Here is a 57,671-nt window from a genome sequence, read left to right on the forward strand (position 1 = left end):
CTCAATCGTGGCCTGGTTGGCCTCCGATGAGTCCGCCTACAGCACCGGTGCCGACTTCTCGGTAAACGGCGGCATGAACATGCAGTAAGCCCAACCAGGGTATGAATGCCCTGGTGTGTTCGACGAATTTTGTCTTTTCAATGAGGTCACGCATGAACGAAGTCGTAATCGTTGCCGCTACTCGTACCGCCATCGGCAGTTTCCAGGGTGCTTTGTCTGCAATTCCCGCGACCGAACTGGGTGCCGCAGTGATTCGCCGCTTGCTGGAGCAGACGGGTATCGATGCTGCTCAAATTGATGAAGTGATCCTCGGCCAGGTACTCACTGCCGGCGCTGGGCAAAACCCGGCCCGCCAGACAGCGATCAAGGCCGGCTTGCCACACACCACGCCAGCCCTGACCTTGAACAAGGTCTGCGGCTCGGGCCTCAAGGCGGTCCATCTCGCCGTCCAGGCAATCCGTTGCGGCGATGCGGAACTGGTGATCGCTGGCGGTCAGGAAAACATGAGTCTGGCTCCCTATGTTCTGCCCAAGGCACGCACGGGTCTGCGCATGGGCCATGCGCAACTGCAAGACAGCATGATCCAGGATGGCCTGTGGGACGCCTTCAACGACTACCACATGGGTATCACCGCTGAGAATCTGGCGCAAAAGTACGAGATCTCTCGTGAAGCGCAGGATGCCTTCGCCGCCGCCTCGCAACAGAAAGCCGCCGCTGCCATTGAGGGCGGGCGATTCCAGAGCGAAATCACCCCGATCCTGATTCCTCAGCGTAAGGGCGAACCACTGGTCTTCGACACCGATGAACAGCCGCGTATCGACAGTACTGCGCAAGCCTTGGCCAAACTCAAACCGGCATTCCAGAAAGACGGCAGCGTGACCGCCGGCAATGCTTCGACCCTCAACGATGGCGCCGCCGTACTGTTGCTGGCCAGCGCCACCAAAGCACAAGCGCTGGGCCTTCCGGTACTGGCACGGATCAAAGCCTATGCCAGCGCCGGTGTGGACCCGTCGATCATGGGCATCGGCCCGGTCCCGGCTACGCGTCTGACCCTGCAAAAGGCCGGCTGGAACGTCGAGGACCTGGACCTGATCGAAGCCAATGAAGCCTTCGCCGCCCAGGCGCTGGCCGTTGGCAAAGAGTTGGGTTGGGACACCAGCAAGGTCAACGTCAACGGCGGCGCGATCGCCCTTGGCCATCCGATCGGCGCGTCGGGGGCACGGATTCTGGTGTCGCTGGTGCACGAACTGATCCGTCGCGACGGCAAGAAGGGGCTGGCCACTTTGTGCATCGGTGGCGGACAAGGCGTCGGCCTGGCTATCGAGCGCTAACCAACGGCATCTGAGTAGCCAATGCGCGGACTTGGGACCTTGTTCCGCGCATCAGGTTGGCGTCAGACAATGCTGCCCGCATTCCTGCCGTCGCTACGCCGGAGTCCGGTAAAGCGCGGCTTTTTTCTGCCCGGCTCATCGGTATGGGCAAGGAACTTTAATGGACAACAACGCGCATACATTCAAGACCTATTGGTCAGGCCAGGTTCCGTTCATCGCGTCCTTGGCAGTGCAACAATTGCGCCTATGGGTCAGCACTAATCCCTGGTTTTCCGGACATGAGCACGGCGCCTGGTTCGAGCTGCCTCGCGAAACGCTGGACAGCCTTCAAGCGGACTACCAGGTTCAATGGGGCCAACTCGGCCAAAAACTGCTGACCGGCCAATCCTTCAGCTTCGATGATCGACGTTTCGCCAGCGGCAACTGGAGCGAGCCAGTGTTCGGCTCCCTCGCTGCGTTTTACCTGCTCAACTCCAGCTTTCTCCTGAAACTGCTCGACAAGCTGCTGATCGACGATAAGAAACCGCGCCAACGCCTGCGCTATCTGGTGGAGCAAGCCATTGCCGCCAGTGCGCCAAGCAATTTTCTGGTCAGTAACCCTGATGCGCTCCAGCGTGCGGTTGAGACTAAAGGTGCCAGCCTGCTCACAGGTCTGCAGCATCTGGCCAGCGACATGAACGAAGGCAAGATGCGCCAGTGTGATAGCGGTGCCTTCAAGGTTGGCGTCGATCTGGCCAACACCCCGGGGGAAATCGTCTTCGAGAATCACCTCTTCCAGCTCATTCAGTACTACCCGCAAAGCGAGACCCAGTACCGACATCCAGTATTCGTCGTACCGCCGTCGATCAACAAGTACTACATCCTTGATTTACGCCCGGACAACTCGATGGTCCGCCATCTGCTGGAAAAGGGACATCCCGTATTCCTGATGTCCTGGCGCAACTTTGACGAGGAACACGCGGGCACCACCTGGGATGACCTGATTGAGCACGGGGTAATCGACGCCCTGCAAGTGACCCGTGAGATCAGCGGCGAGCAGCGACTCAATTGCGTGGGTTTCTGCATCGGCGGCACCCTGCTGAGCACGGCGCTGGCAGTACTTGCGGCACGCGGCGACCGGGAGATCGCCAGCGTGAGCCTGCTCACTACGTTCCTTGACTACCTGGATACCGGTCCCATCGACATATTCGTCGACGAAGAACTGGTGGCCTATCGAGAGCGCACCATCGGCGGCATGAATGGCCCCATCGGCCTGTTTCGTGGCGAGGACATGGGCAATACCTTCTCCCTGCTGCGCCCCAACGACTTGTGGTGGAACTACAACGTCGACAAATACCTCAAGGGTCAGAAGCCGATTCCACTTGATTTGCTGTTCTGGAATAACGACAGCACCAACCTTCCGGGCCCGATGTACTGCTGGTACCTGCGCCACACCTATCTGCAGAACGATTTGAAATCAGGTGAGCTTGAGTGCTGTGGGGCCAAGCTGGATTTGCGTGCAATCGACGCTCCCGCTTACATCCTCGCCACCCATGACGATCACATCGTGCCCTGGAAAAGCGCCTACGCCAGTACCAACCTGCTCTCCGGGACCAAGCGCTTTGTACTGGGCGCTTCCGGGCATATCGCCGGTGTCATCAATCCACCCGCCAAGCAGAAGCGCCATTACTGGACCAACAATCGGGTCACTAAAAACCCGGAGACCTGGTTCAAGAATGCCGAGCAGCAACCCGGTAGCTGGTGGAATGATTGGTTCAACTGGCTGGCGGGACACTCCGGCGAGCGCCAACCCGCGGTTGCGCACACCGGGAATGACAAATTCCCGCCTCTGGAGCCGGCGCCAGGTAGTTATGTAAAGCAATGAAAGTTGGCGGCACATCATTTGTTTGGGTACAAGGAGAGACGACCCGTGAGCACCCCGTTCCGCATCAACGAAGCACTTTTGATTGCCAGCCACGCATTCAAACCTTTTCAATGTGTCGCCTGGGCCCCACAAGAGGGTAATGGCGAACTGAGCCTGACTGTCATCGACCGGGCCAACACTCGTATTTGTCGCAAGCTGGTTCCAAGCAGCGCCTATTCCGACCCGGCGCAGCTGGAACGTCTGCTGGAAGAGGTGCGCACCGAGTTGAGCCAGGAGGGTTACAAGCTGCAATCCTGGACAATGCCAGAGTAAGCATTCTCGCGGATCGCCAACGGTGATCCACCTAATACCGGAGCAGTAATCCTGCACCGCTGAAAGCTTCCCCTGCCCGGTGTACTTTCCCATGAAACACCCCATCGGTTATGTCTAACCTTTGGGGTGCAGTCCAAAGTCAGGTGGACACCATTGCCTTTGGTGTCGGGGTCAGGAAGGCGTGTTGGCCGGACGGTTACCAGGATTTTCCTGAAGGCGTCGGTACGCCCAACGCATTCATATTAATGACTGGAGGGTGCTGTAACCATGATTGAAGGATGCGGCATGACATCTGGCTTTTGGGATGAGTTTCAAATCGTCAGCATTAAAACAACGAACTGATAAACCCAATCGCGACGATCGAATAGAAGGCTGCGCAGATCATCCCGAACGATTTTCGCGTTCGAGTGAAAAACGGTTCAGCCGAATGGGCTGAAAACGCCAACGCGTAAGTACTGAAGATCAGGAACCCGAGTACGGCACAACCGGCCACCAGGACAAAACTGGCCCAGGCAGGTGCATTCGCGCTAAGCCCGACGGTGGTCACGGTGAACCAGGTCAAGGCAGCTTTGGGGTTGGTGAGGTGAATACCCAGTCCTTGCAAATAATACCCAATGTTCCTGGTCTGTTTGGCGCGAACTCGCGCAACCGTGGTGGCATTGTGTGCCAGTGCACCGCGAATCGACTTGTAGGCCAGAAAGAACAAATAGCAGGCGCCAAGGACTTTCAGCCAGACCAGAATCTGCGTGTAGGAAAGCAGCAACGCCGATACCCCCGCCGCAGTCATTGCCCCCCAGCACAGCGAACCGGAAATGACCCCCGCCGCCAACGACAGCCCAGGCGTACGCCCAAAGTTCAGGGAGGTATTGGCAATCGCCAGGTTACCCGGACCGGGGCTGGCGGTGCCGATGACGTAGACCGCCAGCGCGGCTCCGAAGCTCGAAAGATCAAACATATGACGGTCTCTTATCAGTCTCGCGCCAACGCGCGCAATGCACATCCTTCAAGCCGCTATCGGCCTGAAGCCCTCCCCAAAAAAAGCACTTATTTGAAGCAACGATGATCCGGCTCCTGGGCGCGAATTTTTTCCATCCAGGGTTTCAGCTCGGACTGCTTGTACAGCCGCTCGCCCCAGCGCTCCGGTGAAACCGGCAACGACCGCCCTTGCAGGATGTAATCGGTGAGCAGATGAATAAACTGCTGCAAGCAATACGCGCCCACATGCAAACGGAGCGAAGACGCCGTCTCGGCCGGAGCAACGTTAAAGCGCGCGACATGGATGATCTGCCCGCTGTCGACCGAAGGTGCCAGGTGATGGCAAGTCGAACCGTAGGTTTCATCGTTGTGGTAAATCGCATAGTGCTGGCTGCCCAGCCCACGGTATTTAGGGGGGGCTGGGTGCAGGTTGATCGCGCCCTTGCGTGCGTTCTTATAAATACTTTCCGGGAAGATAAAGTCGCCGCGATAGGAAATGATCCAATCGCCTTCCCAGTTATCCAGGTGATAGGGATAAGGATCGCCGGGGTCCCAGCAGAACACTTCAAGGTTGGAAAACACGGTTTTGGCGAACTCGACTCCGTGATCGCACCAGTCCATGGTGCACACCGAAAGGAGGACTTTGTCCTTGCATGACTCAATCATCTGCATCTTCTATTCCCCATCAACGAGTAGTAACGGTGAAACCGGCATGCGCTGAACGACTGTCGCGAACGTGCTCGCGCCTGCGCAAAAAGGGCGAACCGTCATTGACCGACGGCCCTTACAACTGCACTGAAACGTTCGACCATCTCGGCGACTTCGGCCTCGCTGGAAATAAATGGCGGCGCAAACAGCACATGATTGCCGTGAGTGCCATCGACGGTTCCACTGCCGGGATAGATCAGCAGACCGCGTTTCAAGGCTTCATGCTTGAGGGCGGCTGCATACGCCCCACCACCACGAAACGGCTCTTTACCCGTGCGGGTTTCGACGAATTCGAGGCCGACAAACAAACCACGGCCCCGCACATCGCCAACGGTATCAACGTCAGCCAGGCTTTCTTTGAGCCAACTGCGCAATTGCTCGCCACGGGTGCGAACCGTTGCCAACAGGTTTTCTTCAGCGATGACCTTCTGTACTTCCAAAGCAATCGCGCACGCCAGCGGATGGTTGACATGGGTTTGGCCGTTGCCCAGCACCCCGGAACCCTGGGCCATGACCGAATGCACCCGGTCGCTAATGAGCAACGCTGAAATGGGCATGTAACCGGCCGCAAGCCCTTTGCCCACGGCCACCATGTCCGGCACGATCCCGTCGTCGGCATAGGCGTACATCTGGCCGGTGCGGCCCATGCCCGCCATCACTTCATCGAGGATCAGCAGAACGTCGTGACGCTCGCAGACTTCCTTGATTTTGCGAAAGTAGCCGGGGACGGGAGGAACCGCCGCGTTGGTCGAGCCGACAACGGTTTCAGCGAAAAATGCGGCGACATTTTCGCTGCCCAGCGCGTTGATTTTGTCGTCCAGCTCCTGGGCCAGACGCGTGGCGTACTGCTCTTCGCTCTCGCCTACGCGCAGTTCGCGATAGGCATAACACGGCGAAACAAATTCAGCGGGCGGCAACAGCGGCCCGAACACCGACTGACGTTGGGCATTCCCGGAAATACTCAGGGTGCCCAAGGTGCTGCCGTGATAGCTCTGGCGCCGCGAAATGAACGTCGACTTGGTGGGCAAGCCACGCTCACATTGATATTGGTAGGCGATTTTCATCGCCAACTCCATGACCTCCGAACCGCCCGACAGAAACTGCGCCCGCGCCAAGCCACCGGAAGCGCCCACCAGTTGTTCAGCCAGCTCTTCGGCGGCTGCCGTGGTGAAACTGCCGGCATGGGCCCAGGCGAGCTTTTTCGCTTCGCGCTCGAAAGCCGCCGCGATACGCGGATGCGCATGCCCAAGGCTCGACACCGCTACGCCACCACAGGTATCAAGGTAACGCTTGCCTGAAACATCTTCGAGCCAGACACCGGCCCCCTTGACGGCGAGGATCGGTGAGATATTCAGGTTTTTGTAAATGACCTTTGACATGGGCGTGAGTCCTTGGGCTGTTGGGGCTATTTTCCCTTTGCAGGATGATCCCATGCCGTCGGGGCCTGGTGAAAATTCCGGCCAAAACGGGATGAATGAAAGACCGAGCGGGTCAGTCCAATGGGCAGCAGTACAACGATGAACATAAGAAACGCGAGGAACCTGAGCACGAAAAAATCTCCTTATTGTTAAAGGTGAACATCAATCCAGCGGGATTTCGCTGCGCCAGTCGACTTCTTCAACGAACGCTGGCTGACCAGGACGCTCAAGCACGAAACGGCCGAGCACCAGCACGTCCATTTCCGTACGCATGAAGCAGGCATAAGCTTCTTGCGGCTTGCACACGATGGGTTCGCCACGCACGTTGAACGACGTGTTAACCAACACCGAGCAACCGGTACGCGCTTTGAAACTGCGCAACAGATAAGTGAACGGTGCGTTATTTTCTTCGGTCACGGTTTGCACCCGAGCCGATAAGTCGACGTGAGTCACGGCCGGCAACTGCGAGCGAATATTGTTGATGCTGCCCAACCCACGCGCGGGACCGCCCTCTTTGAGCGAAGTCGCGGACTTGATCGAGTCGGTCACCGGCGCGACCATCAACATGTACGGACTGCTTTCACAGATATCGAAATAAGCCCCGGCGTCTTCGGCCAAGACCGCTGGCGCAAATGGCCGGAACGATTCGCGATACTTGATCTTCAGGTTCATGGTGCGCTGCATCTCGGGGTTGCGTGCATCACCGAGAATCGAACGTGCGCCCAAGGCCCGCGGACCAAATTCCATACGCCCCTGGAACCAGCCGACTACCGCACCGTCAGCCAGACGGCTGGCGACCTGGTCATACAGCTGGGCATCGTCGTAGCGGGTGTAGGGGTAGTTGTTTTCGCGCAGGAACGCTTCGATCTCTTCGTCGCCAAATCCTGGTCCCAGCAGGCTACCGCTCATGGCGTCAGTCTTTCTCCCGGTCAGGTGTGGACGCCCGGTACGCTTGACCGAATAGTCCATCGCCGCACCCAGCGCGCAACCGGCATCACCGGCCGCCGGCTGGATCCAGATCGAGTCGAAACGCCCGGAACGGCTGAGCACGCCGTTGGCCACGCAATTTAACGCCACGCCTCCGGCCAGGCACAGATTACGCTTACCGGTCTGCTTGACCGCAGCGGTCGCCAACCCCAGCACCACCTCTTCCGTGACTTTTTGGACCGAAGCCGCGAGGTCGCACTCACGCTGGGAAATCGGGCTTTCCGGTTTACGGATCGGTCCACCGAACAGCTCTTCGAAGGCCTCGCCCACCATGCGCTCGCCGCGCAGGTATTCGAAGTACTTCATGTTCAGGGTGAACGAGCCGTCAGGACGGATATTAATCAGCTCATCGCGAATCTTGTCGGCGTAGATCGGCTGACCGTAAGGCGCCAGGCCCATCAGTTTGTATTCGCCGGAATCGACCTTGAAGCCGCAGTAATAGGTCATCGCCGAATAGAACAGGCCCACCGAATGCGGGTACGAAATCGAGTTCTTCAGCTCAAGCCTGGAGCCCTCGCCCTGCCAGATGGTGGTCGAGTGCCATTCGCCGATACCGTCGATGCACAGTACCGCGGCGTTCTCGAACGGCGACGGGTAGAACGCCGCAGCGGCGTGGGAGCGATGGTGCTGGGACGCCTGGGTGCGCGGGGCTTTGCCTCGCTCCAGCTCTTCGAGTTTTTCATCGACGAACTTGAGTACGTTCCACTTCCAACGAATCCATTCCGGCATCGCGTTGATGAACGTTCGCGCGCCACCGATGCCGCCACTGGCAAAGGAGGAAATGACCCGTGAGAACTTCTCCTGGGGGTCTTCGTAATAGACCACGGCCTCCAGGTCATCCAGGGTAATACCCTCGGCATCCAGGCAATACTGAATCGCTTGGGCCGGAAATGCCGCGTCGTGCCGCACGCGGGTGAAACGTTCTTCCTGGGCAGCTGCAACCGGAACGCCATCTTTCACCAAGGCGGCAGCACTGTCGTGATAGAAGGCAGAGATCCCTAATACATAAATAGCCATTTAAACGTGCATCCTCTTAGCATCATGCCAATACATGGAATCCCTTTCGCCAGCCGCATCTACTGGCGTCTCGGTAACTCTTGCTTTTATAAATACCTTCAAGACCACCACTCGCCGAACGGCAAGCTTTTCAATACCGGTATCAATGACACCACCAGCACCAGGCTCATGGTGATATTGAACGCCTTCAAACGCTGCGGGTGTGTCAAGAAGCGCCGCAGGTATTGCCCAAAAAACACCCAGACCATCGAGCACGGCGAGCCGAACAAAAAGAACAGCAGCGCGATCAGCAAAATCTGAAAACCGTAGGCATCGACCGGCGAGGTATACGTCAGCACCGCACCCACCGCCATCACCCAAGCCTTGGGGTTGATCCACTGAAACAATGCCGCATGGGTGAAGCCCAAGGGCTTTCCAGACTTGTCGTTAAGGTCCACGGTCGGCGCGCTGGCGATCTGGTAGGCCAGGTACAACAGGTACAGCGCACCCACCACCTGCAACACATCGTGAAGCCTGGGGTACTGTTGAAAAATCGCCCCGGCCCCTACCCCGACGGCAATCAGCATCAGTGGAAAACCGATGTTGATCCCCGCCACGTGGCGCATCGTGCGCCCGATGCCAAAGTTCGCTCCCGACGACATCAACATGACGTTGTTAGGCCCCGGCGTGACGCAGGTGGCGATGACAAACAAAATGATCGAGTAGTAATCCAGGGTTTGCATCGTCACCCCCTTATCAACGGTAATCTTCCAGCGTCCCGCGCCGACGGATGTCGACCGACACACAATGGAAACCACCACTCAAACTGCGGGCATGGCGCATCTTCAATGGCGCCACGTCGACGCCATGTTTTTCCAACGCGCGGATCAACGGAACCTGCTGGTCGTTGATCACCGCCAGTGACGGGTTGACCATGATGAAGTTCATGCCCTGCCAGATCGACGCACGCGGGTAGGACCAGCAATAACCGGTATCGACCATTTCCGGCGACCAGATGATGTCCCAATTTTTGAAAATCTCCGGGATCTGGTCTTCGCGAATTCGCTCGGGGTTCAACACCACCAGCCCTGGACGCACCAGGGTGATGGTAGTGTCCAGGTGCGTGCCGTCATAAATCCCACTGACCGCGTGCACCCGATACTGATCGCCGAGCACACGCTTGAGCCATTCGTACCCCTGCTGATTGCCGCTGCGTGACACTAAGTAAAGAATGTCGCGCCCGATCCGCAGCACATTGGCGGCATCGAAAATAGGCTCGTCGTTGGCGATGATCGACCCCTCGGAGGGGTTGACCCGATAAGTGGAATCGGCCAATTGCGGCTTGGGGGCCGAGATCCAGTTAGCGCCGCTGGCGAAATAGTCCTGCACATGTTTGCGATAGGCGAAGGGTTCAAAATACCGGCTACGCAAGGCCATCGGCGCTTCGATGATGGTCTGGCCGATCGGCAGTAACACATCGCGCGGACAGTAATTGTATTCACCATCGGTTTGCCATTCGGGGGTCCCGAATACTGCTGCGTGATCGGAAGTCTCCGGCCGGCGCACGGTCACGCCGTGGGAGACCAGGAACGCGGCGAAGGCATCGAGGTCCTCAGTGGCTTCCTCGATCACTTGCTCTGGATACGGGCCGGAAGGAATTTCCTCTTGATAGGTGTGGTGCTCACTATAGTCGAGGGCGAATAAGCCCTTATCAGGCAGTGGCACCCGCGCGCCAGAGGCGACGCCGACAATCATTTCTTCGAGGGGATCCCACTCGTTGTGCACATTGACCAGAGACATGTGTAGCTCCTTGTTGTTTTTATTAACCGGTTATTAGTCGGCCACTTCCACCAATGTTTCGCGGGTGATCGGCAAATGGTGGAAGAGCTGTTGCGAAGAGGCCTGGCGTCCGGCCCGCGGCAATACGCCCCCAGCGGACCCGACTCCCAGCCGGCGCAACACCGAAGTCCACTTGCCCGGCATCGGTGCCAGGGATTCATAGCCCACCCGCACCCGCTGCCAGTGCTCGGCCAACGACTGCGCGCCGCCTGCGGCAATCTTGCGCATGTAGGCGTCAATCGCATCGGCGGCCCAGGCCGAGTGCCCGGTGGAGACGTTGTCGATGGTGTTGTGCAGGTCCACGAAGGCCGTGCTGAAACCGTAATGGCGCAGGAAACGCCGCGCCAAACGGTAACTACCGCCCACGCCAGATAATTCCATCGCCAGGTTCATGCCGAGCGTCTCCGGCATAAACGTCACCGGCAATTTGCCCAGGCACAGCCAATACACCGGCAAGCGGAACGAGTCCTCGTCCAGACGCGGGTCTTGGGCAAACTCACGACTGCCGGTCGGCGCCAGCTCGATACCCATCTGACGCAAACCGTCGCGATAAATCTTTGGATGATTCAACGCGTAAACGCCGTTGCCCAGTTCATCCCAATAGGTTTGAAACAGCGCATAGCCAATATGCGAGGACGCCAGGTCAAAGTCGGTGAAACCCTGCAACCAAGCGCCATCGATTAACGTCAGGGGCGCCAACTGTAGGGTCGACTCGACAATTTCTTCGCGGGTCGGCAGTTGTTCCGGGTCGCTTTCATCGAACTGCTCGCCGTTCTGGTCATGTTTGTCCAGCAACCAAGAGCGCAACACGTTCATGCCCCAGTACTCTGGTAGCGGACGCCCGGAAGTCTCCAGCGAACGGCTTGAGCGCTCCAGCCAACGCGTCACATAGGCGTGGGCAAAGGCTTGGGTGGTTGGCCCGAGCGCGCGCCCCTGCAAGACAAAATAGGCCTCGCGCAGGCTTTGCGGCCAGTGACCGAAAGACGCGTGGCGGGTCTCGGCCAGGGTGCGGATAGCGCTTGCATCGGTAGGGTTGATTATCGACTGTCGAGGTAAGGGTTCGCTGTGTGCTGCTTGGGGCAGCCAGTCGATCCATTTACGAATCACGCTCAGGTCGGCGTCGCTGAAGATCCGGAACATACGCCCGGTCGGCGCAACCAGGCTGGTGACCAAGATACTTTTTTGCGCATTGCCGGGCACGATCAAGCGGCTGCGCGACAGGACGTCCAACAGCGGCAGCGGATCGGTTTGCGCATCCTTGAGCCACTCGGAAAGGCTACGTCCTTCCACCAGGTAATTCTGGTGATAAACCGCACCAACCCGAGCCAGCCGCTGGATCAGTTGCGCCATCGCATGCTGCGGTGACGAGGCTACCAGTGCCGCGTTGTAGAGCTGGGCATTCCAGCGCCGCAGCGCCGAGAACAACCAGGTGGCGCCCCCGATCAGCTCGGTTTGCCGGGCTTCGCCTTGAGCGGCGACCTGATTGCTGATCCACTGCGCGATCGCCAGCGGCGAGGTCTCGTCCAGTCCCCCGAACGGCTCGTTCAAATCCAGCCGCCGGATGTCCAACGGCAGGCTGTCAATCTGCCCCAAGACGACCCAGCCAGGGCAAAGGCCAACCGTACGCAGCGCCCAATCAATGCCGCAAAGCACATCGCCAAACTCATCGCTGCGACGGCTGAGGGCCAACAACAGCGCGGGCAACTCAAAGGCCTCATCGCTTAAGTCCGGTAACATCGAAAGTTCGAAAGGCGCTACCGCATAGGACTTCAGCTCCAACTGACCAAGCAGCGCCTTGAAGTGATCGGCGCGTGAGGCCTGGGGGTGGCCCACGCCGACGTCATGAGCAAACAGCTGCATGATTTTCAGCTGTGCATTGTCTTCGAAGACCCCGGGCGCACTCATGCCCTGCAGCCAGCAACCTAGAATCGACGCCATCGGCGCCGAGTAAATAGCCAGCGCTTGGGCAAATGCCTTGGCATTCCCTTGTTGCGCAGCGACAGCGGCCACGGCGCGATAGGCCGTGCCCTGTTCGACCCGCCAGCGGTCGATCTGTTGCGCCAGTTCCGACAAGCCAAGACTGGCTTCACCGGTAGCCGGCGCGCACGCCTGCATCAGGCTTTTGAGACGCACGTCATCCAAGAAGCTTTCGGGACTGATCGCCGAGCGATACAGCTGGCGCCACACATCCCCTGCCCTTGCGTGAATTGAAACCGAGCCATCCATTGCCAACATCCTGTTCAGTGCAAGTGACGTTATTAAGCGAACGTCAGAACATCGGATAAATGGAGGAGTCCGGCTTTTTCTTCTTTTTACCGAAGAGGCGTTGGATAAGCTTTTTGATAGATTTCATCACAGTTTCCCTTTAGTGAGTGGCATCAAGAATGAGCTTTGAAACGAGGTCATTGCCTTTGTCAGTGAAGTGAATCCGGTCGACGAACTGCCAGTCATCCGGGCCCAGCGCCTCAGCCATCAACGGCGTGATATCGACAAAGCCCACACCCATTTTGTGCGCCCCTTCGCGCAACTGCGCGGCATAGGCTTCACGCACACGGGTCTGCAAAATATCGCCATACACCTCAGTGAAATTTCCGGCCTGATCCAGTTCGGCAAACAGTTGCTCCTCTTCACTGCAACCTTTTGCCCGAATCCAGCCGGCCAGCGGTTGCAAAATGAAGGTCAGCTTCGCGCCCATATCCTTGGCCAGGGCGCGCCAGATATCCAATTGTTGCAGCGTCAGGTTGGCCGCGTAATCGATCTGCTCTCCCATCGACGGCGGAGCCGGTGGCTCTGGCTCCTGGGTCTTGCCGAACAGGTTGGTCAGGCTCCACGAGCTGTGCGTTGGCTGCTCGGGCGCGAATGCATTGAAGAACTGATGGCAGTTGAAAAAAGCCCCGTGCTCGCCACGGTACTCCTTTGGCTGGCGCGCCAAGCCGAGGTTGTTGAACCCGGAAAACAGCACGATCTCATCCACCTTTGGCAGCAGGTGGCGGTTGAGCGTGAAGAGCATCAGTTCTTGGGTTGAGTTGAAACTGCGACCGCCGAAGTTCAGCCAGCGCTGACCGCGCGGATCGTTCGCCGACAGGCGCGAAGACAAGGTCCAGCTGTCGGAACTGGCACCGATACCGAATACCGTAGAACTGCCAGCCAACAGGCGAACACTGCTGTTTTTGTCGCAATCAGCCGCCGAATATTCGACGCCCAGAGATTCGGAGTAGCGGAAGCCCACACTGTCGGTGTTGACCACCGGCGAGCGGTGGTTGGCCGGATGGAAATACATCAAATACGGTAACCAGCGGACTTCGCCGCCGTCAGTGAATTTTTGCTCGTATTCAGCCATCTGCGGAGTGAGTGTCATCCTTGCCGTCATGCCGCCTTCATCCTCATCGGTAATCGCTGGTCATGTGCCGGAAGCGTTCTAAGCCGCTGCCAGACGCCTGAATTTGTAGGATTTTTCCAAAAACATGGGGTGCCGTCTTAGAATTTTGCGACGAGCGTCTTTACTGGACCTCGTATACCCCAGGAGAACTATCATCCCAAGGTGCCTGGGTGTATTGCAGATACAGCGCCGGCTATTTTTTTTAATACAGTTGGCTTTTTTTGGCGAAAAATATTTCAAAATAAGTCCAATCTGTAGCTTCTTAAGCTACAGATGACGCGCTACAGTCAGAGCCATGACTCTCTATCTGAACCTCGCCGAATTCATCAGCAGCCGCATCGAGCAGGGCCTTTATGGGCCAGGCGAGCGCCTGCCCTCTGTGCGTACGCTAAGCCAGGAACACGGCGTCAGCCTGACCACCGTACAACAGGCCTATCGCGTACTTGAATGTTCGGGGCTGGCGATACCGCGTCCCAAGTCCGGTTACTTCGTGCCGGCCGGCCGACGCATGCCGGAACTGCCGCAGATGGGCCGCCCGACCTTGCGGCCGGTGGACATTTCCCTGTGGGACATGGTGCAGGAGCTGATGCGCTTCGAACAAAGCGCCAGCGTCGTGCAGCTGGGTTGCGGCATGCCGGATGTCACCGCCCCTACCCTCAAGCCGCTGCTCACCGCCATGGCGCGCATCAACCGACGCAGCGACAGCCAAAGCCTGCAATACAACCACATCCAAGGGGTGCCGGTCCTGCGCGAACAAATCGCCCGGCTGGCCATCGATTCCGGCTGCCGCCTGACCCCGGCCGAGATCATCGTCACCAGCGGTTGCCAGGAAGCCCTGTCAACCGCCATCCGGGCGATTTGCGTGCCGGGCGACATCGTTGCCATCGCCTCGCCGAGCTACCACGGGATGATGCAAATCCTCAACGCCACCGGTTTGAAGGCCCTGGAGATTCCCACCGATCCAGTGACCGGCATCAACCTGGAAGCCCTGGAAATGGCCCTCGAACAGTGGCCGATCAAAGCCATCCAGGTGACCCCCAACTGCAATAATCCGCTGGGCTACATCATGCCCGACGACCGCAAGCGCACTCTGATCCGCCTGGCCCAACGCTTCGATGTACCGATCATTGAAGACGACATCTATGGCGACCTGTCCCATCGTTATCCACGGCCGCGCTCGCTGAAGTCCTTTGATGAAGACAACCGCGTGCTGCTGTGCAGTTCATTTTCCAAGACCCTGGCGCCCGGCCTGCGCGTCGGCTGGATTGCACCGGGGCGCTACCTGCAACAAGTGCTGTACATGAAATACATCGGCTCCGGCGCCACCGCGACCCAGCCACAACTAGCCGTCGCTGAATTCATCGCCAAGGGTAATTACCTGCTGCACCTGCGACGCATGCGCAAGCAATACAAACGCAACGGCGACCTGATGACCGAATGGGTCAGTCGTTACTTCCCGGCGGGCACCCGTATCAGCCAGCCGCAGGGCGGCTTTACCTTGTGGGTCGAACTGCCGGAAGATTTCGACGCCTATTCCCTCAACCGCCTGCTCGAAGCCCAAGACGTGCAAGTCGCCAACGGCAACATCTTTTCGGCAGCCGGCAAATACCGCAACTGCATTCGGCTCAACTTCGCCAACGCACCTAATCGAAAAATCGAAATGGCCGTGAGCAAGGTCGGCCAGACCATCAGCCAACTGATACAGCTGGATTCAGGTTTCGGGCCTCCGGCACCCAACGCTTAGCGTTAAACAGACCGCACGGCGTCGAAGACGGGACACAGCCCCGAAAAAAAGCCCTGTCTCTCAGTGAGAGACAGGGCTTTTTTAAATCGCAGACATGCTGTGCACCTGGATCGTGGGGACAATCAAAAAATCACGCGGTACGATGCTGCTCGAGCATTAAACGTACCGCGAGCCCCGCCAGCACAAACCCCATAAAGTAGCGCTGCACTGCCAGCCACAATGGGTTGTGGACGAACCACGCGGCAATCCCGGAGGCGAACAGCGCGATCAGCAGGTTGACCGAAAAGCTTACGCTGATCTGGGTCAGGCCGAGGACGATACTCTGGGTGAACACTGAACCGTGCTCGGGGTTGATGAACTGCGGAAACACCGACAGGTAGAACACTGCGATTTTCGGGTTCAGGGCGCTGGTGAGAAACCCCATCAGGATCAGTTTCTTCGACGAGTCCGGCGGCAGTTGCTGGGCCTCGAACGGCGAGCGGGCCCCAGGTTTGAGCGCTTGCCAGGCCAGCCACCCCAGGTACAGCGCACCGGCCCATTTCAGCACTTCATATGCCATCGGTACGGCGAGGAACACTGCCGTCAAACCTGCGGCGGCGGCAAATAGATGCACGAAGAAACCCGCCACCACCCCCAGCAAAGAGGTGACGCCGGCCCTGCGGCCCTGACAGATCGAGCGGGAAATCAGGTAGATCATGTTCGGCCCGGGGGTGAGTACCATGAGCAGCGCGGCGGCAACGAACACGACTAGGTCTTGAGTGGGAATCATGGGGCAGTCCTTTGTCCTCTGGAGATCAACTCGATGGCGATAGCTCGGATGGTGATGACTAGGCTACCGATGCGCAACCCAGAAGTCACGAGCGGTTAGCGCGGGTCGTTGGGCTCCGAGTTTTTGTTGGCGATGATGTAGGGGGGTGGCGATCATCGAAGAGATCGAACATCTGCTACATGGAGTCGACGTTTTTGGAGAGCCTGGTCCTTTGTACCCGTTCGTATCCAGATTGGGTTTGGATGATCTCGAAAGCTGGCTTGTCAGTACGCTCAATAGACTGAACGAGAGGGTGGGGGAACAGAAACCGCAGAATGCAAAAAGGCCCCATAAAATGGGGCCTTTAAGTTAAAATTTGGCGGTGAAGGAGAGATTCGAACTCTCGATACAATTTCTTGTATACACACTTTCCAGGCGTGCTCCTTAAGCCACTCGGACACTTCACCGTATCTCTTCAAACATGTTCTGTCTGTCGAGGCGCGCTAATGTAGTCGAAAGCTTTTCCGATGGCAAATATTTTTTTCAGAATTTTCATGCGGTTAAGCGATTTGCGCGTTCGGACGGGTTTCTAGGCAGGGCAAACCTGCCAATCTTCGGCCGGGTGAATGCGTCTATATAGTGGGCAATGCGCGGTACGTATGGCCGGCTACGCTGGGCGGGCGCGAATTGGCTGACTGGCCGGTCAGTCATGGCGCTTTACCTGGCCTACGACGGTGGGTAACGTCTGCCGCACTTCAATACAAGGAATAGCGTCATGAGTGAGTTGATTTCCTACCACCTCGAAGACGGTATCGCGACCCTGACCTTGAGTAATGGCAAGGTCAATGCCATCTCGCCGGACGTGATTGCCGCGTTTAATGCTGCGCTGGATCAGGCGGTGACGGATCGTGCGGTGGTGATCATCACCGGTCAGCCGGGCATTCTGTCGGGCGGTTATGACTTGAAGGTGATGACGGCAGGTCCTAAAGAAGCAGTGAGCCTGGTGACCGCCGGTTCGACCCTCGCCCGTCGTCTGTTGTCGCACCCTTTCCCGGTGATCGTCGCGTGCCCAGGGCATGCGGTGGCCAAGGGCGCTTTCATTCTGTTGTCGGCTGATTACCGGATTGGTGTCGACGGCCCGTTCAGTATTGGCCTGAACGAAGTGCAGATTGGCATGACCATGCACCACGCCGGCATCGAGCTGGCCCGTGATCGTCTGCGCAAGTCGGCGTTCCACCGTTCGGTAATCAACGCCGAGATGTTCGATCCGCAGGGCGCTGTGGATGCTGGCTTCCTCGACAAGGTCGTTTCTGCCGAAGAACTGCAAGGTGCCGCACAGGCTATGGCGCGTCAGTTGAAGAAGATCAACATGACCGCGCACAAGAACACCAAGCTCAAAGTACGCAAGGCCCTGCTGGAGACACTGGACAACGCGATCATCCAGGATCAGGAACACTTGGTTTAACCCGAAAGCGCTACAACGAAAAGCCCGACCGCAGAGTCGGGCTTTTTCTTGGCTGATCTGTTTAAAGTCCTTCAGCTGCTCTACTCCGCATCTGACGCTATCAGTCTGAAACATGCGCTTAAACATCGCCTATCCCCTACCTCTATAGCAGCAATTGCCGAATACAGTGCACATCCGTACACTGCGCCACCTTTTGTCCCGGCGGGCTTGTAGATGCTGTATCTGTTTCGCATGTTATTGATGGCCCTGCATTTTGCTGTAGCGGGTGTGCTCGGTGTAGTGCTTGGCCTGTGCCGGCCGTTCAATCCGGATAACAGCCGTTTGTGCGCGCGTCTTTATGCCTGGCCGGCGATGTGTATTTTGCGTTTGCGGGTGAAGGCCGACGTCGACGGGCTGAAGAACAAGACGCAAAGCTGCGTGGTGATCGCCAACCATCAGTCCAACTACGATTTGTTTGTGCTGGGTAATGTGGTGCCGCACCGCACCGTGTGCATTGGTAAAAAGAGCCTGAAATGGGTGCCGCTGTTCGGGCAGTTGTTCTGGCTGGCCGGCAATGTGCTGATCGACCGTGGCAATGCGCACAAGGCTCGGCAGTCGATGCTCACCACCACCAACACCTTGCAACACAAGGACACCTCGATCTGGGTGTTCCCGGAAGGCACGCGCAACCTGGGCGAAGAATTGCTGCCATTCAAGAAAGGCGCGTTCCAGATGGCGATCGCCGCCGGGGTGCCAATCGTGCCGGTGTGCGTCAGCAGCTACATCAACCATATGCGCCTGAACCGCTGGCGCAGTGGCAAGATCCTGATCCGCTCGTTGCCGGCGATTCCTACCGCCGGTCTGAGCCTGGACGACATGCCGATGCTGATCGCCCAGTGCCGCGAACAGATGCGCGAGTGCATCGAGTCGATGGATCGACAGCTGCAAGCTGCCTGAATGAAGCCCGCCCTGTGCGGGCTTCTTTTTGCCGACGAACTTCACTGATTTTGCTGACTCTCAAGCTTAAGAGCAGGATAAGCTGGACACTGCCTGTCATTACCATTTGCCAAGAAGAAGTGAATAAGAATTATGGGTAGAGTCGTTGCGGCTGCGGTCTACAGTGCCGGTAAGAGAGTCACCGATATCACCCTTGACGAGGGTGCCGCCTGGGCTGCAAAACCAGGCCACTTTGTATGGATCGGCCTTGAAGAGCCGAACGCCCAGGAGCTGGCCAACCTGCAACGTCAGTTCGGCTTGCACGAACTGGCGATTGAAGACGCTCTGGATAAACACAGCCGATCGAAGCTGGAAACCTTTGGCGATGCGCTGTTTATCATCACGTACTCACCGGTGCGCCATGAGGGCAAACTGGAGTTCATCGAAACCCACATCTTTGCCGGCAAGGGTTACATCATCACCTGCCGCAACGGTCACTCGGCGTCCTACGCCCATGTGCGCCAACGCTGTGAGGCGCGTCCGCTGTTGCTCGAGCACGGCGAAGATTTCGTGCTCTACGCCCTGCTCGATTTCGTCATCGCAAACTATCAGCCAGTGGGCGAAGCGATCCATAGCGAGATCGATGAGCTGGAGCGCAACGTGCTGTGCAGCACGCTCAACGAAAAGGACATTCAGAACCTTCATGGTTTGCGGCGCGACGTGTTGCGCCTGCGCCGTTATGCGGCGCCGATGGTGGAGATCAGCGAAGAGCTGCAGAAGCTGAACTTCCCGTTCATCGACAAGAACATGCGCCCGTATTTTCGCGATGTGCAGATCCATGTCACGCGACAAATGGAGGACCTGACGACGTTACGCGACATTGCCAGCCAGACCATCGAGATCGGTGTATTGCTGGAAGCGGCCCGACAAAGCGTGGTGCAGCGCAAGTTTGCGGCCTGGGCGGCGATTCTGGCGTTCCCGACGGCGGTGGCCGGGATCTACGGGATGAACTTTCAGAACATGCCGGAGCTGAGCTGGCACTACGGCTATTTTGTGGTGATGGGGTTTATGACCGTGGGATGTTTCGCGTTGTGGGTGAGCTTCAAGCGGTCGGGGTGGTTATAACAGCAGGATGCATGGCGAGCGCTTCGCGCTCGATCGCGGGCAAGCCACGCTTCCACAGGTACACCTGAACCCTTTGGGAGCGTGGCTTGCCCGCGATGCTTTCAGGATTTAAACCGATTTGGTCTCGGGTTTGTGGGCTACAAACCGCATCATCCATTCGGCAACGGTGGTGCCGTGGTGCTCATTTGTCAGGCTTTCAATGCCTTTTTGATAGACCTGTTCGCCAAGGTGTTGCTGGCGGATTTCCAGCAACGCCCGCGAGTAATCGTGAATGAACTCCGGGTGGCCCTGGAAGCACAGCACCTGGTCGTTGATGTGATACGCGGCGTACGGGCAAAAGTCGCTGGACGCGATCACCGTAGCGTTTTCCGGTAGCGCAGTGACCTGATCCTGGTGACTGATCAGCAGTGTCAGTTCTTCCCGCACCGGGCTCATCCACGGCGCTTTGGCGGCCAGTTTGTACTTGTGGGTGCCGACACCCCAACCCTGGGTCGCGCGCTCGCTTTTGCCACCCAGCAGCAGCGCCAGCAATTGATGGCCAAAGCACACGCCCAGCAGCTTGTCGCCGCGCTTATAGCGCTCCAACAGGTAAGTCTTGAGAGTTTGAATCCACGGGTCGGTGCCGAATGAATCAGCCTTGCTGCCGGTCACCAGATAGGCATCGAAACTCAGCTCATCACTTGGGTATTCGCCCTGCATGACGTTGTAGACGGTGAATTCGGCAGCGATGGGTTGCTGCGAAAACAGACGCTGGAACATCTGCCCGTACCCCTGATATTGATCGACCAGTTCTGGACGCAGGATGTCGGTTTCCAGAATGCAGATGCGTAACGACATAAAAAATACCTGACACGATAGAGGCGATAGTGCACACCCAGAGCCTGCCTTGAAACGCGGGGTCAGGCAAGCCCGGTGCGCACCGCCAATCCGTCAGAGCGACTCCCTCAGAACAACGCGCCCTTCGCGGCTTTTTCCAGCAACAAAGCCGGCGGTGTGAAGCGCTCGCCGTACTGTTCGGCCAGGTATTGGGCACGGGCGACAAAATCCTTCACACCGTATTGGTTGATGAACTGCAACGCCCCGCCCGTCCAGGCGGCGAAACCAATGCCGAAGATCGAACCGATGTTGGCATCGGCCGTCGACAGCAGCACGCCCTCCTCCACGCAGCGCACGGTTTCGATGGCTTGCACAAACAGCAAGCGATCGCGTACATCCTGTGGCGATATCTGCCCGTCAGCTTTCTCGAAACGCGTTTTCAGCTCTGGCCACAAATGTTTCTGTCCACCGGCCGGGTATTCGTAGAAACCGCCACCCGCGGCTTTGCCGGGGCGCAGGTATTCGTTGAGCAGCAGATCGATCACGGCAAATGCCGGGTGCGCTGGCAGCGGTTTACCTTCGGCTTGCAAGTCCTTTGCGGTTTGCTGACGGATATGGCTCATCAGGCTCAGGGAAACTTCGTCGGAGATCGCCAGCGGACCGATCGGCATTCCGGCCTTGCGCGCCTCGGTTTCGATCATCGGCGCCGAGATGCCTTCGCCGAGCATGGCGATACCTTCATTGGTAAAAGTGCCGAAGACTCTCGAGGTGAAGAAGCCACGGCTGTCGTTGACCACAATCGGGGTTTTCTTGATTTGCAGGACGAAATCGAAACCACGGGCCAGGGTTTCATCGCTGGTATTGGCGCCTTTGATGATTTCCACCAGCGGCATTTTGTCGACCGGGCTGAAAAAGTGCAGGCCGATGAATTTCGACTGATCGGGAACGGCAGTCGCCAGACCACTGATTGGCAAGGTCGAGGTGTTGGAAGCGATGACCGCATCGGCACCGACGACTTTTTGTGCGGCCGACGAGACCCTGGCTTTCAGTTCGCGGTCTTCGAACACGGCTTCGATGATCAGGTCACAGCCCGCCAGATCGACGTCCTGCTCGCTGGTCTTGATCCGCGCCAGGGAGGCGTCACGCTGCGCTGCGCTTAGCTGACCACGGGCGACTTTTTTGTCCAGCAGTGCTACCGAGTGAGCCTTGCCCTTCTCGGCTGCCGCCAGGTTGATGTCCTTGAGCACTACGTCAATACCGGCCACGGCACTGACGTAGGCAATCCCGGCACCCATCATGCCCGCGCCGAGCACGCCGAGTTTTTTCGTCACATGCGGTGCAAAACCCGCAGGACGCGAGCCGCCAGCGTTGATCTCGTTGAGCTGGAACCAGAAGGTGCCGATCATGTTCTTCGCCACCTGACCGGTAGTCAGCTCGGTGAAGTAGCGGGTTTCGATCAACTGAGCCGTGTCGAAATCGACCTGAGCGCCCTCAACCGCGGCGCAGAGGATCTTCTCCGGCGCCGGCAGGCAACCCTGAGTTTTGCTGCGCAGAATCGACGGTGCGATGGCCAGCATCTGCGCGACTTTCGGGTTCGACGGTGTGCCGCCGGGAATCTGGTAACCGCTCACATCCCAAGGCTGTTTGACCGCTGGGTTGGCAACAATCCACGCGCGTGCCTTGGCCAGCAGTTCATCACGATCCGCCGCCAGCTCATCAACCAAACCGGCTTGCAGGGCTTGTTGCGGCCGGACTTTCTTGCCTTCGAGCAGATACGGCAGCGCCTTCTCCAGACCCAGCATGCGCACCATGCGCACCACCCCGCCGCCGCCCGGCAGCAGCCCCAGCGTGACTTCCGGCAAACCGATCTGCACCGACGAATTATCCAGCGCAACGCGGTGATGGCAGGCCAGACAGATTTCCCAACCACCCCCCAGCGCCGCGCCGTTGATTGCCGCGACCACCGGTTTGCCGAGTGTTTCCAGCGTCCGAAGCTGAGCCTTGAGCAGCAACACCATGTCGTAGAAAGCTTTGGCTTGAGGCTTGCCGACGTTGATCAGCTCGTTGAGATCGCCGCCAGCAAAGAAGGTTTTTTTCGCGGAGGTGATGATCACTCCGGCAATCGATTCCTTGTCAGCCACCAGACGCGCAACGCAATCAGCCATGGCCTCGCGGTACACCGCGTTCATGGTGTTGGCGCTCTGGCCCGGCAGGTCGATGGTCAGGACGACAACCTGGTCCTGTCCTTTTTCGTAACGAATGGCATCGGTCATGGCAATTTTCCTTGAATTCGGAGGCTCAGAGGCGTTCGATGATGGTGGCGATGCCCATGCCGCCGCCGACACAGAGGGTCGCCAGGCCGTAGCGCAACTGCCGCACTTCGAGTTCATCGAGCAAGGTGCCGAGAATTGCGCAACCGGTGGCGCCCAGCGGGTGGCCCATGGCGATAGAGCCGCCGTTGATGTTGACCTTGGCCGGATCGATGGCCATATCCTTGATGAACTTGAGCACCACTGAGGCGAACGCTTCGTTGACCTCGAACAGATCGATGTCCTCGACCCGCAGCCCGGCCCTGGCCAAGGCCTTGCGAGTGGCCGGCGTCGGGCCGGTGAGCATGATGGTCGGATCGGTGCTGGTGACCGCCGTGGCGACGATCCGTGCCCGCGGCTGCAAGCCCAACGCCCGACCTTTTGCTTCGGAGCCGATCAACATCAGCGCCGCACCGTCGACGATCCCCGAGCTATTGCCCGGCGTGTGAACGTGATTGATTCGCTCCACGTGGCTGTAGACCCGCAACGCAGTAGCGTCGAAGCCCATTTGCCCGATCATCTCGAAGCTCGGCTTGAGCTTGCCCAAACCTTCCAGCGTCGACTCGGCGCGAATGAACTCATCATGATCCAGCAGGACGATGCCGTTCTGATCCTGCACCGGCACCAGGGACTTTTTGAACGAGCCGTTCGCCCGTGCCCGCGCAGCTTTCTGTTGAGAGTGCAGCGCGTACGTATCGACGTCTTGACGGCTGAAGCCCTCAATCGTGGCAATCAGGTCGGCGCCCACGCCTTGCGGGGTGAAATGGCAGTGCAGGTTGGTCTGTGGATCCAACGCCCAGGCCCCGCCGTCGCTGCCCATCGGCATCCTGGACATGGACTCGACGCCGCCGACCACCACCAGGTCCTCAAAGCCGGAACGCACTTTCATCGCCCCAAGATTCACTGCTTCCAGCCCGGACGCGCAGAAGCGGTTTATTTGCACACCTGCGACGCTAACGTCCCAGTCGGCCACCAGCGCTGCGGTTTTGGCGATATCGGCGCCCTGATCGCCAATCGGCGTGACACAGCCGATCACGATGTCATCGACTTCACGAGTATCGAGTTGCGTCCGCTGTTGCAGAGCGCCGAGCAAGCCTGCCAGCAGGTTCACCGGTTTGACGCTGTGCAAGGCGCCATCAGCCTTACCACGGCCACGGGGCGTGCGTAACGCATCGAAAATCAAAGCTTGGGTCATGACGTCCTCGTACCGCTGGGCAGGTGAATAATTGGCGAGTTCTCACCTTAGGCTCAGCAGCGGCGGATTCAATGACCGAAGCGCTCAACGGCCTTGACGGTCACGCTCAGACGAACGGTAGTGAGCTATCGGATTAACCGATTCAGGTCACCGAACTGTCTAGCAAAAGGCCGGCAAAGCAGCTGGCAGTATGCCTCATGCCTTTTTTGAAGCAGTTTGCTCTTACTTCATACGAAATGGATCTAAAGCACAGTCTGCGGGGCCCCTAAGGTAAACCGTACGGGGTTGTCGTCGGGTTTTGCCGAGGCGCCCGTGAGAAAAGCACTACAGCGCTTTGCCGTCATGGAGAAATGCAGGCAAGCATTCGACGCTCAGGAAATAACAAAAAAAGGCAAACAGCCATGTTCAAACATTCGAAAGTGCGTCAAGCCGGGCTCATTTTATTCGCCACTACGCTGTTACTGATTTTGCCGAACCTTACCAAAGTGATCGGATAATCAAGTGTGGTTGTTGACGACGCCTCACTAAAAAACTGACTCGCTCGCTTTCCGGGTCTGCGTGCGTGTGCCAACCTCTACGGCATACCTTCGACAGGATGGCGATCACTTGAAAGCTCTACTTTTGCTCGGGGCCTTGCTGCTCAGCACGCCCTCGTATGCCGCACAGCTGGTGCTTGACCTGGGCACCAGCAGCCGAACCTGGAAAACCGAGGAGTTGCTCAAGCATCCTCAGGTTCAGACGATTCAGATCACCGACGATGTTTCCTACAAAAGGAACATGAGTTATCGCGCGGTGCCGCTGGCGGCGTTGTTGACTGGTATCAAAGCTGACGACCACTTGCAAGCCGTGGCCCTGGACGGTTTCGCTGCCGAACTGACTGCTGCGCCGTTGCTCAATACGGCAGGCGCACAGGCGTGGCTGGCCATTGAAGACCCGGCCAACCCTTGGCCAGCGCTGGCGGAAGGAAAACCCGGCGCCGGACCGTTTTATCTGGTGTGGACCAACCCTCAGGCCGGCCATATCAGCCCCGAGCAATGGCCATTCCAGATCGCCAGTATCAAACGCCTGGCGGCGGTCGGCGTACGCTTCCCTGCCCTGCTTCCAGACCCGGCGCTCGCCGCCAATGACCCGGTGAATCTGGGCTATGCGTTGTTCCAGAAAAACTGCCTGGCGTGCCACCGCCTGAACGGTGCGGGCGATGCACAGTTTGGTCCGGACCTGAACATCCCCTTCAGCCCTACCGAGTACTTTGGCGCTGAATACCTCAAGCGCTATATCCGCGACCCGCAAAGCTTGCGCCAATGGCCACAGGCAAAAATGCCGGGGTTCTCGACACAAGTATTGTCGGATGAGGAGCTGACGTTGCTGGTGGGGTATTTGAAGCATATGGCGGGGCGTAAGCAGCAGCCCTGATGATTTGAGCGGTGCGGCGCCTGAGCTGGCCTCTTCGCGAGCAAGCCCGCTCCCACACTGGATCTCCTGTGTACCTGAAATCCTGTGGGAGCGAGCTTGCTCGCGATGCGGTATCCCCTGTCTTACTGCTGCTGAACGGAGATCACCGGGGTTGGCGCGACGAACACCTTGGCGTGCATCTGCTCCCCGCCACCGCCACGACGCATGCCGCGTACCGGGCAGGCATCGAGATAGTCGAGGCCTACCGCCAGTTTCAGGTGACGCTCGGGCTTGGCCAGTTCATTGGTGACATCGAAGCTGTACCACGCGTCGTCGAGCCAGGCTTCAGCCCAGGCGTGACTGGCCAGGTGCTCGCTGTTTTCGCTGTACAGATAACCCGACACATACCGCGCTGGAATCCCCAGGCTACGCGTGCAGGCGAGAAACGCATGGGCGTGATCCTGGCAGACCCCGGCGCGCCCGGCGAACGCTTGAGCTGCACTGGTGTCGACTTCGGTGGAACCCGGCGTGTAGGTCATGTGCTGGTTGAGGCCATGCATCAGGTCGATCAACGCTGTGCGATCACGGCGTTGGCGACACTCCTTCTCGGCGAATGCACGTAGCGCTTCATCCGCCTCGGTCAGTCGAGTGAAACGCAAGAACGGCAGCGCCGATTGGCTCTCATGCTCGGCCTCGCGCAACTCATCGATGTCCACCTGCCCCCTCGCGCCGATGACGATCGCCGCATGGGGCTCGTCCATCGTCAGCACATGCAGGATGTTGCCAAACGGATCGAGTTGCGCCCGCACCGGTCGTGGCAGGTCGAGCTGCCAGCTCAGCACGTGCTGACGCTCGCTGTCGTGAGGCGTCAGTCGCAAATACTGGATGCTCGCCCGCACCTGATCTTCGTAGTGATAGGTGGTCTCGTGGCTAATTGAAAGTCTCATGCAGCCTCCAGGTAGGAACTGTGTATGGCGTTGCCCAACTGGCGCACCAGCGGGATGAACTCGGTCAGCCAGGCGTGCAGGCCTTCGTCGAGGATTTCGTTGATGCCGGTGTAACGCAGCCGTGCGTCCATTTCTGCCGCCAAACGCTGGGCGGGACGGCCGTTGACCCCCGACAGGCTGGCGAGGATCTGGTCGATTTCTTCAGTGCAGGCACGCAGCGAACGCGGTACGTCGGCGCGTAGCAGCAACAGCTCGGCGACGTGCCTCGCGCCAGGCGCGTCGCGGTAGATCTCGGTGTACGCCTCGAACGACGACAAGGCCCGCAGCAACGCGCTCCACTGGTAATACGCGTGGGCCGTACCGTCGCTGACCGCTTCGGCCTGATCGCCGGCCATTTCGTAACGTGCATCGAGCAGGCGCAGCGTGTTGTCGGCCCTTTCGATGAAGGTCCCCAGGCGAATGAAGCGGAAGGCATCGTTGCGCATGATGGTGCCGTAGGACGCGCCCCTGAACAGGTGCGAACGTTCTTTGATCCACTCGCAGAAACGGCTCATGCCATAACGACTGAGGCCCTGTTCGGCGATACCGCGAATCTCCAGCCAGGTCGCGTTGATGTTCTCCCACATGTCGGCGGTGATTCGCCCACGTACTGCGTGAGCACTGGCCCGCGCGGCGCCGAGACAACTGTAGATACTGGCCGGGTTCGCCGCATCCAGGGCGAAGAAGTGCAGCAAACGCTCGGCGTGCAATTGACCGTGGCGCTCAAGGTAATCGTCCAGCGTGCCGGTGATCAGCAAGGGCATCGCTAATTCGTGCAGACCATCACCGCGCCCATCCTGTGGCATCAATGACAGCGAATAACTGATGTCGAGCATCCGTGCGAGGTTTTCCGCCCGCTCCAGGTAACGCGACATCCAGTACAAATCCGAGGCAGTTCTACTTAACATGGCAGGCTTCCTTCAATCCTCGACCACCCAGGTGTCCTTGGTTCCGCCACCCTGGGACGAGTTGACCACCAGGGATCCTTCGCGCAGGGCTACACGGGTAAGGCCACCGGGTACGACCCGGGTTTCGCGGCCAGACAGGACAAACGGACGCAAGTCGATGTGCCGCGGCGCGATGCCGTTTTCGACAAACGTCGGGCAGGTCGACAGGGACAACGTCGGTTGGGCGATATACGCGTGGGGCTTGGCCTTGATGCGTGCGCGGAACGCTTCGATTTCGGCAGCGGTGGCAGCGGGCCCGACCAGCATTCCGTAACCACCGGAACCCTGGGTTTCCTTGACCACCAGCTCAGGCAGGTTCGCCAGCACGTGAGAAAGTTCTGACGGGGTGCGACACTGCCAGGTCGGCACGTTCTTCAGGATCGGTTCTTCGTCCAGGTAGAAACGGATCATGTCGGTCACGAACGGATAAACCGACTTGTCGTCCGCGACACCGGTGCCGATGGCATTCGCCAGTACCACATTGCCGGAGCGATAGGACGACAGCAGTCCTGGAACGCCAAGCATCGAATCCGGGTTGAACGCCAACGGATCGAGGAAGGCGTCGTCGAGGCGACGGTAGATCACGTCGACGGCTTGCGGGCCGTCGGTGGTGCGCATGAACACCTTGTCGTCACGCACGAACAGGTCCGCGCCTTCCACCAGTTCCACACCCATCTCCCGCGCCAGAAACGCGTGCTCGAAAAACGCACTGTTGAAGCGGCCGGGAGTCAGTACCACGACACTTGGATTGTCCAGCGGGCTGGAGCTTTTCAGCGTGTCGAGCAACAGGTTCGGGTAATGATCGATGGGCGCGATGCGCTGGGCGGCGAACAACTCGGGGAAGAGCCGCATCATCATCTTGCGGTCTTCAAGCATGTAGCTGACGCCGCTGGGCGTGCGCAAATTGTCTTCGAGTACGTAATACGTGCCGTCGCCATCACGCACCAGATCGACGCCAGAGATATGCGAATAGATATCGCGATGCAGATCCAGCCCTTGCATGGCCAGCTGGTATTGCTCGTTGGCCAGCACCTGCTCGGCCGGAATGATGCCGGCCTTGATGATGCGCTGCTCGTGATACAGGTCGGCGAGGAACATGTTCAATGCCTTGACCCGCTGAATACAGCCGCGCTCGACGATCCTCCATTCACTGGCGGGGATGCTGCGGGGAATGGTGTCGAAGGGTATCAGACGCTCTGTCCCCTGCTCATCACCATAGAGCGTGAAGGTTATTCCGGCACGATGAAATAACAGATCGGCCTCGCGTCGCCGTTGTGCCAAAAGCTCGTCAGGCGTTTCAGCTAACCAACGGGCGAACTCCCGATAGTGCGGGCGGACCAGGCCGCCAGCGTCGTACATTTCATCAAAATAGGTGCGAATCATGCCGTACTCCTTGTCACCCGGACACCTGGACTTCGCAAGGCCCGTGCCAGCGGCATAAACGCTTTACTATCAATCGGTTGGATAATCACCGAAGACGCGCCGCACCAATCCTGTGCGGCAAATGCCCCAACCTGATCGTCCCCGCTTCTTTGCGAAGCGATGCTCATGGTCATTCGCGCATAGCCAGAGTTGATTTCACGGCCTGTGTGCAGCTGCGATCCTTTGATTTTCTGATATCCGAAAACCAAAACGGCCAACCCTGAGGTCAGCCGTTGCTGCGTGTTGTCGCTGTTCATAGTGTTATGCGAGTAGCCCTCGTACCTCCTGCTTGACGCCCCATCCTTCGATAATCCCACCTAAAGGCTCGACCACCGCCTCAAAGTCCTGTTCGAAGTCGCCGATGCCGCCGTAAGTGGCGTACATCACCTTGCTCAACTCCAGATGCCAGGCACCGTCATCCCGCACGCTGACCTGCGCATTCAAGGATTCACCGCGAAAATGCCCTGCCGCCCTGCGTGCCCGCTCCTCATCCGGGAAAATTGCGTAGAACTCGATGGGATGGAACCGTGAGAAATCAAAACCGCCCTCTTTCATGCGGCGCAGCACACTGCTGCTGATGTCTTCTTGATAGGCTGTGCTCATGAATCGTCCTCCTCAAACTGATGGATAGACTTTCCGTACTCCCTGCGCCCGCAACCGAATGGTGAGGGCGATACGGCAATCAGATTGCCGCCGGGAAACAAGCATGTAGCTGACAAGACCAGACCTTAGCGATTCATTCGCTGATCTCGATTGCAGAGTAGCCCCAAGTCAGAGCTGCTGCCAAGGCCTGTTTGCGAGTCGCATCAAGTGGTTATGCAATTGGAGTGATACTGAGGATTTCAATGCTGTTCTGATCTTTCAGGCTTTTGACCGTCGGGTCATCGGTCCGCCCCTCCAGATCATTGAGATCGAGCTCGGCCGAAACAGGCAGGAGTTTTGCCCGAATCAATTGCGCGGCCCGCTCCATCGTGGGTTCTTGTTCGCATTCGAACTGCTCCACGGTCTGCACACCATGATCATCAACAAAGGTGACTTCCCACTTTTGCATCGGTGCCTCCTTGGTAAAACCCACAGATGGGCTTACAACATCTCGACCCCGAATACCGGAAAATCGTTCCTCCTGAATCCATCGGTTTAATATGAAAAAGGCCGCCGGTTGGCAGCCTCTTTGCAAAAAAGCGCGGGATTACTTCTCGGCGCGCTCTTTTAGGGCTTTCAAGGTATTGAAGGGTGCGTCGACAACAAACTTGTTAGCCAACCACGACGGCACGCTGCCACCCGGGTCTGTGTGAACCTGATAGGTCACTTCGACCTGGTCCGTGCCTTTTGGAACAAACTTCCAGAAGCCTAGAACCTGGGCGACACGAACAAAGCCTTTTTCTTCAGGAATGTAGGTCGGCACACCTTCAAGCTTGCGCGTCAGGCTGCCATCGGCGCCTTCGACAGTGGTCACGTGCAACACCGAGTCACGCGCAGTCACCGGCCATGGGGTGCTGAACTGCGTGTAGGTCCAGCTTTGATCGCCTTCGTGCTTGAGCAACTTCTGCACCTTGCACTCGTGAATCCAGGCACACGCGCCAGGCACATCTTCCTGAAGAGCGCGCAACTTGGCCACGGAGGTCTTCATCACGGTCACACCGCGGTAGGCCTTGTACTGAGACCCGGCGACTTCACTCAGGGAAACCTTGATACCGTCCTCATCCTTGGCAGTTTTCCAGTCTTCAGCCTGGGCCGTCGTGGCCAGCAGAACCGTCAAACCACACAACACAGCGATACGATGCAGCGAACCCATAGTCTTATTCCTTATTGTTGAAGTTCCGTTCGTTGAACACACTACGCCGCGGTCATTTGCTCCCACCAACCGATCAACTTGATGGCTTCTTCCCGGCTGTCGCCGCACACCTCGACATCCGCCTGAAATGCGCCACATACCGCCGGCCGTTCGGGCTTGCCGAAAATACTGCACAGATTATCGACAGACAGTTGCACACAACGTTCTCCCGCCGCTTTGCCGTTTGGCATGCCGGGGATAGGTGTGCTGATGGAAGGGGCAATGCAACAGGCGCCACAGCCTTCACGGCAGTTCATGACGACACGCTCCTCGCGACGGGTAATGTGTTGAATAACGTGGACTAGAGTACCCGCTAAAACAGCCGTTTTAAATTGGCCGGATAGAGGTTTTTCGCTCAAACACGCGTGACTGACCAGTCTCCGACAAAGCGTCAGGTACGCGGGTCACAGATCAATGCGAGTTTTACTGTTTGAACTGAAATTCCAGCGCCGCACCTTCGACTTCCCGGTGCTCTTCTTTGCGCATTTGCAACTGCATTTCGTTGCTGAGCAGGCGACCGTTGAGCTGGAACGGGCTGTCATCCCTGGTTTTTTCACCAAACATGGGTGGCAGTAACGGAGCATGTTTGACTAGCGGAACGGTGCCAACAGGTTGCAACTGCTTGACCATGTCCGACGGCAGGCTCAAATCCAGCGTGGCCGGAGGCAAGTAGGTGGTTCTGACCACTTCACTCGCGGATTTTGATTTTGAAGCAATCGGTGGGCGTTTTTTCGCTGGCGTCGGCTTCTTTGTCACTTTGGGCTTTTTGACCGGAGTAGGGTTCTTCGCCGGTGCAACGGGCTTCACTTTTGCTTCAGACGTGCTGACGCCCCCTTTATCCAGAGCAGTCGCAGCCATCGCGCTGCCTGGCATGAAGACACTCAAGAGGCACGCCAACATCAAACCAGCAGGGAAAATCGCTTTCATGAACACTACAGCGCTAACGGCAGAGGGCCATATGCTCGCTTGTTGCAAGGCCCCTGACAAGCTCGCATAGCAATCCAGCCCCCGGTGCGCGTCAAAAACCGCCTGCCGTCTCCTGACAAAGCTGAGTGGCCAGCATCCCGAGTGTCATCAACGCGCGCTCGGCTTCACGATTCCACGGCGTGCCGCAGTTCAAGCGAATGCAGTGATTGAATTGCTCGGTGTTACTGAAAATCAGCCCCGGCGCGATGCTGATGCCCTGCTGCAACGCACGTACATGCAATTCCTGCGTATTGACCCGACCCGGCAGGCTGACCCATAGAATGAAGCCGCCTGTGGGCCGGGTTATCTGCGTTCCTTCAGGGAAGTACTGCTGCACCGCCAACTGGAAGGCGCTGAGGTTCTTGCGGTACTCCTGGCGAATGTAGCGCAAATGACGATCGTAGCCACCGTTCTCCAGATAGGCCGCAATCCCCATCTGCGTCACGCTGCACGCCGAATGGGTGCTGAAGGTCTGCAGCCGCTGGATTTCCTGCTGGTACTTGCCGGCAATCATCCAGCCGATGCGTACACCGGGTGACAGGGTCTTGGAGAAACTTGAGCAATAGATGACCCGATCCAGTCGGTCATAGGCTTTCAGCGCTTTGGTGCGGCCCTGCTCGAACATCAACTCGCCGTAAATATCGTCTTCGACAATCTGAATATCGAAGTCCGAAGCCAGACGCAGCAGCTGTTTTTGCCGCTCTTCCGGCATGGTGCCGCCCAGCGGGTTGCTCAGGCGCGTGGTCAGTACCAACGCCTTGATCGACCACTGGTTGGCAGCCAGCTGCAAGGCTTCCAGACTCATGCCCGTCGCCGGGTCACTGGGGATTTCGATGACTTTCAAACCCAACAAGTCGGCGAGCTGCAACAAGCCGTAGTAGGTCGGCGACTCAGCCGCGATCAGATCGCCGGGACGCGTCAGGACACGCAACGACATTTGCAGCGCATCGACGCAACCATGGGTGATGACCACTTCCGATGGGTCGACCACTACACCGGCATCACGCATGCGGATCGCCACCTGGCGACGCAACGGCTCAAAACCCGGGCTGAACATGTAACTGAACGCCCGCGGGCTGTGGAACCGCGTGACCTTGGCCAATTGCTGGTGCAGTGCCCGTACCGGCAGATAGTCGACACTGGGCACCGCCGCGCCTAGCGGGAACACCCCTTCGCGACGCGACTCGACCAACACTTGCTGAATGATACTGCTGCGCGTGACCAGGCCGGGACGTTCGACACGCGCGATATCCGGCGTCGGCGCGGTCAGTGCCGGGGTCTGGTGGACGTAGTAACCCGACTGCGGGCGTGCGCGAATCAGCCCCTGATCTTCGAGGTTGGCATATGCCTGAAGCACCGTCGCGTGGCTGACATTGAGCTGCGAACTCATCTTGCGCACTGAAGGCACGCGTTCGCCGGGCTGATAGACACCACGCCGGATATCCTCAGCCAATTGCTGAGCGATACGTTGATAGAGCAATAGATTGGTCATGACGCAGCACTCGATTTCACGGGCATTTTATTCTTGTGTGAAACATTACCGGAACAGTTTAGAAGTGTACTGGGACAGTTGCCACAATAGTCGACCGTACAGTGCAGTGACAGCAAAAACTGTACTGTTTTACGGGCTATTTCGCAGGTATAAAAAAACCCGGCACCGCTGAGGGGCCGGGTTTTCCAGTAACGCTGACCTTAGCGGGCAGCGCCGAGCTGGCCTTTTTCGTCGGAGAACACAATTTCGACCCGGCGGTTCTGCGCACGCCCCCGCTCGGAAGCGTTGGCCTCTACCGGGTATTCATCGCCGTAGCCTTCGACCTGAATGCGCTTATCTTCGATCCCCAGATCGATCAGCATGTCCGCCACCGACTGGGCGCGATCGCGCGACAGTTTGAGGTTGTCCTGCTTGCCACCAGTGCTGTCGGTATAGCCTTCGATACGCACTACACGCTTGGGGTTGAGCTGCAGGAACTGGACAATTTTCAATACGGTGCGGTTTGCCGAATTTTTCAGCTCGGCTTCACCGGTGTCGAACAGTACATCCCCCAGGGTCATGACCAGACCGCGATCGGTCTGGGTCGTGGCCAGGTTGATGATTTGCTCTTCCAGCCATTTACCTTGTTGTTGCACGCTGAGCAGTTTGTTCTCGCGCAACGCCAACTGCAGGCGCTGACGCTCCAGTTCAAGCTTCGCCCCACGTTCGTCATTCAGCGCTTGCTCGGTGTGCTGCCGGGCAATTTCGCTGTAACGCTGACTCAGGTAAGCGTAATGCTTAACATCCGGGCCGCTGCCCCAGTAGGTCGACAGGCGATCAGCCCGGGCAAGGGACTCACCTGCCCGAATCACGTCCTTGGGCGCGATGCGCAGCACATTCGAATCTTCCTTGACCTTCTGAAAGTCAGCGCTGGCTTGTTGCAAAGCCGCCGCACTGTGTTGACCTGCGCAGCCGGCAAGCCCCGCGCAACCGACTAGCAGCAAACCGCCCAGAATGGTGTTTTTCAGGCTCATTGGGCATCTCCCAGTTGCTTGCGCAGGCGAGTGATGCGGGTGTTGAGCACGTTCAGTTTTTCCTGACTTTTCACTGTCAGAACCTTGGCCTCGGCCAGACGCGCGTCCAGTTCTGCCTGTTCGGCCTGCATACGCGCATCCTTGAACGCTTGAGTGGTCATGTCGGCCTGAGCCTGAGCGAACTTGCCTTCAGCGAGTTTCAGCTCTGGCACGTCTTCAGTCGTTGCCCCGACAGCGGCGGCCTGTTCCAGGGCCCGCTCGGTCAAACGCAATTGTTCATTCGGCGCCGGATCGGCAGCACAACCCACCAGGGCCATAACGGCCATGGCAGCGAAAAGAGGTCGAAGAGTCACTAAAAATCCCTACTGTTTTGGGGTGCTGACGGGTTGCTGCAAGTGTGCTTTCCAGCGCTCCAGATTGCGCTGCAGCACGGCCTGCGTCAGGCCGGACGCGGGCAATTCTGTCATCTTTTTCGACAGCTGTCCGCGTAACCATGGATCGTTGCAGGCAGAGTTGCGGGAAATGGCGAGGAACAGCCCCGGTCGGTCGATCGGTTGCGGATACGCCTGCACATCGTTGGCCATGCCCAATGTCTGCGCCATGGCCATTCCGGTATAACGCCCGGCAAGCACATAGTCCGCGTCACCCAGCAGCAACTTCTGAAAAGCCTGTGTCAGGTTCGGCAGACTCATCAAGGTCAATTGCTCTTGTGCGTAGGCCTCGAAAGATTGTGTCAAACGAGCCTTTGCCGAGACTGCGCCAACATGCCCACGCAAATCCTGCGCCTCGTTGTAGACCAATGCCGAGCCCTTGCGGGTCCAGACCAGATAGTCGTTTTCCAGCAACGGCGGCTGGATGTAATCCAGTGATTCGAGTTGATTGTCCATCAGAGGCGCATCGGCCAGCATGTCGATACGCCCGCTACGCACTTCATCCAGCGCTTGAGATCGATTGCCGGCGTACAGCAACTCGACCTTGATCCCCAACTCCCCCGCCATCTGCTGCAACAAGTCGGCGCTGGTACCGATCAAGTGTGTCGGGTCTTGCGGGTCTTGCCACAGATACGGTGGTGCATCCGGGCTGCCGGTCACCACCAGCCGCTCGCATTTGCCCGCGGCGACTGACAGCAAGGGCAAAGCCGACAGGCTCAGCAGCGCGCACAAGCCGATCAAGCGACGCAAATCCATGGCGTATTTCCCCACACTCAAATCGCAGACAATAAAAAGCCCGGCCAAAAGGCCGGGCTCTTTATAAGTCAAGCCGCTGGATTAGACCAGCTTCTCAAACTCGGGGATGGCTTCGAACAAATCCGCCACCAGGCCGTAATCGGCCACCTGGAAGATCGGCGCTTCTTCGTCCTTGTTGATCGCAACGATCACTTTGGAGTCTTTCATGCCGGCCAGGTGCTGGATCGCGCCGGAGATACCGACGGCAATGTACAGCTGTGGTGCAACGATCTTGCCGGTCTGACCGACCTGCATGTCGTTCGGTACGAAACCAGCGTCGACCGCGGCGCGGGAAGCGCCAACAGCAGCGCCCAGCTTGTCGGCCAAGGCGTACAGGTGCTTGAAGTTGTCGCCGTTCTGCATGCCGCGACCGCCGGAAACGACGATCTTGGCAGCGGTCAGTTCCGGACGATCGGACTTGGCCAGTTCTTCGCCAACGAAGCTGGAAGTGCCAGCGTCGTGAGCCGCAGCAACCGCTTCAACGGCAGCCGAACCACCTTCAGCGGCCACCGGGTCGAAACCGGTAGCACGCACGGTGATGACTTTTACCGCAGCGTTCGATTGAACGGTCGCGATGGCGTTACCGGCATAGATCGGGCGCTTGAAGGTGTCAGCGCTTTCAACCGAGATGATCTCGGAGATCTGGTCAACGTCCAGCTGAGCGGCAACGCGCGGCAGGATGTTTTTACCGTTGGACGTCGCAGCCGCCAGGATGTGGCTGTAGCCCTTGCCCAACTCCGCGACCAGCGGAGCAACGTTTTCTGGCAGTTGGTGCGCGTAGGCAACGTTGTCGGCGACCAGCACTTTGGCCACGCCAGCGATTTTCGCGGCAGCTTCAGCTACAGCGCCAACGCCCTGACCGGCAACCAGAACGTGGATGTCACCACCGATTTTGGCGGCAGCAGCCACGGTATTCAGCGTGGCCGGGGCCACTACTTTGTTGTCGTGTTCGGCGATTACCAAGATAGTCATGATTCGGCTCCTTAACTCAAAGCACCTTCGCTTCGTTTTTCAGTTTCTCGACCAGTTCAGCCACCGACTTGACCTTGATGCCTGCGCTGCGTGCAGCCGGCGCTTCGACTTTCAGGGTTTTGTTGGTAGAGGCGGTGGAAACGCCCAAAGCGTCAGGAGTCAGCACTTCAAGCGGCTTCTTCTTGGCTTTCATGATGTTTGGCAGGGACGCGTAGCGCGGCTCGTTCAAACGCAGGTCGGTGGTGACGATGGCCGGCAGTTTCAGCGAAACCGTCTGTGCGCCGCCGTCGATTTCGCGGGTCACGGCAACTTTGTCGCCAGTGACTTCGACTTTCGAGGCGAAGGTGCCCTGACCGTAACCGCTCAGTGCAGCGAGCATCTGGCCAGTCTGGTTGTTGTCGCTGTCGATGGCTTGTTTGCCAAGGATCACCAACGAAGGCTGTTCCTTGTCGACAACAGCCTTGAGCAGCTTGGCAACGGCCAGGGAAGTCAGGTCTTCGGCGGATTCGACGAGGATGGCGCGGTCGGCACCCAGAGCCAGCGCGGTGCGCAGTTGCTCTTGAGCGGTGGACGGGCCGATGGAGACGACGACGATTTCAGTCGCAACACCTTTCTCTTTCAGGCGTACGGCTTCTTCCACTGCGATTTCGCAGAAAGGGTTCATCGACATCTTGACGTTAGCGAGATCGACGCCGGAGTTGTCCGCTTTGACGCGAACCTTGACGTTATAGTCGACCACTCGTTTGACAGCTACAAGAACCTTCATGGATTCCTCGTTACTCTCCGGTGAAAAGAAAGTCGCCTAGGCGAACCTGGCGGTTGATGCTCATCGGGTACAAGGGCACCTCTAAAAACGCCGGCATTTGTAATGGGTGACCCTGCTCACGAAGCGTAATGACCGTTCGTCAGTCGTGACTAACGAGTCATTCTTTGTCGCGACGTGTAAACTTCGCGCCAAACCTGCGCTGCGCGTCACCTTGTACCGCCTTCGCCCTGTTTTTAGAGGTGCTCTTGAAACCAACAGTCAGCCTACGGCGAGCGCAAAACCGCCCGTATCTTGACCGGAACACCTATTCCGGTCAATACGCCAAAATGGCCAGTCATAAGCCGCGCTTCTTTGATTTCTCTGGGCTGGAGCAAATTCAAACAAACGTTTGTATTGGACGCTAAGAGTGGTGTAGATATAATGCGCCACCCAGAGAGAAAGGTGGTTCATCGATTGTCCTCTCCCAGCGTTGTGCCGGGGTTCATGGATGCGACACCAAACCTCCAATTAGAAAAAAACTGTTGAGCCTTGAGTAGGAGATAACCTGTGGAACGCGAATACATGGAATTCGACGTGGTCATCGTCGGTGCCGGCCCCGCTGGTCTTTCCGCTGCCTGCCGATTGAAGCAGAAGGCCACCGAAGCCGGTAAGGAAATTAGCGTCTGCGTGGTCGAAAAAGGCTCCGAAGTCGGCGCTCACATCCTGTCAGGCGCGGTGTTCGAACCTCGGGCGCTGAATGAACTGTTCCCTGACTGGAAAGAACTCGGCGCGCCGCTCAACACTCCGGTCACTCGCGATGACATCTTCGTTCTGAAGAACGCCGATGGCGCGATCAAGATTCCAGACCTCTTTGTGCCCAAGACCATGCACAACGAGGGCAACTACATCATCTCCCTGGGCAACCTGTGCCGCTGGCTGGCGCAGCAGGCCGAGAACCTGGGCGTAGAGATCTACCCAGGCTTCGCCGCTCAAGAAGCACTGTTCGACGAAAACGGCGTGGTTCGCGGGATCATCACTGGCGACCTGGGCGTTGACCGCGAAGGCAATCCGAAAGAAGGCCTGTACACCCCAGGCATGGAACTGCGTGGCAAGTACACGCTGTTCGCCGAAGGCTGCCGTGGCCACATCGGCAAGCAACTGATCAAGCGCTTCAACCTCGATACCGATGCCGACGCCCAGCACTACGGCATTGGCCTGAAAGAAATCTGGGAAATCGACCCGGCCAAACATCAGCCTGGCCTGGTGGTGCACACCGCCGGTTGGCCGCTGGACATCATGGGCACCGAAAACACCGGTGGCTCGTTCCTCTATCACCTGGAAAATAACCAAGTGGTGGTCGGCCTGATCGTTGACCTGTCCTACAGCAATACTTATCTGTCGCCGTTCGACGAGTTCCAGCGCCTCAAGCATCACCCGGTACTCAAGCAGTACCTGGAAGGCGGCAAGCGCATCAGCTACGGTGCCCGTGCCATCTGCAAAGGCGGCCTGAACTCGCTGCCGAAGATGGTCTTCAAGGGCGGCGCACTGATCGGTTGCGACCTCGGCACCCTGAACTTCGCCAAGATCAAAGGCAGCCACACCGCGATGAAGTCCGGCATGCTCGCCGCTGACGCCGTGGCGGATGCCCTGTTCGCAGGTTCCGAAGGTGCCGATGAACTGAACAGCTACGTTGAATCGTTCAAAGCCAGCTGGCTCTACGAAGAACTGTTCGCCAGCCGCAACTTCGGCCCGGCGATCCACAAGTACGGCGCTATCGTCGGTGGTGGTTTCAACTGGCTCGACCAGAACATCTTCGGCGGCAAACTGCCGTTCACCTTGCACGACACCAAGCCGGACTATGCGTGCCTCAAGCTCGCGGCCGACAGCAAGAAGATCGACTACCCGAAACCCGACGGCAAACTCAGCTTCGACAAACTCAGCTCGGTGTTCATCTCCGGTACCAACCACGAAGAAGAACAGCCTTGCCACCTGAAGCTGGCCGACGCGAGCATCCCGATCAGCAAGAACCTGCCGCTGTACGATGAACCTGCCCAGCGTTACTGCCCGGCTGGCGTGTATGAAGTGATCACCAAGGAAGACGGCGAGAAGCGCTTCCAGATCAATGCCCAGAACTGCGTGCACTGCAAGACCTGCGACATCAAGGATCCTGCGCAGAACATCACCTGGGTAACGCCGGAAGGTTCTGGCGGCCCGACTTACCCGAACATGTAAGTCGTTCACTTGAACATCAAGGCTCCCGAATGGGGGCCTTTTTGTTGCTCACGATTTGTCAGCCAATACTGTCCCCATACTATCAAGCCACCCGCTCATCCCCCGGATTACGCTCGAAGTAGCGCTTGTACTCGCGACTGAACTGCGACGTACTCTGATAGCCCACACGATGCGCAACCTGCGCCACTCCCAACCCTTCCGACAGCAACAACTGCTGCGCCTTAAGCAAACGCAAGCGCTTCAAATACTGCACCGGCGACAACAAGGTGCTGCGCTTGAAATGCTCGTGAAAGGTCGACGTACTCATGTTCGCGCAACTGGCCAGCGTCTCGACGTTCAGCGGCTCGGTGAAGTGCGCATGCAAATGACTCAAGGATGCCGCAACCCGGGCAAATTGCCCCTGCTGCTCGACCAACGCCCGCAGCACATCAGCCTGCGGACCGCGCAACGCCACGAACAGCAACTCACGCAACCGCGCCTGCCCCATGACCTGACACTCCAGCGGATCGTGCAGGCAGTGCAACAAGCGCTCGACACAGCCGCGCATGCCGTCATCGAGTACCGCCGAGCTCATCGATTCGGGGGTTTGCGCCGGTGTATTGCGGCCAGACACCAGCCCCATGGCCAACACCAGCTCGCCCAAAAGCGCGCGATCGATGGCAACGGAAACCCCGAGCAATGGCGCATCAGCCATGGCAAACGTTTCGCATTCGAAAGGCACCGGCAGCGCCTGAATCAGGTAGTGCCCGGCACCGTATTCCAGCGTACGCGCGCCCAGATAGGCGACTTTGCTGCCTTGGACAATGATCATCAGGCTCGGCTCATAAATCTGCGGGCCTCGCGCCACATCACAACTGGCTCTGAGTACGTGCACGCCGGGCAGACGCGTCGGCACGAAACCATCACGGGTCGCCAACGGCTGAATCAGTGCAACCAGCGCGGCATTGGCATCGAGATGACGGGTCAACAACATGGCAAAAACTTCACGAAAAAAGGGATGAAAGCATCATCGCAGGTCTGAGCGCCAATGCGACGGGTTCACTGAGGATGCCGGAGGAATAGGCATAAGACGCGGAGGAATCGTCATGGCCGGTGAGGCGGACGGCGCGGAAAATGGCCCACCTCACCCGTCACTGCTTTTGCGAGGTTCACCATGTACACCGCCATCGGTTACGCCGCCCAGTCGGCCACCACTCCCCTCGCCCCGATGACCTTCGAACGTCGCAGCCCGCGCGCCGACGACGTAGCGATCGAGATTCTCTACTGCGGCGTCTGCCATTCCGACATCCACCAGGCCCGCAACGAATGGGGCATCGCCGTTTACCCGCTGATGCCCGGCCACGAGATTGTCGGCAAAGTCACCGCCATCGGCGCCAATGTCACCGCCCACAAGGTGGGTGATCTGGTTGGCGTCGGCTGCATGGTCGACTCGTGCCGCCACTGCGAAGCCTGCCATGCCGATCTTGAGCAATATTGCCTCGAAGGTCCGACCATGACCTACGCGACCCCGGACCGGGTCGACGGTAGCAACACGATGGGCGGCTACTCGGATAGCATCGTGGTCAGCGAACACTTCGTCGTACGTATCCCCGAGACACTCGACCCGGCCAGCGCTGCGCCGATTCTCTGCGCCGGCATCACCACCTACTCGCCGCTCAAACACTATGGCGTGAAAGCTGGCGATAAAGTCGGGATTCTCGGCATGGGTGGCCTCGGTCACATGGGCATCAAGTTTGCCAAAGCCATGGGCGCTGAAGTGACGCTGTTCACCCGTTCGGCGAGCAAGGCTGAAGAAGGTCGCCGCCAGGGCGCAGACCATGTGATTGTCTCCACCGATGCCGAGCAGATGAAGGCCGCAGCCGGACAGTTCGACTTTTTGCTCGATACCATTCCGGTGCAACACGATCTCAACCCGTACCTCGATACACTGCGCTTCGACGGCGTGCACATCCTGGTCGGTCTGATCGAACCGATCGATCCGCCCATCCACGCCGCCAAACTGGTGCTGGGTCGTCGGGTGCTGGCCGGCTCGTTGATCGGGGGTATCGCAGAAACCCAGGAAGTGCTGGATTTCTGCGCCGAGCACAACATCACCTGCGACATCGAAATGCTCGACATCCGCCAGATCAATGAGGCTTACAGCCGCATGATCGCCGGTGACGTGAAGTACCGCTTCGTCATCGACATGGCGACCTTGAAAGTCTGAGCAGACTCTAGTGGCTTAGACCCTGGCCCCTAGCTGCGCCGACAGCCGAGCCGTGACCCTTTTGATCAGGGGAATCAGCTCGGCCATTTTCTCCAGCGGCATGTACGGCACAGTGCTGGCGATGCTTTGGCTGGACACGAAGACCTCATCGGCGAAAACGGCCCGCTCAAACAACCCACCGGGACGTTGGTCGAGCCGGCCCTCTACGCCGAGCACAGAGGGGACTATTGTTCACTGCCCTTGATACAGCCGTTTTTTTGAGGGCGCCCCAAACGCCTAGACCCAACCACCATCAACGATGAAGTTTTGCGCCGAACACATGGAAGACGCCTCGGAGGCCAGGAAAAGCGCCATGTTTGCTATATGGAAAGGTTCCACGCTACCCGGCAGGCATTGGCTGCGGCTAATCAACTCCCTGGCGGCATCGTCAACCCAGAGCGCGAGCTGCTTTTCTGTCATCACCCATCCTGGAACCAGGGTGTTGACCCTGATGCGCCATGGCCCCAACTCCCGTGCCAACGCCCTGGTCATGCCGTGGGTTGCCGCTTTACTGGCCGCGTAGACCGGGTATCCACTGGAGGCCATCATCCAGCCAATGGAACCCAGATTGATGATCGCGCCTTCCCCGGCGGCCTTCATCATGGGGACCACCGCCCGGGCGGCAAAAAAAGCATGCTTCAAATTGACGGAAATCAGCTTGTCGAAAGTCTGCGAGTCAACTTCATCCAAGGTGTGCCTGACATCATTGGCGGCATTGTTCACCAAGACAGTCACTGGCCCCAGGGTGTGCGCAAAGCGTCCAATCGCCTCCTTATAGGCGCTCTCGTCAGTGATATCACAGTGAGCGAACTCGACCCTACGGCCCTCAGCCAACAATTGGGTCGCCAACCGCTCACCTTGGCTTTTGGCCATGTCCACGAAAGCAACCTTTGCTCCCTGCCGGGCAAAAGCGCAAACCATGGCCTCACCGATCCCCGAGGCACCGCCGGAAATCAATACGGTTTTATCTTTGAGGTCGGTGTACACGGCCGGCACGCCGGCGCCTGTTTCATTAGTCATATGACGGTTACTCCACAGTAGGCACTTCGATTCAAGCAGCGGAGCTCAAGGTGCGCGCGGGCACTCATGGATCATTTTCGCCAGCCGCCAAATTAGTCTTACTTTATATTGTAAAATAAGCGTTTCAGACTATAAATTTACTGCTATTTCGACAAAATATCGCTAATTAGTAGAACTATTATACTCAAAACAACAAAAGGACGTTCAACCATGCCGCAATCCCGACACCTGCTTTCCGGCCTCGGCCTTTCCTTGATGATGGCCAGCCTCGGCGTCCAGGCCGGAGGCCTGTCCAGCGAACACAAGGTTTTTGGCAAGACCCATGATGGAACCGCCATCGAGCAATATGTGTTGCGCAACAACCATGGCATGCAAGCCACGGTCATTACCTACGGCGGCGTCTTGCAATCGTTGAAAGTGCAGGACAAGAACGGCAAGTTCGAAGACGTGGTACTGGGCTTTGACGATGTCCAGGGTTATCAGAGCGGCAAGGCATTCTTCGGCGCGACCATCGGACGCTACGGCAATCGCCTGGCCCAGGGTGCCTTCGAACTGGACGGCAAGCGTTACCAGATGCCGCTCAACGATGGCCCCAACTCGCTGCACGGTGGTGCGCTGGGTTTCGACAAGCGCGTCTGGAAAGCACAACCGGTCAACAGCAAGGACTCGGTCGGCGTGACCTTGAGCTACCTGTCGCCAGACGGTGAGATGGGCTTTCCCGGCAACCTGAAGGTCGAGGTCACCTACAGCCTCAACGACCATAACGAGCTGCGCATCGAGTACAAGGCCTCCACCGACAAACCCACGGTGCTGAACCTCACCAACCACAGTTACTTCAATCTCGCCGGGGCCGGTAACGGTGATGTGCTCAAACAGCTCGCCACCTTGCACGCCAGCCATTACACACCGGTCAACAGCACCTTGATTCCAACCGGTGAACTGGCCCCGGTAGCCGGCACACCGATGGACTTTCGGCAACCGACCGCCATCGGCCAGCGCATCAAGGACGATCATCCGCAACTCAAATTCGCCGAGCCGAAACAAGGCGGTTTTGACTTCAACTGGGTCCTGGATGCCAAGGGTGATGTCAGCCAACTCGCCGCCGATGTGCGCGACCCGCAATCCGGCCGCCGCTTGCAGCTCTACACCAGCGAACCCGGGGTGCAGTTCTACACCAGCAACTTCCTCGACGGCTCAGTCAAGGGCAAGGCTGGCAAGGCCTACGGACACTGGAGCGCTTTCACACTGGAGACCCAGCACTACCCCGACTCGCCGAACCAGCCGGGCTTCCCTAGCACACGGCTGGATCCAGGCCAGACCTATGCCCAGAACACCGTCCTGAAGTTCTCGGCCGACTGAGCCTGACCCAGAACCTCGCCTTGCAGGAGCTGTCGAGCCTTGGCGAAGCTCGACATCTCCTACATTGAACAACAGCGATCAGCGTTGTTTCATGCGGTCGATCACCACGGCCAACAGCAGGATGGAACCCCGAATCACGTACTGGTAAAACGTGTCGATGTTTTTCAGGTTCATCGCATTCTCGATGATCGCCAGAATCAACACCCCGGCAATCACGTGACGAATCATGCCGATCCCGCCGCTCAACGACACCCCACCCAGCACGCAGGCGGAAATCACCGTCAATTCGAAACCCTGGCCGATCATCGGCTGGCCGGAGGTCATGCGCGAAGCCAGGATCACTCCGGCCAAGGCTCCGATGACCCCGTGCACGGCGAAGATGATGATCTTGGTCCGGTCGACGTTGACCCCGGCCAGCAACGCCGCTTCCTGGTTGCCGCCAATGGCCATGGTGTTGCGCCCGTAGGTGGTGTAATTGAGCAGCCAACCAAAAAACAGGAAACAGCCGATGGTGATCAGGATCGGCACCGGCACGCCGAACAACTGGCCATTGCCATAGATGAAGAACTGATCCTGGGACACGCCGACTGCCTTGCCGTTGGCAAAGATATAGGCTAGGCCACGCACAATTTGCATGGTCGCTAACGTTGTGATCAGCGCGTTGATCCGCAGCTTGGCAATCACGATCCCGTTGATCAGCCCGACAAGCAGCCCCAGCAGCAGCGCCGCGCCGATACCGAGCAAGACGCTGTCGGTGTCGCGCATCACCACCGCGGCAACGACCCCGGCACAGGCAATCACCGAGCCCACCGACAAGTCGAAATGTCCGGACGCCAGGCAATACAACATGGTGCACGCGGCGATGCCCGTGGTGGAAATCGCCAGCCCCAGACCGCGCATGTTCAGGGGCGAGAGGAAGTTGTCGATGAGCAGGGTGCAGAGCACAAAGATCCCCAGCGCCGCCAACAGCATCGCCCAATTGTCGAGCAGGGCGCGCACATCCAGGGGTTTGTGCGTCGTCGGCAACGCGTTGTTTTGGGTTGTCATAGTCACCTCTCAGTTCACCTGGCCGTCAGCGCGTTGGCGCGGCAAGGCCAGTTGCAGCAAGTTGGATTCATTGGCCTGTTCGCGGCTCTTCTCGCCCCGCATCACGCCTTCGCAAAGCACCAGGACACGGTCGGAGACGCCCATCACTTCCATCAGGTCGCTGGACACTACGATCACCGCAATCCCGCTAGCGGCCAGGTTATGGATAATCTGGTAAATCTCGGCTTTCGCGCCGATATCGATACCGCGCGTCGGCTCGTCGAGCAGCAGCACCTTCATCGGCATCGACAGCCAGCGACCCAGAATGGCCTTCTGCTGATTGCCCCCCGACAGGTACATGATTTTCTGCGCCGCATGGGGCGTTTTCACTTTCAACGCCTTGATCTGCTTCTCGGCGTTGCTCCTCTCCCAACCGTCGTGCAACAGCCAGCCAAACCGGGAATGAGCGCTGCGTGCGCTGATGTTGATGTTCTCGGCAACGCTTGCAAGCGGCACGATGCCCTCTTTCTTGCGGTCCTCGGGACACAGCAGGACACCGGCGGAAATGGCATCGCGCGGCGAGCGCAGCTTCAATTCCTCACCGCACAGCTGCAGGCTTCCGGCCGTACTGCGTTCAAGACCGCCAAGCAGGCGCAGTAGCTCGGTACGCCCGGCACCGACCAGCCCGAACAGGCCCAGAATCTCGCCTTGATACACCTCGAAACTCACTGCAGAGCGTAAGCCAGGCCCCAACAGACCATCGACCTTGAGCGCCACCTCGCCCTGTTGACGAGGGCGGTAGTCGTAGATGTCCTGAATGTCGCGACCGACCATGCAGGTGACCAACTGATCGTGGGTCAACTCGCTCATGTCCTCGAACGTGCGCACGTAACGACCGTCCTTGAACACGGTCACCGCATCGCAGATACGGAACACTTCCTCCATGCGATGGGAAACGTACAGCACCACTTTGCCCTCATCCCGCAGGCGTCCGATGATTGCCATCAAGCGCTCGATTTCCCGGGCCGACAGGCTGCTGGTGGGTTCGTCGAAGGCAATCACATGGGCGCCACGGGACAACGCCTTGGCGATCTCCACCAACTGCCGTTGCCCCAGGGACAGACGGCCGAGCTTTTCCAGCGGATCGATTTCATCAGCCAGGCCCTTGAGACAGGCCAGTGCCTGCTCGCGCAACGCACGGCGGTTGATCACACCGAAACGGGTCGGCAAATGCCCGAGAAACAGATTTTCCGCCACGGTCATTTCCGGCACCAGGTGCAACTCCTGGTGGATGACAGCCACTCCGCAGGCAATGCTGTCGGCGGCGCACTTGAAGACCATCGTCTGCCCGCCGATCTGCAGGCTTCCGCTGCTGGGGCTGTAGGCGCCACCGAGGACTTTGAGCAAGGTCGACTTGCCTGCGCCGTTTTCGCCCATCAGGGCATGCACCCGCCCCGGGTGGGCAGTAAAGCTGATAGCGTCCAGCGCCTTGACCCCCGGAAAGGTTTTGCCAATGCCGTTAAAGCACAGACTGGCGCCGGCACTGTGCTGTTGTTTGTTCAATTGCGCATGCATAACCACCTCATCACACCGATCACGCAGCCTTGTCGCCAAGGCCGCCGAGGAAAGCAACCGACCTCAGTTCCACAGACCGATCTTTTCCAGTTCCTGCTTGAAGTTGTCGCGCGTGATCAGTGTCACCTTGTCCATCGCGGTGTATTTCGCGGGCTCCTTGCCGGTGGTGACCCACTCGAACATCATGCTCGCGGTGTTGTAACCCTCAAGGTGCGGACTGGGCAGCATCGAGCCGAAGAAGCCACTGTTGGGCTTCTTCAATTCGCCGATGGCGTCGGTACCATTGATACCGATACCAATGACATTGGCTGCGGCAAAACCGGCGCTTTCGGTGGCGCGCACGGCGCCCAGTACGCTGTTGTCGTTCATGCCGCCGACGATCAGGTTTTTCGCCGCACCCGGCAGCTTCACCAGTGCCGAGTTGGTGGCGTCCATGCTGCCCGGCACGTCGAGGGTCTTGAGCGGTGCAAACAGGATGTGGTCTTTCGGCAGGCCGGCGTCTTCAAGGGATTTGACTGACCCATCGATACGTTTCTTGCCGGTGTCGAGTTCGTTGTAGGTAGTGATCACCGCGTAGGTGTCTTTCCACTCCCAACCGCGCTTCTTCGCTTCGCCAGCCATGGCGGCGCCCTGCTGCTGGCCCACTTCGAAGGCGGCCATGCCGAGGTAGGGCACGTCCTCCATGAACTTGCCGCCGGCATCGACGAAGCGGTCATCCACCGCGATCACTTTCAAATCATTGGCCTTGGCCCTGGCCACGATCGCAGGGCCCAGGGACACATCCGGCGCGCAAATCACGAAGCCCTTGGCGCCGTTGGCGGCGAGGCTGTCGATGGCCGAGAGAGTTTTCTCGCCATCCGGCACGGCGATCTTGATCACGGTGAAGCCCTTGTCCTTACCGGCCTTTTCAGCGAAAGCCCATTCAGTCTGGAACCAGGGCTCCTCCGCTTGCTTGACCAGAAACCCGATCTTCGCGGGCTCGGCGGCCAGCAACAGACTGCTCAGGCTGACGGACGATGCTGCCAGGGCGATACAGCACAGGGAACGGATTACACGACGACGATTCATAAGGTGACTCCTTGTTGTTTTTGTGAGTACGAGCTGTGAACCAGTGCAGCCTGATGCTTGAAATTTATCCTGCAAATCGGTGACAGATTTTCCCGGCGATATCGACCTCGATGGCCAGCACCGCCCCGTCCAGCGGATGATTGAGCGGGCTTGCGGCGCTGGTGACGTACAAGGTTCGCAGATCCTTGCCACCGAACACGCAACTGGTGGGTCGGTTGACGGGGAGCTCGATCACGCGGTCGACCTCGCCGTCGGGTGCCAACCTGAGCAGGCAACCGCCGTCCCAGCGGGCGTTCCAGAGATAGCCTTCGGCGTCCATGGCCGAACCGTCCGGGACGCCGCGCGGGTGCGGCCCGAACCACTTCCGGGGCGGATCGAGTTGGCCGTCGATACCGATCGAATACCGATACAGCGTACCGTCCAGGCTGTCGCCCAAATACACCTGCGTGGCGTCCTCGCTCCAAAGCAAGGTATTGGGAATACCCAGGCCACGCAGTAGAGGCATGACTCGCGCATCGGCGTCGATACGGAACAAGCCACCGGAACGCCGCAGGACCGGCAGGTCTTCGCCCTGCTCCCCGATGTTGTTCTGCATGGTGCCCAGCCAGAGCCCGCCCCCGGCATCGCAACGGGCCTCGTTGGGACGATTGCCCGGTTGCGAATCGGCGACGCAGAGCAAGGTCAGGCGCGGCGCCGCTTGCGTGGAGCTCAGGTCAAGGCGATACACGCCGCTGCTCAGGGTCACCAACGCATCGCCGCTTTCGCAGGGAATGAACGCCGACACAGGCTCCGGCAGTCGCCAGACCTGCAGATTTTCGCCACTCAGGCGTAATGCCTGTTGGCCGGCAATATCGACCCAATACAGGGCCTGCCCCGGCGCGTCCCAGAACGGCCCCTCGCCCAGTTGCGCACGGTGTTCGGTCACTGCGGTCCACACCATGAAGCCTCCTGGATAGTTACTGTTTTTCGGGCGCTGACGAGCTTGCTCGCGTTACAGCCGGTCACGCGATGGTTGTCCATCCACCAGACGTTGAATGCGCAACGGGTTGGCATTTTTCAATGCGTCCGGGAGCAAACTGTCGGGGTAGTTTTGAAAACACACCGGGCGCAGGAAACGGTCGATGGCCAGGGTCCCCACCGACGTACCACGGGCATCCGAGGTCGCCGGAAAAGGCCCGCCATGCACCATCGAGTCACAGACCTCGACACCGGTCGGATAACCGTTGAGCAAGATGCGACCGACCTTCTGCTCCAGTAACGGCGTCAGCTCGCTGAACTGCGCGAAGTCCGCGGTTTCGCCAATGATCGTCGCCGTCAGTTGGCCGTGCAGCCCGTGCAATGCAGCGCTGAGTTGCGCCTGATCGGCCACTTCAACGAACACGGTGGTCGGACCGAACACTTCTTCCTGCAGCACTTCATCGCCATTGACCAGCAAACTCGCATCAGCCTTGAACAACTGTGGCTGCGCCTGATTACCCGCTTGTGGATGGCCGGCCAGGTGCTCGATGCCAGGGTGCGCAAGGAGCCTTTGCAAAACTTTGCCATAACTGCTCAACGTGCCGGTGTTGAGCATGGTCTGGGCGGGCTGGTCGCCGATCAGTTGTGCGACCTGCCGAGTGAACGCAGTGAACTGCGGCGAACCGATGCCGATCACCAGGCCCGGGTTGGTACAGAACTGACCGCAGCCTTGCACCACCGAGGCGGTCAGGTCACGGGCGATTGTGTCTGCCCGCGCTTGCAGCGCCTGGGGTAACACGATCACCGGGTTGATGCTCGACATCTCGGCGAACACCGGGATCGGTTGCGGGCGTGCCGCCGCCATGTCGCACAGCGCTCGACCGCCCTTGAGCGAGCCGGTGAAACCGACCGCCTGGATCGCCGGATGCTTGACCAACGCCTCGCCGACCCCGGCGCCATAGATCATGTTGAATACGCCGGCGGGCATCCCGCTTGCCTCGGCCGCCCGGATGATCGCATCGGCGACCCGTTCGGCGGTCGCCATGTGCCCGCTGTGTGCCTTGAAGACCACAGGACAACCGGCCGCCAGCGCCGCAGCCGTGTCGCCGCCGGCAGTGGAAAACGCCAGCGGAAAATTGCTCGCGCCAAACACCGCCACCGGCCCCAGGCCAATGCGGTACTGACGCAGATCCGGGCGCGGCAACGGTTGGCGATCAGGCAGCGCCCGATCGATGCGCGCTCCGTAGAAATCGCCACGACGCAGCACATCGGCGAACAGGCGCATCTGGGCACTGGTACGCTTGCGCTCGCCCTGGATGCGTGCAACGGGCAGCGCGGTTTCACGGCAAACCAGGGCGATGAACTCATCGTCCAGCGCATCCAGTTCATCGGCCACCGACTCCAGGAAATGCGTGCGACGCTGCGCACTCAGGGCTCGATAGACCGGGTAGGCCGTCGCGGCAGCATTGGCGGCGGCATCGACCTCCTGCGTCGTCGCCTGCTGGAAAGCATGGGGTAATGCTTCGCCAGTCTGCGCGTCGAAGCTCTGAAGGGTCACGGTACCGGTCGCACTGCGCCGGCCGCCGATGTAGTTGTGACCAAGAATCCGAGTCATGCCTGTCTCCTTAAAGAGTGCCTACCTGACCTGGGGCCAGCACCGCGTCGTCGCTGGCGATACCATTGATCAAGGACGCGCCGAACTCCGCCTGGCTGATTTCGAATACATCGCCCGGCTGCGTACGGATACCGTCCGCGAAAGACAGGGTCGCGGTGCCGAAGAAGTGAATGTGTACATCCCCCGGTCGCAAGAACTGACGGTATTTGAAGTGGTGGTATTCAAGGTTTTCCAGGCTGTGGCACATATTGGCTTCGCCACTGAGGAACTCGTTCTGCCACACGACCTTGCCATTACGCAAAATGCGACTGCTGCCGGCCAGGTGCCGGGGCAGTTCACCGACCCGCAGTTCAGGACCATAGCTGCAATTGCGTAATTTGGAGTGGGCCAGGTACAGGTAATTCCTGCGCTCCATCACGTGATCGGAGAACTCGTTGCCCACGGCAAATCCCAGGCGATAAGGCTTGCCGTCGTGGCCGATGACATACAGGCCGCCAATTTCCGGCTCTTCGCCGGCGTCTTCGGCGAATGGCGGCAGCGCGAATGCCTGACCCGGACGCACGACGGTGCTGCCGTCGCCCTTGTAGAACCATTCCGGCTGCACACCGACCTGACCGGCAGCGGGTTTACCGCCTTCCACACCCCACTTGAAGATCCGCATGGTGTCGGTCATCGCGCTGTCGTCACCGGCCTGCTGATGCATCTTGTCCCGTGCCGCCGCACTGCCCAGATGGGTCAGACCGGTGCCGCTGACCAGCATATGCGCCGGGTCCGGGTGATCCAGTGGCACCAGGATCCTGAGTTCGGCGAGCAATTGCGCATAATCGTGACTGCTGCCCAGGCCGAGGCGCTGGACCTGCTGCCGCAGATCGACGCCCGTCTCGATGGCGGCCAGCGCCAGCTCGCGCACCGTGCGCGCGGATCGCACTTCACGGACCAGACCGTCCTCGACCACGCCGACCCGGCGCTCGCCGTTACTCAATTCGAGCTGAACTAAACGCATGAGCCTTCCCCTGATTGCGGGTTCAGGAAAAGCTTTGGTTTCAGCGTGATGCGACAAATCGGTCGCAGCTCCTGCCCCATGGGATCGATCTCCAATTGTTGTTTTTATGGAAGCTCGGGGACGCCTCTCGCGGAAAACCGCCAGGGTCATACCTCAGTTGCAAACGACTATATAGTATTACTATTTACTCAACAAGACTTCCAAATCTGAGATTTTGCGCTTAAGTTAAGACCAGAAAATAACAATATAGTCTTACTATAAGAGATCTAGCCATGTCTGATAAAACCCCCGACCTGCGCTCCGCCCAGTGGTTTGGTACCGCCGACAAGAACGGCTTCATGTACCGCAGCTGGATGAAGAACCAGGGCATTGCCGACCATCAGTTCCATGGCAAGCCCATCATCGGGATCTGCAACACCTGGTCGGAGCTGACCCCGTGCAACGCGCACTTCCGCCAGATTGCCGAGCATGTCAAACGCGGAGTGATCGAGGCCGGCGGCTTTCCCGTGGAGTTCCCGGTGTTCTCCAACGGTGAGTCGAACCTGCGCCCCACCGCCATGCTCACCCGCAACCTGGCGAGCATGGACGTCGAGGAAGCCATTCGCGGCAACCCGATCGACGGTGTGGTGCTGCTGACCGGCTGCGACAAGACCACGCCGGCGCTGCTGATGGGCGCCGCCAGTTGCGACGTCCCCGCCATCGTTGTCACCGGCGGGCCGATGCTCAACGGCAAGCACAAGGGCCAGGACATCGGCTCGGGTACCGTGGTGTGGCAACTCAGCGAACAGGTCAAGGCGGGCACCATCAGCCTCGACGACTTCCTGGCGGCCGAGGGCGGCATGTCTCGCTCGGCGGGGACCTGCAACACCATGGGCACCGCCTCCACGATGGCCTGCATGGCCGAGGCACTGGGCACCTCCCTGCCCCACAACGCGGCGATTCCGGCAGTGGATGCGCGCCGTTATGTCCTGGCGCACATGTCCGGGATGCGCGCGGTGGAAATGGTTCGCGAAGACCTGAAACTGTCGAAGATCCTCACCAGGGAAGCCTTCGAAAATGCCATTCGCGTCAACGCCGCCATCGGCGGCTCGACCAACGCGGTGATTCACTTGAAAGCCATCGCCGGGCGCATCGGCGTCGAGCTTGAACTGGATGACTGGACCCGCATCGGTCGCGGCATGCCGACCATTGTCGACCTGCAACCGTCCGGGCGTTTCCTAATGGAAGAGTTCTACTATGCCGGGGGCCTGCCGGCCGTCCTGCGCCGCCTCGGCGAAGCCAACCTGATTCCCCATCCCGACGCCTTGACCGTCAATGGCAAGTCGATCGGCGACAACACCAGAGAGGCACCGATCTACGGCCAGGACGAAGTGATCCGCCCCCTCTCCAACCCGATCCGCGCGGACGGCGGCATCTGTGTGCTGCGTGGCAACCTGGCCCCTCTCGGTGCCGTGCTCAAGCCTTCCGCCGCCAGCGCCGAACTGATGCAGCATCGCGGCCGTGCGGTGGTGTTCGAGAACTTCGACATGTACAAGGCGCGGATCAACGACCCGGAGCTGGACGTCGACGCCCACTCGATCCTGGTGATGAAAAACTGCGGTCCCAAGGGTTATCCCGGCATGGCGGAAGTCGGCAACATGGGCTTGCCGGTCAAATTGCTGGCCCAGGGCGTCACCGACATGGTGCGGATTTCCGACGCGCGCATGAGCGGCACGGCGTACGGCACCGTGGTCTTGCACGTCGCCCCGGAAGCAGCTGCCGGCGGACCTTTGGCCGCCGTGAAAGAAGGCGACTGGATCGAACTCGATTGTGCCAATGGGCGTCTGCACCTGGACATCCCGGACGCCGAACTGGCGGCGCGCATGGCCGACCTGCAAGCGCCACAGAAACTGATCGTGGGCGGCTATCGTCAGTTGTACATCGACCACGTGCTACAGGCGGACCAGGGCTGCGACTTCGACTTTCTGGTGGGTTGCCGCGGTGCCGAGGTACCGCGTCACTCACACTGATAGTGAATCGGTTCAGGCGTGCAGGAGCGCCTGATAGAGACGGCAGCGATGTTATGATGCCGTGTATTTCGTCAGAGCAGCGCCCCTGTCATGGATCAGCAGTCCCCCAAGCCACGCAAGAGCATGCATGCCCAGATCGTCCAGGAACTGGGCATGCACATTGTCTCCGGACGCCTCAAGCCGGAAGAACGATTGCCCCAGGAGGCAACGCTGTGCGAGACCTATCAAGTCAGTCGGTCGGTGCTGCGCGAAGCCACCCGGGTGCTGAGCGCCAAGGGGCTGGTGTACTCCAAGCCACGGGTCGGCGCGGTAGTGCGCCCACGCTCGAAATGGCACTTGCTGGATCCCGACGTGCTGTCCTGGCTGATGCAGTCGACGCCTCACAGCGAGTTCTTCAACACCTTGTCGGGCGTGCGCCGAATCCTTGAGCCGGAAATCGCCGCCATGGCCGCCACCACGGCGACCGACGCCGACATCGCGATCATCGAAAAAGCCTACCAGGCCATGGAAACGGCAACGACCCACGAGAACCTCTTGCAGGCGGACCTGGATTTTCACCATGCGATCGCCGACGCGACCCGCAACGACTTGCTCGCCTACATGTGCAACATGCTTTCGCTGCCACTGCGCGAGTCAATCAGTATCACCAACCGGCGCCCCGACATTCAAAGGCTCAGCCTGCCCCGGCACAAGGCGATACTGACCGCCATCAAGAATCGTGACGCCCTCGGTGCCCGGCATGCCTCGCTGGTGCAACTTGACGATACCCGTGTCGCCCTGGATACCGTGATGAACGTCCTCACCCCGTTGTAACGCAGGCCCGGCTCAGGCCTTGGCCCCCAACTCGGCGGAAAGCCGCGCGGCGACCTGCTTGATCAACGGGATCAGCTCGGCCATTTTCTCCAGTGGCATATAGGGCACAGTGCTGGCGATGCTGATCCCGGCGACAATCCGCCGGCTGGCATCGCGTACCGGCGCCGCGACACAGCGGATCGACGGTTCATTGTCTTCCAGGTCAAAGGCGTAGCCGCCCGCCACGTACTCCAGCATGCGTTGCTGGAATTGCTCCCAGGATGGCTCCGGGCGCTGCGGCCATAACACATTTTCCCCGCCCGCCGGCAAGCTGATCCGATACAGGCGCTGCCACTCCTGCGGCGAGCAATCGAGCATGAGCGCCTTGCCGATCCCGGTGCGCGCCAAGGGCATGCGATGGCCGACCCGCGAACGCATTTCCGGACCATTGCGCCCGGGATTCTTGTGCAGGTACAGCACGTCGTCGTCTTCACGAATCGCCAGGTGAATGGTATCGCCGGTCAACGCCGACAACTCGTCCAGATACGGCCCGGCCAGGGTCACCAGCGGCAGCGCTTCTCGCGCCTGGAAACCCAGCTCGATCAGCTTGGGCCCCAGCAGGTAACCGATTTGCGGCACCACCCGCAGATAGCGCTCCTCCACCAGGCAACTGGCCAGCCGGTGGGTGGTGCTGCGGGTGGTACCGATCAGCCGGGCAATTTCCTTGAGGTCGCGAGCACCACTGGCCACGGCCTGAACCACTGCCAGGCCGCGTAGCAGCGTCTGGGTACCTGTCGGCGCGGCGTCCTTGGCGTTTTTTGCGACGTCTTCCTGCATATCTGGCCTTCAACAATCAGCGAGGGAACCGGCGGCATTATGGTCGTCCGGTCTTGCGCTTGCTAGAGTTCGATCCGCGCTACCTTGCCTACCAGCAACACATAGGACAAGGCGCCAATCAACGCCAGCACGGCGATGTAGGTGATCGCCGGGGCGAAGGAGTCGCCGCTGGCGAGAAAGCCGATCACGATCGGCGTAGCGATCGCCGCCAGATTGCCGATGCAGTTGAACACCCCGCCCGTCAGCCCCAACAAGCGTGCCGGTGCCAAGGTCGAGACCAGCGACCAACTGATCGAGGCCAACCCGTTGCCGAAAAACGCCAGCGCCAGGAAGGCAATCACCCACGGCGTCGATTCGACAAAGTTGGCACCGATGATCGAGGTGGAAATCAGCAGCCCGCCAATGATCGGCAACTTGCGGGCGAAACCGACCGTCGCGCCGCGGCGGATCAGCCAGTCGGAGAAGAACCCCGAGCAGAGCACACCAATGAACGCCGCGAGAAACCGCAGCGACGCCAGCAGGCCGGACTTGATGAAGTCCATGCCGCGATACTTCACCAGATAGGTCGGAAACCAGGTCAGGAAAAACCACAATGTCGAATTGAGGCAGAACTGTCCGAGGTAGATGCCCCACAACTTGCGCTGGCTCAACACGGTGCCCAGGTCCATCCAGCTGAACGGTGCCTTGCGCCGAGCCGTCTCGGCCTGGATATCGACCAGCCCGCCGCCCTCACGGATGAGCTCGACTTCCGCCAGATTGGCCCCCTTGAAATCACGTGGCTCGCGATACACCGCGTACCAGACGGCCGCCCAGAGAATCCCCACCGCACCGGTGCTGACGAACACCATGTGCCAGCCGTATTGCTGTTGCAGCCAGGCCAATACAGGGGTCAGAAAGGCCAGCCCGACGAACTGCCCGGAGGTGTAGAAGCCGATAGCGGTCGCGCGCTCACGCTCGGGAAACCAGGTGGTCACCACCCGGCTGTTGATCGGATAGGCAGGCGCCTCCAGCGCGCCCACGGCCATGCGCAAGACGAACAGCGCGATGAAGCTGGCGGCGAAACCGAGCAGCACCGTGGCCAGCGACCACAGCAGCAGCGCGACGCTGTAGAGGATCCGCGGCGGCACCCGGTCCACCAGCCAGCCACCGGGGATCTGCATGGCGGCGTAGGTCCAGCCGAATGCCGAGAAGATCAGCCCGACATGGATCGGATCGATACCCAGTTCGCTGGTCAGCGCCGGGGCCGCAATCGACAGGTTGCTGCGGTCCAGGTAGTTGATCACCACGGTGATGAACAGCAGCGCCATGATGAAAAAACGCTTGCGGCTCGGTGTCAGTAACGACGCCTGCCCGGTGAAAGCCTCAGGATGCATGGGGGTGCCTCTTCTTATGATTATTGAGGGCGATACAAAGACTTGCGCTGATACCTTGTGGGAACTGTGTTGGGTCAGACCACTATCACCACTCGGCAAAACTGCCATCGGCATGGCGCCAGATCGGGTTGCGCCAGCGGTGGCCGACGGCGGCGCGCTGAATCACGTATTCCTCGTTGATCTCGATGCCCAGGCCCGGGCCGTTGGGGATTTTCACGAAGCCCTGGTCATAGTCGAACACCCGCGGATCCTTGACGTAATCCAGCAGGTCATTGCTTTCGTTGTAATGGATGCCCAGGCTCTGCTCCTGGATAAACGCGTTGTAGCAAACAGCGTCCAGTTGCAGGCACGCCGCCAGGGCAATCGGGCCCAACGGGCAATGCAACGCCAGCGCCACGTCATAGGCTTCGGCCATGTTGGCGATCTTGCGAGTTTCAGTGATACCGCCGGCGTGGGAGGCATCCGGCTGGATGATGTCGACATAGCCCTCGCTGAGCACCCGCTTGAAATCCCAACGGGAAAACAACCGCTCGCCCAGCGCAATCGGCGTGCTGGTCAGCGGCGCCAACTCTTTCAATGCTTCGTAGTTTTCGCTGAGCACCGGCTCTTCGATGAACATCAGTTTGTAGGCGTCGAGTTCCTTCATCAGCACCTTGGCCATGGGCTTGTGCACCCGGCCATGGAAGTCCACGCCGATGCCGACATTCGGCCCCACCGCATCACGCACGGCGGCGACGTTGGCCAGCGCCAGATCGACTTTTTCGAAGCTGTCGACGAATTGCAGCTCTTCGGTACCGTTCATTTTCACCGCGGTGAAACCACGCTCGACGGCGTCCCTGGCAGCCCTCGCGGTGTCGGCCGGACGGTCGCCGCCGATCCACGAATAGACGCGAATCCTGTCGCGCACCTGACCACCCAGCAGATCGCTGACCGAAACCCCAAGCGCCTTACCCTTGATGTCCCACAGCGCCTGGTCGATCCCGGCCAGGGCACTCATGTGCACCGCACCACCACGGTAGAAACCACCGCGATAGAGCACGGTCCAGATATCCTCGATGTTGCGCGGGTCCTTGCCGATCAAGTAGTCCGACAGCTCATCAACCGCCGCCGCGACCGTGTGGGCCCGGCCTTCGACCACGGGTTCGCCCCAGCCGGTCACGCCTTCGTCGGTTTCGACTTTGAGAAACAACCAGCGCGGTGGAACGATAAAGGTCGTCAGTTTGGTGATTTTCATCTTTAGCTCTCTTGTTATTGGCGCTTGTAGGACCAGCGCGCACGGCGCCCAAAAGTCTTAACGCAGCGCGTTCCAGGCCTGTACATAAGCCTTGGCACGGACCGCCACTTCGTCAGGCGTCAGCCCCGATTTGAACAACCCGGAGCCCAGACCGAAACCGCTGACGCCCGCCTCGAGAAATACCTGCATGTTGTCCGGTGTGATC

53 protein-coding genes, 1 tRNA gene and 1 pseudogene (2 of these 55 cut by a window edge) are annotated in these 57,671 nt (G+C 59.1%); 14 read left to right on the forward strand and 41 right to left on the reverse strand.

All coding sequences use genetic code 11. The features are described from left to right. The 4 genes from phbB to BK658_RS15530 all read left to right on the forward strand — a co-directional run. On the forward strand, positions 1-88 hold the end of the coding sequence (gene phbB, locus BK658_RS15515) for an acetoacetyl-CoA reductase (protein ID WP_123583029.1). The gene continues 659 nt to the left of window position 1, outside the view; the window shows 88 of its 747 coding nt (coding positions 660-747); its start codon lies beyond the left edge, outside the window; it ends in the stop codon at positions 86-88. Between the two features lie 64 nt (positions 89-152). Further along, complete coding sequence (locus tag BK658_RS15520) at positions 153-1,331, forward strand: acetyl-CoA C-acetyltransferase (protein WP_123583030.1); 1,179 nt, start codon at positions 153-155, stop codon at positions 1,329-1,331. Positions 1,332-1,491: 160 nt separating this feature from the next. Then, positions 1,492-3,195 (forward strand): class I poly(R)-hydroxyalkanoic acid synthase, encoded by a 1,704-nt coding sequence (gene phaC, locus BK658_RS15525; protein ID WP_123583031.1) that lies wholly within the window; start codon positions 1,492-1,494, stop codon positions 3,193-3,195. A gap of 45 nt (positions 3,196-3,240) precedes the next feature. Further along, positions 3,241-3,507, forward strand: coding sequence for a hypothetical protein (locus BK658_RS15530; RefSeq protein ID WP_123583032.1), 267 nt, complete (start codon positions 3,241-3,243; stop codon positions 3,505-3,507). A 325-nt stretch (positions 3,508-3,832) separates the two neighbouring features. Here BK658_RS15530 and BK658_RS15535 read toward each other — a convergent pair whose 3' ends face one another. The 8 genes from BK658_RS15535 to BK658_RS15570 form a co-directional block, all read right to left on the reverse strand. Continuing rightward, positions 3,833-4,462 carry a LysE family translocator gene (locus tag BK658_RS15535; RefSeq protein ID WP_123583033.1) on the reverse strand — a complete coding sequence of 210 codons (630 nt, stop codon included), beginning with the start codon at positions 4,460-4,462 and terminating at the stop codon, positions 3,833-3,835. Positions 4,463-4,551: 89 nt separating this feature from the next. After that, a complete protein-coding gene (locus BK658_RS15540; protein ID WP_185019835.1) occupies positions 4,552-5,148 on the reverse strand; it encodes a formyltransferase family protein in 597 nt (198 codons plus the stop codon). Between the two features lie 101 nt (positions 5,149-5,249). Next, positions 5,250-6,569: an aspartate aminotransferase family protein gene (locus tag BK658_RS15545; RefSeq protein ID WP_123583035.1), complete on the reverse strand. Its 1,320-nt coding sequence runs from the start codon at positions 6,567-6,569 to the stop codon at positions 5,250-5,252. A gap of 201 nt (positions 6,570-6,770) precedes the next feature. Then, the gene (locus tag BK658_RS15550) at positions 6,771-8,612 is read right to left on the reverse strand and encodes a carbamoyltransferase family protein (protein ID WP_123583036.1); all 1,842 of its coding nucleotides are present in this window, start codon (positions 8,610-8,612) and stop codon (positions 6,771-6,773) included. A gap of 98 nt (positions 8,613-8,710) precedes the next feature. Continuing rightward, on the reverse strand, positions 8,711-9,334 hold the full coding sequence (locus BK658_RS15555) for a LysE family translocator (protein WP_123583037.1): 624 nt from the start codon (positions 9,332-9,334) through the stop codon (positions 8,711-8,713). A gap of 13 nt (positions 9,335-9,347) precedes the next feature. Next, positions 9,348-10,391 carry an inosamine-phosphate amidinotransferase 1 gene (locus BK658_RS15560; protein ID WP_123583038.1) on the reverse strand — a complete coding sequence of 348 codons (1,044 nt, stop codon included), beginning with the start codon at positions 10,389-10,391 and terminating at the stop codon, positions 9,348-9,350. A 33-nt stretch (positions 10,392-10,424) separates the two neighbouring features. Then, positions 10,425-12,656, reverse strand: coding sequence for an iron-containing redox enzyme family protein (locus BK658_RS15565; protein WP_259740089.1), 2,232 nt, complete (start codon positions 12,654-12,656; stop codon positions 10,425-10,427). Positions 12,657-12,795: 139 nt separating this feature from the next. After that, positions 12,796-13,800, reverse strand: a complete 1,005-nt coding sequence (locus BK658_RS15570) for an SGNH/GDSL hydrolase family protein (protein WP_123583039.1) — start codon at positions 13,798-13,800, stop codon at positions 12,796-12,798. Between the two features lie 304 nt (positions 13,801-14,104). On the opposite strand from BK658_RS15570, the gene BK658_RS15575 reads away from it, so the two are divergent. Continuing rightward, entirely contained in the window at positions 14,105-15,553 is a 1,449-nt protein-coding gene (locus BK658_RS15575; protein WP_123583040.1) for an aminotransferase-like domain-containing protein, read from the forward strand. A gap of 130 nt (positions 15,554-15,683) precedes the next feature. Here BK658_RS15575 and BK658_RS15580 read toward each other — a convergent pair whose 3' ends face one another. Both BK658_RS15580 and BK658_RS15585 read right to left on the reverse strand, forming a co-directional pair. Then, positions 15,684-16,322 (reverse strand): LysE family translocator, encoded by a 639-nt coding sequence (locus BK658_RS15580; protein ID WP_123583041.1) that lies wholly within the window; start codon positions 16,320-16,322, stop codon positions 15,684-15,686. A gap of 356 nt (positions 16,323-16,678) precedes the next feature. Then, a tRNA-Ser gene (locus tag BK658_RS15585) sits at positions 16,679-16,768 on the reverse strand. A gap of 308 nt (positions 16,769-17,076) precedes the next feature. Here BK658_RS15585 and BK658_RS15590 point away from each other — a divergent pair. The 3 genes from BK658_RS15590 to BK658_RS15600 all read left to right on the forward strand — a co-directional run bounded on the left by BK658_RS15590 (position 17,077) and on the right by BK658_RS15600 (position 19,806). Then, entirely contained in the window at positions 17,077-17,766 is a 690-nt protein-coding gene (locus BK658_RS15590) for a crotonase/enoyl-CoA hydratase family protein (RefSeq protein WP_123583042.1), read from the forward strand. Positions 17,767-17,979: 213 nt separating this feature from the next. Continuing rightward, on the forward strand, positions 17,980-18,702 hold the full coding sequence (locus tag BK658_RS15595) for a 1-acylglycerol-3-phosphate O-acyltransferase (RefSeq protein WP_123583043.1): 723 nt from the start codon (positions 17,980-17,982) through the stop codon (positions 18,700-18,702). Between the two features lie 132 nt (positions 18,703-18,834). Then, positions 18,835-19,806, forward strand: coding sequence for a magnesium and cobalt transport protein CorA (locus tag BK658_RS15600; RefSeq protein WP_123583044.1), 972 nt, complete (start codon positions 18,835-18,837; stop codon positions 19,804-19,806). A 108-nt stretch (positions 19,807-19,914) separates the two neighbouring features. On the opposite strand, the gene BK658_RS15605 is transcribed toward BK658_RS15600, so the two are convergent. The 3 genes from BK658_RS15605 to BK658_RS15615 form a co-directional block, all read right to left on the reverse strand. Further along, a complete protein-coding gene (locus tag BK658_RS15605) occupies positions 19,915-20,643 on the reverse strand; it encodes an amidotransferase (protein WP_123583045.1) in 729 nt (242 codons plus the stop codon). Positions 20,644-20,750: 107 nt separating this feature from the next. Beyond that, on the reverse strand, positions 20,751-22,895 hold the full coding sequence (locus BK658_RS15610) for a 3-hydroxyacyl-CoA dehydrogenase NAD-binding domain-containing protein (protein ID WP_123583046.1): 2,145 nt from the start codon (positions 22,893-22,895) through the stop codon (positions 20,751-20,753). Between the two features lie 25 nt (positions 22,896-22,920). Beyond that, positions 22,921-24,126, reverse strand: a complete 1,206-nt coding sequence (locus BK658_RS15615) for an acetyl-CoA C-acetyltransferase (RefSeq protein ID WP_123583047.1) — start codon at positions 24,124-24,126, stop codon at positions 22,921-22,923. A 606-nt stretch (positions 24,127-24,732) separates the two neighbouring features. Here BK658_RS15615 and BK658_RS15620 point away from each other — a divergent pair. Beyond that, positions 24,733-25,539 carry a c-type cytochrome gene (locus tag BK658_RS15620; protein ID WP_185019836.1) on the forward strand — a complete coding sequence of 269 codons (807 nt, stop codon included), beginning with the start codon at positions 24,733-24,735 and terminating at the stop codon, positions 25,537-25,539. A 122-nt stretch (positions 25,540-25,661) separates the two neighbouring features. On the opposite strand, the gene BK658_RS15625 is transcribed toward BK658_RS15620, so the two are convergent. The 15 genes from BK658_RS15625 to BK658_RS15695 form a co-directional block, all read right to left on the reverse strand. Beyond that, positions 25,662-26,465, reverse strand: a complete 804-nt coding sequence (locus BK658_RS15625; RefSeq protein WP_123583049.1) for a transglutaminase family protein — start codon at positions 26,463-26,465, stop codon at positions 25,662-25,664. Beyond that, on the reverse strand, positions 26,462-27,412 hold the full coding sequence (locus BK658_RS15630) for an alpha-E domain-containing protein (RefSeq protein WP_123583050.1): 951 nt from the start codon (positions 27,410-27,412) through the stop codon (positions 26,462-26,464). Before BK658_RS15630 ends, BK658_RS15625 begins: the two co-directional genes overlap by 4 nt. A 12-nt stretch (positions 27,413-27,424) precedes the next feature. After that, positions 27,425-28,834: a circularly permuted type 2 ATP-grasp protein gene (locus tag BK658_RS15635; protein WP_123583051.1), complete on the reverse strand. Its 1,410-nt coding sequence runs from the start codon at positions 28,832-28,834 to the stop codon at positions 27,425-27,427. Continuing rightward, positions 28,831-29,130 (reverse strand): hypothetical protein, encoded by a 300-nt coding sequence (locus BK658_RS15640; protein ID WP_123583052.1) that lies wholly within the window; start codon positions 29,128-29,130, stop codon positions 28,831-28,833. The genes BK658_RS15635 and BK658_RS15640 overlap by 4 nt, the downstream gene beginning before the upstream one ends. A 4-nt stretch (positions 29,131-29,134) precedes the next feature. Then, positions 29,135-29,476, reverse strand: coding sequence for a ribonuclease E inhibitor RraB (locus tag BK658_RS15645; RefSeq protein ID WP_019689386.1), 342 nt, complete (start codon positions 29,474-29,476; stop codon positions 29,135-29,137). A gap of 211 nt (positions 29,477-29,687) precedes the next feature. Continuing rightward, on the reverse strand, positions 29,688-29,924 hold the full coding sequence (locus tag BK658_RS15650) for a hypothetical protein (RefSeq protein ID WP_123583053.1): 237 nt from the start codon (positions 29,922-29,924) through the stop codon (positions 29,688-29,690). A gap of 138 nt (positions 29,925-30,062) precedes the next feature. Then, a complete protein-coding gene (locus BK658_RS15655) occupies positions 30,063-30,668 on the reverse strand; it encodes an START domain-containing protein (protein WP_123583054.1) in 606 nt (201 codons plus the stop codon). Positions 30,669-30,709: 41 nt separating this feature from the next. After that, entirely contained in the window at positions 30,710-30,964 is a 255-nt protein-coding gene (locus BK658_RS15660) for a YkgJ family cysteine cluster protein (RefSeq protein WP_123583055.1), read from the reverse strand. A 166-nt stretch (positions 30,965-31,130) separates the two neighbouring features. Then, complete coding sequence (locus tag BK658_RS15665; RefSeq protein ID WP_123583056.1) at positions 31,131-31,634, reverse strand: translation initiation factor 2; 504 nt, start codon at positions 31,632-31,634, stop codon at positions 31,131-31,133. Positions 31,635-31,725: 91 nt separating this feature from the next. Continuing rightward, positions 31,726-33,165 (reverse strand): aminotransferase-like domain-containing protein, encoded by a 1,440-nt coding sequence (locus BK658_RS15670; protein WP_123583057.1) that lies wholly within the window; start codon positions 33,163-33,165, stop codon positions 31,726-31,728. A gap of 200 nt (positions 33,166-33,365) precedes the next feature. Next, positions 33,366-34,178, reverse strand: coding sequence for an OmpA family protein (locus BK658_RS15675; RefSeq protein ID WP_123583058.1), 813 nt, complete (start codon positions 34,176-34,178; stop codon positions 33,366-33,368). After that, positions 34,175-34,531 (reverse strand): DUF4398 domain-containing protein, encoded by a 357-nt coding sequence (locus tag BK658_RS15680; RefSeq protein ID WP_123583059.1) that lies wholly within the window; start codon positions 34,529-34,531, stop codon positions 34,175-34,177. Before BK658_RS15680 ends, BK658_RS15675 begins: the two co-directional genes overlap by 4 nt. Positions 34,532-34,540: 9 nt before the next feature. Then, a complete protein-coding gene (locus tag BK658_RS15685) occupies positions 34,541-35,365 on the reverse strand; it encodes a substrate-binding periplasmic protein (RefSeq protein ID WP_123583060.1) in 825 nt (274 codons plus the stop codon). Between the two features lie 81 nt (positions 35,366-35,446). Next, complete coding sequence (locus tag BK658_RS15690) at positions 35,447-36,376, reverse strand: electron transfer flavoprotein subunit alpha/FixB family protein (protein ID WP_123583061.1); 930 nt, start codon at positions 36,374-36,376, stop codon at positions 35,447-35,449. A gap of 16 nt (positions 36,377-36,392) precedes the next feature. Then, positions 36,393-37,142, reverse strand: coding sequence for an electron transfer flavoprotein subunit beta/FixA family protein (locus BK658_RS15695; RefSeq protein ID WP_123425571.1), 750 nt, complete (start codon positions 37,140-37,142; stop codon positions 36,393-36,395). A 546-nt stretch (positions 37,143-37,688) separates the two neighbouring features. On the opposite strand from BK658_RS15695, the gene BK658_RS15700 reads away from it, so the two are divergent. After that, positions 37,689-39,353 (forward strand): electron transfer flavoprotein-ubiquinone oxidoreductase, encoded by a 1,665-nt coding sequence (locus BK658_RS15700; protein ID WP_123583062.1) that lies wholly within the window; start codon positions 37,689-37,691, stop codon positions 39,351-39,353. 82 nt (positions 39,354-39,435) lie between these two features. Here BK658_RS15700 and BK658_RS15705 read toward each other — a convergent pair whose 3' ends face one another. Further along, positions 39,436-40,326 carry an AraC family transcriptional regulator gene (locus BK658_RS15705; RefSeq protein ID WP_123583063.1) on the reverse strand — a complete coding sequence of 297 codons (891 nt, stop codon included), beginning with the start codon at positions 40,324-40,326 and terminating at the stop codon, positions 39,436-39,438. A 180-nt stretch (positions 40,327-40,506) separates the two neighbouring features. On the opposite strand from BK658_RS15705, the gene BK658_RS15710 reads away from it, so the two are divergent. After that, positions 40,507-41,559 (forward strand): NAD(P)-dependent alcohol dehydrogenase, encoded by a 1,053-nt coding sequence (locus BK658_RS15710; RefSeq protein ID WP_123583064.1) that lies wholly within the window; start codon positions 40,507-40,509, stop codon positions 41,557-41,559. A gap of 15 nt (positions 41,560-41,574) precedes the next feature. On the opposite strand, the pseudogene BK658_RS15715 reads toward BK658_RS15710, so the two are convergent. Then, a pseudogene (locus tag BK658_RS15715) lies at positions 41,575-41,691 on the reverse strand (IclR family transcriptional regulator); the annotation flags it as partial. Positions 41,692-41,835: 144 nt separating this feature from the next. Beyond that, positions 41,836-42,618, reverse strand: a complete 783-nt coding sequence (locus tag BK658_RS15720; protein WP_123583065.1) for an SDR family NAD(P)-dependent oxidoreductase — start codon at positions 42,616-42,618, stop codon at positions 41,836-41,838. 210 nt (positions 42,619-42,828) lie between these two features. Between BK658_RS15720 and BK658_RS15725 the strand changes: the two genes are divergently transcribed. Continuing rightward, complete coding sequence (locus tag BK658_RS15725) at positions 42,829-43,977, forward strand: aldose epimerase family protein (RefSeq protein ID WP_123583066.1); 1,149 nt, start codon at positions 42,829-42,831, stop codon at positions 43,975-43,977. A gap of 78 nt (positions 43,978-44,055) precedes the next feature. Here BK658_RS15725 and araH read toward each other — a convergent pair whose 3' ends face one another. The 6 genes from araH to araD1 all read right to left on the reverse strand — a co-directional run bounded on the left by araH (position 44,056) and on the right by araD1 (position 51,221). Next, the gene (gene araH, locus BK658_RS15730) at positions 44,056-45,024 is read right to left on the reverse strand and encodes an L-arabinose ABC transporter permease AraH (RefSeq protein WP_123583067.1); all 969 of its coding nucleotides are present in this window, start codon (positions 45,022-45,024) and stop codon (positions 44,056-44,058) included. Between the two features lie 9 nt (positions 45,025-45,033). Beyond that, positions 45,034-46,578, reverse strand: coding sequence for an L-arabinose ABC transporter ATP-binding protein AraG (gene araG / locus BK658_RS15735; protein ID WP_123583068.1), 1,545 nt, complete (start codon positions 46,576-46,578; stop codon positions 45,034-45,036). A gap of 63 nt (positions 46,579-46,641) precedes the next feature. Further along, the gene (locus BK658_RS15740) at positions 46,642-47,646 is read right to left on the reverse strand and encodes a substrate-binding domain-containing protein (RefSeq protein ID WP_123583069.1); all 1,005 of its coding nucleotides are present in this window, start codon (positions 47,644-47,646) and stop codon (positions 46,642-46,644) included. A gap of 64 nt (positions 47,647-47,710) precedes the next feature. Further along, complete coding sequence (locus BK658_RS15745) at positions 47,711-48,586, reverse strand: SMP-30/gluconolactonase/LRE family protein (protein WP_123583070.1); 876 nt, start codon at positions 48,584-48,586, stop codon at positions 47,711-47,713. Positions 48,587-48,637: 51 nt separating this feature from the next. Next, positions 48,638-50,218: an aldehyde dehydrogenase (NADP(+)) gene (locus BK658_RS15750; RefSeq protein ID WP_123583071.1), complete on the reverse strand. Its 1,581-nt coding sequence runs from the start codon at positions 50,216-50,218 to the stop codon at positions 48,638-48,640. Positions 50,219-50,228: 10 nt separating this feature from the next. Then, positions 50,229-51,221: an AraD1 family protein gene (araD1, locus tag BK658_RS15755; RefSeq protein ID WP_123583072.1), complete on the reverse strand. Its 993-nt coding sequence runs from the start codon at positions 51,219-51,221 to the stop codon at positions 50,229-50,231. Positions 51,222-51,493: 272 nt separating this feature from the next. On the opposite strand from araD1, the gene BK658_RS15760 reads away from it, so the two are divergent. Both BK658_RS15760 and BK658_RS15765 read left to right on the forward strand, forming a co-directional pair. Then, the gene (locus tag BK658_RS15760) at positions 51,494-53,230 is read left to right on the forward strand and encodes an IlvD/Edd family dehydratase (protein ID WP_123583073.1); all 1,737 of its coding nucleotides are present in this window, start codon (positions 51,494-51,496) and stop codon (positions 53,228-53,230) included. A 90-nt stretch (positions 53,231-53,320) separates the two neighbouring features. After that, positions 53,321-54,043, forward strand: coding sequence for a FadR/GntR family transcriptional regulator (locus BK658_RS15765; protein WP_123583074.1), 723 nt, complete (start codon positions 53,321-53,323; stop codon positions 54,041-54,043). A 12-nt stretch (positions 54,044-54,055) separates the two neighbouring features. Here the strand turns inward: BK658_RS15765 and BK658_RS15770 are convergent, their stop codons facing one another. The 4 genes from BK658_RS15770 to BK658_RS15785 form a co-directional block, all read right to left on the reverse strand. Beyond that, a complete protein-coding gene (locus BK658_RS15770; protein WP_123583075.1) occupies positions 54,056-54,859 on the reverse strand; it encodes an IclR family transcriptional regulator in 804 nt (267 codons plus the stop codon). Between the two features lie 62 nt (positions 54,860-54,921). Then, the gene (locus BK658_RS15775; protein ID WP_123583076.1) at positions 54,922-56,232 is read right to left on the reverse strand and encodes an MFS transporter; all 1,311 of its coding nucleotides are present in this window, start codon (positions 56,230-56,232) and stop codon (positions 54,922-54,924) included. Between the two features lie 85 nt (positions 56,233-56,317). After that, the gene (dgoD, locus tag BK658_RS15780) at positions 56,318-57,466 is read right to left on the reverse strand and encodes a galactonate dehydratase (RefSeq protein ID WP_123583077.1); all 1,149 of its coding nucleotides are present in this window, start codon (positions 57,464-57,466) and stop codon (positions 56,318-56,320) included. A gap of 57 nt (positions 57,467-57,523) precedes the next feature. After that, positions 57,524-57,671, reverse strand: partial view of a 2-dehydro-3-deoxy-6-phosphogalactonate aldolase gene (locus tag BK658_RS15785; protein ID WP_123583078.1) — the final stretch only. Its footprint extends 473 nt past the window's final position; the window shows 148 of its 621 coding nt (coding positions 474-621); its start codon lies off the right edge, out of view; the stop codon is at positions 57,524-57,526.

It is taken from the genome of Pseudomonas brassicacearum (genome assembly GCF_003732175.1).
Classification (GTDB): Bacteria; Pseudomonadota; Gammaproteobacteria; order Pseudomonadales; family Pseudomonadaceae; genus Aquipseudomonas; species Aquipseudomonas brassicacearum_G.

Bases quoted from the DNA above. Each gene is read 5' to 3' on its own strand.
- BK658_RS15605 (WP_123583045.1), bottom strand. From the start codon at position 20,643: ATGTCGTTACGCATCTGCATTCTGGAAACCGACATCCTGCGTCCAGAA.
- BK658_RS15705 (WP_123583063.1), bottom strand. From the start codon at position 40,326: ATGTTGTTGACCCGTCATCTCGATGCCAATGCCGCGCTGGTTGCACTG.
- BK658_RS15590 (WP_123583042.1), top strand. From the start codon at position 17,077: ATGAGTGAGTTGATTTCCTACCACCTCGAAGACGGTATCGCGACCCTG.
- BK658_RS15745 (WP_123583070.1), bottom strand. From the start codon at position 48,586: ATGGTGTGGACCGCAGTGACCGAACACCGTGCGCAACTGGGCGAGGGG.
- BK658_RS15535 (WP_123583033.1), bottom strand. From the start codon at position 4,462: ATGTTTGATCTTTCGAGCTTCGGAGCCGCGCTGGCGGTCTACGTCATC.
- BK658_RS15600 (WP_123583044.1), top strand. From the start codon at position 18,835: ATGGGTAGAGTCGTTGCGGCTGCGGTCTACAGTGCCGGTAAGAGAGTC.
- BK658_RS15765 (WP_123583074.1), top strand. From the start codon at position 53,321: ATGGATCAGCAGTCCCCCAAGCCACGCAAGAGCATGCATGCCCAGATC.
- BK658_RS15775 (WP_123583076.1), bottom strand. From the start codon at position 56,232: ATGCATCCTGAGGCTTTCACCGGGCAGGCGTCGTTACTGACACCGAGC.
- BK658_RS15550 (WP_123583036.1), bottom strand. From the start codon at position 8,612: ATGGCTATTTATGTATTAGGGATCTCTGCCTTCTATCACGACAGTGCT.
- BK658_RS15750 (WP_123583071.1), bottom strand. From the start codon at position 50,218: ATGACTCGGATTCTTGGTCACAACTACATCGGCGGCCGGCGCAGTGCG.
- BK658_RS15655 (WP_123583054.1), bottom strand. From the start codon at position 30,668: ATGGGTTCGCTGCATCGTATCGCTGTGTTGTGTGGTTTGACGGTTCTG.
- BK658_RS15660 (WP_123583055.1), bottom strand. From the start codon at position 30,964: ATGAACTGCCGTGAAGGCTGTGGCGCCTGTTGCATTGCCCCTTCCATC.
- BK658_RS15565 (WP_259740089.1), bottom strand. From the start codon at position 12,656: ATGGATGGCTCGGTTTCAATTCACGCAAGGGCAGGGGATGTGTGGCGC.
- BK658_RS15645 (WP_019689386.1), bottom strand. From the start codon at position 29,476: ATGAGCACAGCCTATCAAGAAGACATCAGCAGCAGTGTGCTGCGCCGC.
- BK658_RS15685 (WP_123583060.1), bottom strand. From the start codon at position 35,365: ATGGATTTGCGTCGCTTGATCGGCTTGTGCGCGCTGCTGAGCCTGTCG.
- BK658_RS15545 (WP_123583035.1), bottom strand. From the start codon at position 6,569: ATGTCAAAGGTCATTTACAAAAACCTGAATATCTCACCGATCCTCGCC.
- BK658_RS15625 (WP_123583049.1), bottom strand. From the start codon at position 26,465: ATGAGACTTTCAATTAGCCACGAGACCACCTATCACTACGAAGATCAG.
- BK658_RS15670 (WP_123583057.1), bottom strand. From the start codon at position 33,165: ATGACCAATCTATTGCTCTATCAACGTATCGCTCAGCAATTGGCTGAG.
- BK658_RS15520 (WP_123583030.1), top strand. From the start codon at position 153: ATGAACGAAGTCGTAATCGTTGCCGCTACTCGTACCGCCATCGGCAGT.
- BK658_RS15575 (WP_123583040.1), top strand. From the start codon at position 14,105: ATGACTCTCTATCTGAACCTCGCCGAATTCATCAGCAGCCGCATCGAG.
- BK658_RS15640 (WP_123583052.1), bottom strand. From the start codon at position 29,130: ATGAACAGCGACAACACGCAGCAACGGCTGACCTCAGGGTTGGCCGTT.
- BK658_RS15595 (WP_123583043.1), top strand. From the start codon at position 17,980: ATGCTGTATCTGTTTCGCATGTTATTGATGGCCCTGCATTTTGCTGTA.
- BK658_RS15695 (WP_123425571.1), bottom strand. From the start codon at position 37,142: ATGAAGGTTCTTGTAGCTGTCAAACGAGTGGTCGACTATAACGTCAAG.
- BK658_RS15740 (WP_123583069.1), bottom strand. From the start codon at position 47,646: ATGAATCGTCGTCGTGTAATCCGTTCCCTGTGCTGTATCGCCCTGGCA.
- BK658_RS15665 (WP_123583056.1), bottom strand. From the start codon at position 31,634: ATGAAAGCGATTTTCCCTGCTGGTTTGATGTTGGCGTGCCTCTTGAGT.
- dgoD (WP_123583077.1), bottom strand. From the start codon at position 57,466: ATGAAAATCACCAAACTGACGACCTTTATCGTTCCACCGCGCTGGTTG.
- BK658_RS15770 (WP_123583075.1), bottom strand. From the start codon at position 54,859: ATGCAGGAAGACGTCGCAAAAAACGCCAAGGACGCCGCGCCGACAGGT.
- araG (WP_123583068.1), bottom strand. From the start codon at position 46,578: ATGCATGCGCAATTGAACAAACAACAGCACAGTGCCGGCGCCAGTCTG.
- BK658_RS15690 (WP_123583061.1), bottom strand. From the start codon at position 36,376: ATGACTATCTTGGTAATCGCCGAACACGACAACAAAGTAGTGGCCCCG.
- BK658_RS15560 (WP_123583038.1), bottom strand. From the start codon at position 10,391: ATGTCTCTGGTCAATGTGCACAACGAGTGGGATCCCCTCGAAGAAATG.
- BK658_RS15630 (WP_123583050.1), bottom strand. From the start codon at position 27,412: ATGTTAAGTAGAACTGCCTCGGATTTGTACTGGATGTCGCGTTACCTG.
- BK658_RS15610 (WP_123583046.1), bottom strand. From the start codon at position 22,895: ATGACCGATGCCATTCGTTACGAAAAAGGACAGGACCAGGTTGTCGTC.
- BK658_RS15710 (WP_123583064.1), top strand. From the start codon at position 40,507: ATGTACACCGCCATCGGTTACGCCGCCCAGTCGGCCACCACTCCCCTC.
- BK658_RS15635 (WP_123583051.1), bottom strand. From the start codon at position 28,834: ATGATTCGCACCTATTTTGATGAAATGTACGACGCTGGCGGCCTGGTC.
- BK658_RS15760 (WP_123583073.1), top strand. From the start codon at position 51,494: ATGTCTGATAAAACCCCCGACCTGCGCTCCGCCCAGTGGTTTGGTACC.
- phaC (WP_123583031.1), top strand. From the start codon at position 1,492: ATGGACAACAACGCGCATACATTCAAGACCTATTGGTCAGGCCAGGTT.
- BK658_RS15675 (WP_123583058.1), bottom strand. From the start codon at position 34,178: ATGAGCCTGAAAAACACCATTCTGGGCGGTTTGCTGCTAGTCGGTTGC.
- BK658_RS15555 (WP_123583037.1), bottom strand. From the start codon at position 9,334: ATGCAAACCCTGGATTACTACTCGATCATTTTGTTTGTCATCGCCACC.
- BK658_RS15615 (WP_123583047.1), bottom strand. From the start codon at position 24,126: ATGACCCAAGCTTTGATTTTCGATGCGTTACGCACGCCCCGTGGCCGT.
- BK658_RS15725 (WP_123583066.1), top strand. From the start codon at position 42,829: ATGCCGCAATCCCGACACCTGCTTTCCGGCCTCGGCCTTTCCTTGATG.
- BK658_RS15570 (WP_123583039.1), bottom strand. From the start codon at position 13,800: ATGACGGCAAGGATGACACTCACTCCGCAGATGGCTGAATACGAGCAA.
- BK658_RS15720 (WP_123583065.1), bottom strand. From the start codon at position 42,618: ATGACTAATGAAACAGGCGCCGGCGTGCCGGCCGTGTACACCGACCTC.
- BK658_RS15580 (WP_123583041.1), bottom strand. From the start codon at position 16,322: ATGATTCCCACTCAAGACCTAGTCGTGTTCGTTGCCGCCGCGCTGCTC.
- araH (WP_123583067.1), bottom strand. From the start codon at position 45,024: ATGACAACCCAAAACAACGCGTTGCCGACGACGCACAAACCCCTGGAT.
- BK658_RS15650 (WP_123583053.1), bottom strand. From the start codon at position 29,924: ATGCAAAAGTGGGAAGTCACCTTTGTTGATGATCATGGTGTGCAGACC.
- BK658_RS15540 (WP_185019835.1), bottom strand. From the start codon at position 5,148: ATGATTGAGTCATGCAAGGACAAAGTCCTCCTTTCGGTGTGCACCATG.
- araD1 (WP_123583072.1), bottom strand. From the start codon at position 51,221: ATGCGTTTAGTTCAGCTCGAATTGAGTAACGGCGAGCGCCGGGTCGGC.